We start from the raw sequence: 57068 nt of genomic DNA on the forward strand, positions 1-57068 counted from the left end.
AAACCCGAGACGACATGCACGACGCGTTCCTCCAGCTCGCCCAATGCATGATCCTCGCCCGCAAGATCCCAGCATTCTGAAAGGACCCCTAAGGGCTGTCCGTAAACGATCTTCGGGCCGATGCGGCGGCGGTCCCTCAGCAAGAGGCGCTCGCCTGGTCGGCGAAGGTGATCTGGTGCAGGCGGGCGCTGCCGAGCATGACGGCTGCACATAGGCTGCCCCATGGTTCGGCCTAGCCACTGGGGCAGGCTCGCCTGGGGGTGATTTACCTGATAGCTCGTCATCGGTCCGCGGCTGGAGCACCAGTGGCTCGCCGGGTGGGCAGGGCTCTGGGACTGGTCGCAGTTGCGGCGGCCGTGCTGGCGGCGCTGTTGTTGTCGCCTTTCGTGCTGCAGGACGTCGCCGGTTCCAAGGGCGTGGACTGGAACAGGCTGAGCCAGATCGGCGCCGCGTACGGCTTCACGTCGGCGATCGTCTCGGCGCTCGCATTGGCCGGTGTTGCCGGTTCGCTGATTGTTCAGAACCGGCAGGCCAGGGCGGAGCAGGTCCAGGGGATTCGCAGCTACTACCTTGAGCTGGTCCGCCTGGAACTTGACGACATGGCGCTTTACCAGCCTGTCTGGGGCGACACGGACATCGCCGATCCCCATGAGCGGAAACGGCATGTCTACGCCGACCTCATGATGAACTACGCGTGGATGGGCTACGAGATCGGGACCATTCGCGAGCCTCTCCTGCGGGACATGCTGTCCGGGATGTTCACCGGAGAGGCTGGGCGGCACTACTGGAGCAGGGCCCGCACCTCATGGACCGCCAGTTCGTCGGGAAGCCGTATTGGTCGTCGCTTCCTTGCCATCGTGGGCGAGGAGCACGCTCGTGCTATTGCTGCCGGACCGCCGACGCGCTCGGCCGTCGCCCCGAGTCCGCCCGACGTGCCTGCCGCAGGAGCGGCGCCCGTATGGCGGACGGCGGCCGGCGCCCTGATCGGCCTGGGTACCGGTTTGGCGCTCGGATCACTTTTGCGCAGTCGGCGCTGAGGGCCGTTGGGCACGAGTTGGATGATCATGGTGTGACTGGTGTGATCACGGCGTCGGAGCCGTCTTGGATAGCCCTGTTCTCCGGGCTGAGCCCGCGCTGCTTCGTGAAGTTGGTGACCGCGCTGCGGCGTGAGGGGGGGCCGACGCGGTTGGCCGGGGACGGCCCTGGAGCCTGCCTCTGGGGAGGACCGAGTGCTGCTGGTCACGGCCTACTGGCCCACGAACTTGACGATGCGCCAGCTAGCCCAGCTGTTCGGCATCTCGAAGTCTGCGGCAGACCGGATCATCGACCACCTCGGCCCGCTGATGTCTCTGCGGCCGCGGCGCCGGTTCTCCAAGGACACTGTCCTGATCGTGGACGGCACTCTGGTTCCCACCCGTGACCACGAGGTAACCGAGCAGTCCAAGAACTATCGGTACTCCACCAACCATCAGATCGTGATCGACGCCGACAGCCGACTCGTTGTCATGGTCGGCCGACCGCTGCCCGGCAACCTCAATGACTGCAAGGCATGGGAGCTATCAGGCGCCAAGGACGCCGTCGGCAGGACCACGGTGATCGCTGACGGCGGCTACCGGGGCACCGGTCTGGTCATTCGCATCGCCGCGCGCGGTCAGACCGAACTGCCGGCATGGAAAGAGGACCACAACGCCTCGCACCGCGAGGTCCGCGCCCGAGTCGAGCATGCCTTCGCCCGGATGAAGGGCTGGGAGATCCTCCGCGACTGCCGCCTGAAAGGCGACGGCGTCCACTACGCCATGCTCGGCATCGCCCGCCTCCACAATCTCACTCTCACAGGATAACGGCTGGTCGCACTGGTCAGCCCTGCGCCTCAACCCGTAGAAGATCGTTTACGGGACAACCCTTAGGGGCCGGTCCAAGTTGTCGAAGCCGCGCCGCGGGACTCGGAGAACGTGCGCCGGTAGGCGCTCGGAGAGACGCCGACGACGCGGTGGAAGTTCCGGCGCAGGGTGGTGGACGTGCCCATGCCGACCTGTTCGGCGATCTGCTCGATGCTGCTGTCGGTCGTCTCCAGCAGTTCCTGCGCGCGGCGGATGCGCTGGGTGAGGAGCCACTGCAGCGGACTGGTGCCGGTGACGGCGGTGAAGCGGCGGCTGAAGTGGCGGAGGCTCATGTTCGCCCGGCGGGCGAGCTCTGCGACCGTGACCGGCTCGTGGAGGCGTTCCCTCGTCCGGTCCAGCAGGGCCGGCAGGCCGTACTGGTCAGCTCCGGTACCCGAGCCGTGGCCGTCGGGCAGCGGGCTGGCGATGAACTGTGCCTGTCCGCCCGCGCGGTGCGGAGCGACCACGAGCCGCCGGGCCAGCGTGTTGGCCATGGTCACGCCGAGATCGCTGCGGACCATGTGCAGGCAGAGGTCGATCCCCGCCGCCTGCCCCGCCGAGGTCAGGACGTCCCCCTCGTCGACGTAGAGCACTCCGGGGTCCACGTCGACCTGCGGATAGTCGTCGGCCAGTCGCCCGGTGTACATCCAGTGGGTGGTCGCGCGGCGCCCGTCGAGCAGCCCGGCGGCGGCCAGCACGAACGCTCCGGTGCAGATGGAGGCGGTGCGCGCGCCCCGCTCGTGTGCCGCGCGCACCGCCTCCACCAGGTCGGCGGGCGCCCGCTCCATGGCCTCGTCGCAGGCGGGGACGATCACCGTGTCGGCCTTCACCAGGTCGTCCAGCGTGTGCCCGGTCTCCGAGCGCAGCCAGCCTCCGACGTTGGCTCCGGGGGCCCCGCAGACGATCAGTTCGTAACCGGCCCCGGCGGCCTCGGGGTTGCCGGGGCCGAAGATCGCGCAGGGGATGGAGAGCTCGAACAGCGGCATCCCGTCCGTCACGGCCAGGGCGACAAGCGTCATGGCACAAATTGTACGGTGAAAGTCGTTTCGGCCGCTTGAGGGCCTCGCGGGCCGCCGTCAGTGTCGTACGCATGAGCTGTTCGACATCGCATACGTCCCAGGAAGGTCCGCGAGGAGAGGCGCGGTCGTCGGGTGCGGGCGGCCGGGCCTGGCTGGCGATCGCTCTGGGGGTGGCTGCCGTGGGCTGGGGGGCGAACCAGTTCGCGCCGCTGTTGCTGATGTACCGCTCGGAGCTGGGCGTCCCGACGACGACGGTGGAGGCGACCTACGCCCTGTACGCGGTGGGGCTGATCCCCGGGCTGCTGCTCGGAGGCCCGTTCTCCGACCGGTACGGCCGCCGTCGGGTGCTGGTGCCCGCCCTGGTCGTCTCCGCGCTCGCCAGCGGGTTGCTCATGCCGGCCCGGTCCGGGACCGGCTGGCTCTTCGTCGGCCGGCTGGTCGCCGGTGCCGCCAGTGGAGCGGCGTTCAGCTCGGGCACCGCGTGGATCAAGGAACTCACCGTCAGCGCTTCCGGCCGGGACGAGCACACCGGCGCCCGTCGCGCGACGATCGGCATGACCACGGGATTCGCGGTGGGCCCGCTGGTCGCGGGTCTGCTGGCGCAGGCGGCACCGGATCCGGTCGTCATCTCGTACGTGCCGCACGTGGTGCTCACCCTGGCGGCGGTGCCGTTCGTGCTGCGCACGCCGGAGACCCACAAGGCCGACGAGGACGCCCCGCTCTGGTCCCGCCTGCGGTTGCCGGAGGAGAGCAGCCGCCGGTTCTGGACGGTCGTCGCGCCGCTGGCGCCCTGGGTGTTCGGCGCGTCGGCGATCGCGCTGGCCTACCTGCCCGGCCTGGTGCTGGACCGGCTCGGTGACGACGCGCTGATGTTCAGCGCGGTCGTGACCATGCTGACCATGGTCGCGGGCATCGTCGTCCAGCCGCTGGCGCGCCGGGTCAGCCGCCCGGACAAGCCGTATCTGATCGCGACCGCCCTGGGCATCGTGGTGGTCGGGCTGGTGCTCGGCGCGGTGGCCGCGGCGGACGCGCACTGGTGGATCGTGGGCGTCGCCGCGCTGGTGCTCGGCGCGGGCTACGGCTGCTGCCTGGTGTGCGGGCTGATGGAGGTGCAGCGCATGGCGAGCACCGAGAACCTGGGCCGGCTGACCGCGATCTTCCAGGCCTTCGCCTACCTGGGCTTCGGGGCACCGTATCTGCTCGCCCTGGTCGAACACACGGTGTCGGAGTTGCTGTTGCTGGCCGCCCTGCTGGCGGTGCTGACCCTCGCCTGGACGACCTACCGGGCCTCGCACAGCCCCAATCCGGGGAAACAGCCGGCAAAGGCCGCTTGCGGTTCGGTGGTTCGGAGGTAGTGGCACGAGCCGACCGCGCGCCGTCGGCGACTTGAGTTGCGACGGCGTACAACGGCCGCTGCTCCCCCGGCGAGCGCCCGCTCCGCAACTGCGGCCGGAATTGGCATAGACCTTTGTGTGAGCACGGGCTAGGCTCTGCCGCGCACATCACGAGAGCGCTCTCAAGCACTGCTGTTCCACCCCCACCCCGTTGGAACAACGAAGGGTCATTCCCTTGAGACGCACGACAACTCTGCGCACCGCACTGTCCGCACTCCTTTTGCTCGGCACGTGGGCGACCGCGAGCGCCCTGCCCGCCTCCGCCGCGGATGCTCCCGCACGCTCCACCGAAGCACCGGCCTCCCCCGAGCTCCTGTCCGCGATGCAGCGTGACCTGGCGCTGACGCGGAACGAGGCCGAGGCGCGCCTGGCCGCGGAGAAGACCGCGACGGCCGTCGAACGCAGGGCACGCAGCGCGGCCGGTTCGGCCTACGGCGGCTCCTGGTTCGACGCCGACAGCGGCCGACTCACCGTCGCCGTCACCCGGGCCGCGCGCGCCGACGCCGTACGCGCGACCGGAGCGGCCGTACGTCTCGTGCGGTACGACGCGCGGCAACTCGACGCGGCGAAGAAGAACATCGATGGGCTGTCCGCGCCCGCCGGAGTCGCCAGTTGGCACGTGGATCCGAAGGCCAACAAGGTCGTCGTGAACGTCGTCGCCGCGCACCGGGACGACAACGATGTCCGGGACTTCCTCGACCGAGCCCGCGAAGCGGGCCCCTTGACCGTGCGTCAGACCCCCGCCGCGCCGCGCACCTTCGCCGCCGGCACCGTGGGCGGTGACCCCTACTACACCGGCAACGTCCGCTGCTCCATCGGCTTCTCCGTGCACGGGGGCTTCGTCACCGCCGGGCACTGCGGCCGGCCGAGTGCGGCCGTGTACGGCTGGGACCGGTCCTACATCGGCAATTTCCAGGGGTCGTCGTTCCCGGGTGACGACTACGCCTGGGTGAACGTCGGCAGCGGCTGGTGGACGGTGCCGGTGGTGCTGGGCTGGGGCACCGTTCCCGACCAGCTCGTCCGCGGCTCCGCCGAGGCTCCGGTGGGCGCCTCCGTCTGCCGTTCCGGCTCCACCACTCACTGGCACTGCGGCACCGTGCTGGCGAAGAACGAGACGGTGAACTACAGCCAGGGCGCCGTCCACCAGATGACGAAGACGAGCGTCTGCGCCGAACCCGGCGACTCGGGAGGCTCCTTCATCAGCGGCGACCAGGCCCAAGGCGTCACCTCCGGCGGCTGGGGCAACTGCAGCGGCGGCGGCCAGACCTGGCACCAGCCGGTCAACGAGATCCTCAACCGGTACGGGCTGAGCCTGCACACGGCCTGATCCCTCATCAGCGCCACCGAGCGGGCTCCGTCACGGAAGTGCCGACGGAGTCCGCTCGCACTTCATCGCCCACACGGACCTGACCGGCTCCGCTGTGTGGGGCGCCGATCAGCAGGCAGAACGCATGCGCTAGATTTTGCCTCTCTTTGACCGCGATCACTCATGATCTCTACCCTTCGGAGTCGGCAACCCCATGAGCGACATCGTCAACGGACTCGGCCGGGCCACTGCGTACGGCGGCCTGGGGCTGGTCCTGTTGGTCCTCGGCATCGTCCTGGTCGACGTGCTGACGCCTGGAAAGCTCGGCCGGCAGATCTGGGAGCAGCGCAATCGCAACGCCGCCATGGTCCTCAGCTCCGCACTGCTCGGGATCGGCGGCATCGTGTTCACGTCCATCTGGACGACGTACGAGGACTTCGGCAAGGGGCTGGTCTCGACCGCCGCGTTCGGGCTGCTGGGGCTGGTGATGATGGCCGTGGCGTTCCTGGTGGTGGACCTGATCACGCCGGGGCGCCTGGGTGCGACGCTGGTCGAGGCAGAGCCCCATCCCGCGGTCTGGGTGACGGCGTCCTGCAACCTCGCCGTGTCCGCCGTCATATCGGCCTCCATCGCCTGAACCGCAGAGGTATTGCCCTTTCCGCCCACCCGTGCTTAAGGTCAGCCCGTTTGTCGAATCGATTCGATTGATTCGAGGAAGAGGAAGCCGACGGGCCCCGACAAGGGCCGGGTGGGGGCGGACATGGTCACGATCAAGGACGTCGCCGAGCGGGCAGGCGTCGCGCCGAGCACCGTGTCGTACGTCCTGACCGGGTCGCGCAAGATCTCCGAGGACACCCGGCACGCGGTGCAGGCCGCGATAGACGAGCTCGGATACCACCCGCGCGCGAGTGCCCGTACGCTGCGCAGCGCGCGGACCCGGGTGCTCGCGCTGGCCGCGCCGCGCGTGCCCGGGGCGTACCGGGCGATCGACGGGCGGTTCGCGATCGACGTCACCGACGCCGCCCGTGTGCACGGGTACGACGTGTTGCTGATGACGGACAGCGACGGCGTCGGGGGGCTGCGTCGGGTGGCCCGCAGCAGGCTCGCGGACGCCGCGGTGCTGATGGCGGTCGAGGACCGCGACCCCCGTGTCGAGGTCCTGCGCGAACTGGGCTTCCCCGGGGCGCTGCTCGGCCGCGATGATCACGCGGCGTTGCCCTGGACCGACCTCGACTGGGAGGCCGCCGTCGCCCTCGCCGTGCGCGAGACCGCCGCTGCCGGCCACCGGCGGATCCTCTTCCTCTCGTCGGCCGAGCACGAGGTCGCCGCACGCCGCGGCTATGCCCTGCACGGTCTCGACGGCGCACGGCGAGCGGCCGTGGAGACCGGGGCCGATGTCCGCGTGATCCCGTCCCACCGTGACGCGGACGTCCTCGCGCGGCGGCTGGGCCGGGCGCTGGCCGCGCGGCCCGTACCGACCGCGCTGGTCGTCCAGCACCTGATCCTCCTCCCCCGCCTGCTGGACGCGGTGGCGGCGGCCGGGTTGCGGATTCCCCGCGATCTGAGCGTCGTGCTCGTCGGCAGTCTCCCGGACGAGCTGGGCGTCCGGCATCTGCCGCGGATCGATCTGCCCGTCGCGGAGATGTCCACGGCCGTGGCCCGGCTCGCCATCGACGCGATCGGACCCGGCCGCGACGACCGGTCACCGACCGCGCGGGAGCCCGTCGCGGCACCTGCTTCGAGCAGGCCCTCCGGCGCGCCGCACCATCTGATCCAGCCGCGGATGGCCGGGCCCGTCATCGCCCCGCCGTCGCCCGGCTGAGCACTCGGACCGCCCGTACGGCACGGGCCGCGACGCTCCTTCGCCGGCCCACCGCATGTCCAGAGCCGCACATGTAACGGAGGATCACCCTTGCCGGTCTTAGCAGGACGCATCGGAACAAGACGTGGACGCGTGCCCGCGCTCGCCGCCACCCTTGCCTGTGCCCTCGTCGCGCCGGGGCTGGGCGGCTGTGCCGCGGAGCCCGACCCGGACACCGTCACCGTGCTCAACTCGGCGACCGACACCGCCGAGCACACCGCCAACCAGCGGTTCTTCGACCGCTGCGGCAAGCCGCTCGGCCTGAAGGTCGAGCAGATCAGTGTGCCCGCCGACCAGATCGCCTCCAAGGCGCTCCGGATGGCGTCGTCCGACTCGCTCACCGACATCCTGGAGCTCGACGGCTCGGAGCTGCCCCAGTTCGCGCAGACCGAGGGCCTGCGGCCGCTCGACGAGGTCGGGGTGGACACCTCCGGCCTCTCCGCGAGCGCGAAGTCCCTCGGCTCGTACGACGGGACCCAGTACGGCATCGCCCGTTCCGTCAACTCCCTCGCGCTGATCTACAACACCAAGCTCCTCAAGGACGCGGGCGTCGCCCCGCCTGCCACCTGGAAGGAGCTGCGAGCCGCCGCGAAGAAGCTGACCTCGGGCGACACGTACGGCATGGCGTTCAGCGCGAGCCCGAACGCGGACGGCGTCTACCAGTTCCTTCCGTTCTTCTGGTCCGCCGGCGGTGACGAGGCAAAGATCGACAACGGCAAGGGCGAGGCCGCGCTCCAGCTCTGGAAGGACCTGGTCGCGGACGGCTCCGCCTCCAGGTCCGTCGTCAACTGGAACCAGCAGGACGTCAACGACCAGTTCGTGGCGGGCCGCGCCGCCATGATGATCAACGGGCCGTGGCAGGTGCCGGTCCTCAGCGCCCAGAAGAAGGTGGACTGGGCGGTCGCGAGCATTCCGGTGCCCGAGGCGGGCAAGCCGGCGGTGCCGCCCATCGGCGGCACCGTCATGGCCGTACCGAAGAACGACGAGGACCCGGCCCGCGAGAAGAACGCCGGCAAGGTCCTGAACTGCCTCAACTCCGAGAAGAACCAGCTTGAGTGGGGCGCATCGGTCAACAACGTGCCCACCCGCGCCACGGCCGCACGGGCATACGCGCAGCAGAACCCGAAGCTCGCCGCGTTCGCCGAACTCGTCACGACCGCCCGCTCCCGTACGGCGAAGGTCGGCACCGGCTGGCCGGTCGTCGGCGACGCGCTCGCGGGCGCCTTCCAGTCCGTGCTGACGGGCCGGACCAGTCCCGAACAGGCCCTGCGCCGGGCCCAGCAGCAGGCCTCGGAAGGGAAGTGAGGAACCGGCCATGACCAGCATCACCTCCCCGGCACCCGCCACGGGTGCCGCCGAAGCGAAGTCCCCGACCGGCCGCGCTCCGGCGCGCCGCGGGCTGCTGCGCTGGCTCTTCGTCGCCCCCGCCCTCGCCTACATGGCGCTCTTCTTCGGCTACCCGCTCGTCCGCAACATCGTGATGAGCTTCCAGCACTACACGCCGAAGACGTACTTCACGGGCGAGGCACCGTTCAACGGCCTCGACAACTGGCGGGCCGTCTTCGCCAATGAGCTGTTCACGGACGCCCTGTGGCACACGGCCCTGTTCACCGTCGGCTCGCTGCTCGGCCAGTTCACCCTCGGCCTGGCCCTCGCCGTCTTCTTCTCCCGCCGCTTCCGGCTCTCCGGCTTCGTACGCGCCGTCCTGCTGCTGCCGTGGCTCGTGCCCATGGTCGTCTCCGCCGTCGTCTGGCGGCGCATCCTCGACCAGGACCACGGCATGCTGAACACCGCCCTCCACGCGGTCGGCCTGGTCCCACAGGACGGCGTGCCGTGGCTGAGCAGCCCCGGTGTGGCCCTGCTGTCGGCGGTCCTGGTCAACATCTGGATCGGCATCCCGTTCAACATGGTCATCCTCTACGGCGGACTCCAGGAGATCCCGCGCGACCTGTACGAGGCCGCGTCGCTCGACGGCTCCGGCCCCTGGCGGACGTTCCGCAGCATCACGGTGCCGATGCTGCGCCCGGTGATCACCGTCGTGCTCGTGCTGGGCTTCATGTCGACGGTGAAGATCCTCGACCTGATCCTGGCACTGACCTCCGGCGGGCCCGCGGACTCCACACAGACGCTGGGCACGGTCACCTACCAGCTCTCCTTCCTGCAGCTCGACTTCGGCCAGGGCGCCGTGGTGGGCAACGTCCTGATCCTCATCAGCGCGGTCTTCGCCGTGCTGTACCTGCGGGCCAACCGCGCCGACTTCGGCAAGGGGAAGTGACCGGTGATGAACCGACCGATGAAACGACCTGCGAGCCTTCTGCGCGTTCGTTCGGTGGGGAACACCGCCGCCGCGCTGCTGATCCTCGCCGTGCTGCTCTTCCCGGTGTACTGGATGCTCAACACCGCCCTTCAGCCCGAGTCGAGCATCGCCGCCACCGAGTGGTTCCCCCTCTCCCCGTCGCTGAAGAACTTCGACACGGCGATCAGCACGCAGGGCGGCTCGCTGCTCACCAGCTTCGTCGTGGCACTCGGCGCCGTCGTCGTCTGTCTCGCGCTCGCCGCGCCCGCCGCGTACGGGCTCGCCCAGTTCGGGCTCCGGGGCGGGCAGGGCATCGTCTTCGCGACGCTCATCACGCAGATGGTTCCGGGCATCGTCATCGCCAACGCCCTCTACAGCGCCTATGCGCAGCTCGACCTCGTCAACTCCTATCTGGGGCTGATCCTCGCGGACGCCTCGCTCGGTCTGCCGTTCGCGGTCGTGCTGCTGCGGGCGTTCATGGTGTCGATCCCGAGCGAGGTCGTCGAGGCCGCGATGGTGGACGGGGCGAACCGCTTCACGGCGTTCGTGCGGATCGTGCTGCCCATGAGCCGCAACGCCCTGATCACGGCGGGGCTGTTCACCTTCCTCTTCGCCTGGTCGGACTTCATGTTCGCGCTCACCCTCAACACCACGGACGACGTCAAGCCGATCACACTCGGCATCTACCAGTTCGTCGGCGCCCATGTCAGCGACTGGGGCGCGGTCATGGCGACGGCGGTGCTCTCTGCCGTGCCGGCCGCGGTCCTGCTCGTCGTCGCCCAGAAGTACATCGCCGCCGGGATCACCGGTGGGTCGGTCAAGTAGGCAGGTGGCTTCCGTGAGTTCCTCCGAGTCCGTCGAGTTCCCCGAGTTCCCCGCCGGCTTCTTCTTCGGTGCCGCCACGGCCAGTTACCAGATCGAGGGCGCGTACGACGAGGACGGCAGAGGCCCGTCCATCTGGGACACCTTCTGCCGCGAGCCCGGGCGCGTCGCGGACGGCGCCACCAGTGACGTCGCCTGCGACCACTACCACCGCTACCACGAGGACATCGCGCTGCTTCGCGAGCTGGGCGTGGACAGCTACCGCTTCTCCGTCGCCTGGCCGCGTGTCCAGCCGGCCGGCTCCGGCCCCGTCAACACGGCCGGGCTCGACTTCTACGACCGGCTCGTCGACGAGCTGCTGGCCTCCGGCATCTCCCCCGCCGCCACCCTCTACCACTGGGACCTCCCCCAGGCCCTGGAGGACCGGGGCGGCTGGCGGGTACGCGAGACGGCGGAGCGGTTCGCCGAGTACGCCGGGGTGGTCGCCGCCCGGCTCGGCGACCGGGTGGACCGCTGGATCACGCTCAACGAGCCTTTCTGCAGCGCCTTCGTCGGCTACGCGGCGGGCGCCCACGCCCCGGGCGCCCGGGAGGGACGCGGCGCGCTCGCCGCCGCACACCATCTGCTCGTCGGGCACGGGCTGGCCGTGCACGCACTGCGCGCGGCAGGGGCGCGGGAGGTCGGGATCACGCTCAACCCCGACCGGCTGCTGCCGGCCACGGACTCCCCCGCCGACCTGGCCGCCGCACGCCGCGTCGAGACGCTCCACAACGACGTGTGGTTCGAGCCGCTGTTCGCCGGGCGCTACCCGGAGCACGAAACCGAGACCTGGGGCGAGCTGCTGCCCGGCGGCGACGGCTCGTACCGCCTCGACGGCGACCTCGGTCTCATCGGCGCGCCGCTCGACTTCGTCGGCATCAACTACTACCGGCCGATCACCGTCTCCGACGCCCCGTACCGCGACGCGGACCCGGCCACCCGCACCGCGGTCGACGTCCGGGCCGAGGAGACCTGGCGCGAGGACGTCCGCCACACCACCATGGGCTGGCCCGTCGTCCCGCACACCTTCACGGATCTGCTGGTCGACCTGGCCGAGCGCTACCCCGCGCTGCCACCGATCCTGATCACCGAGAACGGCTCGGCGGAGGCGGACACCGTCGACGCCGACGGCCGGGTCCGCGACGGAGAGCGGATCGACTACCTCCACAGCCATCTGGACGCGCTCGCCGCCGCCGTGCGCGCGGGCGTCGACGTGCGCGGCTACTACGTGTGGTCGCTGCTGGACAACTTCGAGTGGGCCCGCGGCTACGGCCAGCGCTTCGGCATCGTCCGGGTCGACTACGACACGCACGTACGCACACCCAAGGACAGCTACCGCTGGTACCAGCGGCTGATCGCCGCCCACCGCGCCCGAACCACCCCTGGTGAGGACCCCCGATGAAGTTCACCGACGGCTACTGGATGATGCGCGAAGGCGTCCGGGCGTCGTACGCCGCCGAAGTCGCCGACGTCCGCGTCGACGAGGACCGGTTCACGCTCTACGCGCCCGTGCGCCACGTCACGCGCCGCGGCCAGACCCTCAACAGCCCGCTGCTGACCGTCGAGTGCTGGTCCCCCGCCGAGGGCGTGATCGGTATCCGCTCCACCCATCACGCCGGCGCTGCCGAGCGCGTCCCGGAGTTCGCGCTGCGCACCGAGCCCGGGCACGCGGCAAGGGTCACCTGGGAGGGCTCGCTGCTGGAACTCACGGCCGGGGAGCTGTCCTTGCGCGTGGACACCGCAGCCCCCTGGCGGCTGGACTTCACCGCGGACGGTCGCGTCCTCACCTCGGCGAAGGCGCGCGGCACCGGCTTCGCGGTCACGGGCGACGGCAACCACTACTCGCTGGCGCAACTCACGCTCGACGTCGGCGAATTGGTGTACGGGCTCGGCGAACGGTTCACGCCGTTCGTGAAGAACGGCCAGAGCGTGGACATCTGGCAGGCCGACGGCGGCACCGCGAGCGAGCAGGCGTACAAGAACGTCCCCTTCCACCTCACGAATCGCGGCTACGGCGTCTTCGTGAACCACCCCGGCAAGGTGAGCTACGAGCTCGACTCGGAGGCCGTCGGGCAGGTGCAGTTCAGCGTCGAGGACCAGTCGCTGGAGTACTTCGTGGTGTACGGTCCGACGCCCAAGGACGTCCTGGAGCGCTACACGGCGCTGACCGGCCGCCCGGCACTGCCGCCGGCCTGGTCGTTCGGGCTGTGGCTGTCGACGTCGTTCACGACCTCGTACGACGAGGAGACGGTGAACCGGTTCGTACGCGGGATGGCCGAGCGCGACATCCCGCTGGGCGTCTTCCACTTCGACTGCTTCTGGATGCGCGAGTACCAGTGGTGCGACTTCACCTGGGACCCGGAGGTGTTCCCGGACCCGGAGGGCATGCTGCGCCGGCTGAAGGAGGAGCACGGCCTGCGCGTGTCCGTGTGGATCAACCCGTACATCGCGCAGAAGTCGCCGCTGTTCGCGGAGGCCAAGCGGCACGGCCATCTGGTCCGCAGGGCCAACGGCGACGTGTGGCAGTGGGACCTGTGGCAGGCCGGCATGGCCCTGGTCGACTTCACCGACCCGGACGCGCGCCAGTGGTACGCGGGCAAGCTGCGCGCGCTCACCGCGCAGGGCGTCGACGGCTTCAAGACCGACTTCGGCGAACGGATCCCGACCGATGTGGTCTGGCACGACGGCTCCGACCCGGAGCGCATGCACAACTACTACACCCAGCTCTACAACGAGACGGTCTTCGAGGTGCTGAGCGAGGCCCGCGGCGCCGGTGAGGCCGTGCTCTTCGCCCGCTCGGCGACGGCGGGCGGACAGCGGTTCCCCGTGCACTGGGGCGGCGACTGCGAGTCGCACTTCGGCGCGATGGCCGAGTCGCTGCGCGGCGGGCTGTCGCTCGGCCTGTCCGGGTTCGGCTTCTGGAGCCATGACATCGGCGGCTTCGAGAGCACGCCGACGCCCGAAGTCTTCAAGCGGTGGGTGCAGTTCGGACTGCTGTCGTCGCACAGCCGGCTGCACGGCAGCGAGTCGTACCGGGTGCCGTGGGACTACGACGAGGAGGCGGTCACCGTCACCCGCGACTTCACCCGGCTCAAGCACCGGCTCATGCCCTACCTGTTCCGTGCGGCCCAGCAGGCCGCCGAGCGCGGCACGCCGATGATGCGGGCGATGGTTCTGGAGTTCCCCGACGATCCGGCCTGCCACACCCTCGACCGGCAGTACATGCTCGGCGACGACCTGCTCGTCGCCCCCGTGTTCTCGGCCGACGGCGTCGTCGACCACTACGTCCCGGACGGCACCTGGACACATCTGCTGTCGGGCGAACAGGTCCAGGGGCCGGGCTGGCGGCGCGAGCGCTACGGCTACGACAGCCTGCCCCTGCTGGCCCGGCCCGGCTCGGTCATCCCGTACGGCGAGAGCGACGACGCGGCGGAGTACGACTGGGCGCACGGGGTGACGCTGCGGATCCACACCCCCGTCGACGGTGCGACGGTCGTGACACGGATCCCGGCCCCGGGTACCCGGGACGGCTCGGCGGCCGTCTTCCGGACGACCCGCGACGGCGACACGGTCACGGTCGAGGCGGAGGGGGCACCGGGACCGTGGCAGGTGCTCCTGGTCGGAGCGCAGGCGGAACCCGGCGACACGGGATGCCCGGCGTCGGCCGAACGGACCGCGCTCGGCACTCTTCTCGCCGTGGCCGCGGGCACGGCCCGCCTCACGGCACGGCTCACCGGGAGCTGACGTCCTTCACCGAGGTCGGCCCCAGCTGCTTGGCGCTGGCGTACTCCGGCATGGTCATGGGCTTGTCGAACAGGAAGAACGACTGGTTCGTGCCGACCGTGAACTCCATGTACGCGCCCGTCGTCGCGTCGAGACCGTAGTAGGCGTTGCAGGTGGAACCCGACGAGTAGGTGCCGTCCATGCCGGGCTGCGCGAGGATCGCGACGCCGTGGGAGGAGGACTCCACCTTCTCCGTCGGAGTGAGCATCTTGCAGGGCGGCACCGGCAGGCCCTTCATGACGAAGTACCCGTACTCGCCCTTGGCGTTCTGGATGTAGACGTACGAGAGCTTGCCCCGCTTCCCCCACGTGTTGATCCACTGGTTGATCGCTTCGCGGGTCGGCGAGTACTCCATGCGACCCGCCGGCTGCTGGGCCACGAGGTGGTCGTAGTTCTCCTGCTTGGCCTTGTTCTCCTTGTCCTGGCTGGAGTCCGTGCAGGACGTCAGGGCGAGGTCCACGACGAGCGCGACGACGGCCAGGGCCATGCGTGGGAACTTCTTCATGCGGTGTGCCCTCTTCCCTGGAGGAGACGGGGACGAGACGGAGATCAGTCCGTGCACGTCGTGCGCTCGGCTGTGGCATCCAGCCGGTACGGCAGATCCTTGTCGCGGAAAGGCGCGCGGTGCTCCTGTGCGGCCTTCGAGTTGTAGGCGTTGACCGACTCGATCCGCGTGGCCTTCAGCGCGGTGATCGACTGGTCGATCTGCGTCGTTCGCGTCTTGGAAGCGGTCTTCCGCTCCTCCCGGAGCGCCTGGATCGTCCCTTCGGCGTTCTGCACGGCCTCGCACAGACCGAGGAACTCCTCGTACGCGGTCTGCCGGAACTCTCCCGAGCCGACGGTGTTCTCGCGCTTGTCCGCCTCACCGCGGAACGGGGCGGTGATCCACCCGGCGCCGCCGAAGGCGAACCCCCCGATCACGTACACCACCGCCAGGCCGATGACGCCGCCGACGACCCAAGCCCCCAGCCGTGCCCCCTCCCGTACCTGCCCCATGGCCATCCCCCTTTGCAGGAAGCTCCAGCACACCCTGCATCCGTGTGAAGGAGTTGCAGGCAGCCGATGCTAGGGACGGGTATCCGGGACCGGTCCCGTGGGGAATTCCTCGACACCGACCACCCGCAGCAACTCCAGCCGCTCGCGGGTCTCGGCGTCCGCAGGGGTGAGCACCACCAGCTGCTGGCCCTGGTCGGGAGTGACCAGGGTTTCGCAGTCCAGCAGCAGACGGCCGACCCGGGGGTGCAGCAGGGTCTTGCGCTCGGCACGCCGGACCGCCACCTCGTGCTCGGTCCAGATCCGGCGGAAATCGGCGCTCGCGGCCTGCAGCCGGTCGACGAGTCCGGCGACCGTGGAGTCGCCGGTCCGGCGGCCGGCGGCCGCGCGCAGGTCGGCCACGAGCCTGCGGGCGTAGCGTTCTTGTTCCTCGGGCGGGGTGACGGCGCGGGCCGCGGGGTCGGTGAACCAGCGGTATGCGGCGTAGCGGCGGTCGCCGGAGAAGAGCGTGAGGTCGCCCGCGAGCAGGAGGGCGGCCCGGTTCTGGGCGAGGACCTCGCCCAGGTCGGACAGGACCAGGGCGGGGGTGTCGCCGAGCAGGTCGAGCATGCGGATCAGGCCGGCGCGGGCCAGGCGGGCCACTGCGTCGGCGGGCGGGGGCCGGTGGCCGGCCAGGTGGAACAGGTGGTCGCGCTCGTCGTCGGAGAGGCGCAGCGCCCGGGCCAGCGCGCCGAGCAGTTGGACCGAGGGCTGGCTGCTGCGGCCCTGTTCGAGGCGTACGACGTAGTCCACCGACATGCCGGCGAGCGTGGCCACCTCTTCCCGGCGCAGGCCGGAGGTGCGGCGGCGGGGGCCGTCGGCGATGCCGACCTCGGCCGGACGCATCGCCTCGCGGCGGCGGCGCAGGAAGTCGGCGAGCTGGTCACGTCGCATGGTCCCCATGGTCTTCATGGTCCTCGCAACGGCCGGGACGATCCAGGGAGCGCCTCTCCCAGGACGAACGCTCCGCTCCCGTACGTCGCGGCGCGGGCCGAGGGTGAGGGGCAGACCGACGACGAAGGAGAACGCGATGCAGACACGAACCCTGGGCACCACCGGCCCGGCCGTTTCCGCGCTGGGCCTGGGCGCGATGGGCATGTCGGGCGCCTACGGCGAGGCCGACCGCGCGGAGAGCGTCGCCACCGTCCACGCGGCGCTGGAGGCCGACGTCACGCTGATCGACACGGGCGATTTCTACGCCATGGGCCACAACGAGCTGCTGCTCGCCGAGGCGCTGCGTGGCCGGGACCGGGACAGCTACCGGTTGAGCGTCAAGTTCGGCATGCTGCGAGGGCCGGTCCCGGAGTTCGGCGGGATGGACAGCCGTCCCGAGGCGGTGAAGAACTTCCTGGCCTACTCGCTGACCCGCCTGGGCACCGACCACATCGACATCTACCGCCCCGCCCGGCTGGACCCGGCGGTACCGATCGAGGAGACGGTGGGCGCGGTCAAGGAGATGATCGACGCCGGGTACGTCCGGCACCTCGGCCTCTCGGAGGTCGACGCGGCGACGATCCGCCGGGCGCATGCCGTGCACCCGGTCGCTGACCTGCAGATCGAGTACTCGCTGATCTCCCGTGCCGTGGAGGCGGACGTTCTGCCCACGCTGAGGGAGCTTGGCATCGGCCTGACCGCGTACGGAGTCCTCAGCCGCGGCCTCATTTCCGGGCACTGGTCCGCCGGCCGCACCGCCGGGCCCGGCGACAGCCGCGGCGTCAGCCCGCGCTTCTCCAGCGGGAACGTGGAACACAACCTCGCCCTCGTGGAAGCGCTGCGCCGGGTCGCCGACGCGAAGAGGTGCACGGTGGCGCAACTGGCCATCGCCTGGGTGGCCGCCCAGGGCGACGACATCGTGCCGCTGGTCGGCGCCCGCACCCGCGAGCGGCTGGCCGAGGCGCTGCCCGCGATGGAGATGGGCCTCACCGTTGACGACCTCGCCGAGATCGAGAAGGCGGTACCGCCGGGCACGGCGCGCGGCGACCGATACCCGTCCGCGTTCATGTCCGGCCTCGGCGTCGGCAACTGAGTCCGCCCCTCACTCACGTTCGAAGAGGCGCGTTCAGCCCTTCACGGCGGAGCTGGCGACGCCTTGGACGAACCACCGCTGGAAGAAGGCGAAGACCACCAGGACGGGCAGGACGAGCAGGACGCCGAAGGCGAGGATCTGGCCCCAGTCCGGGGGCTCCTGGCCCTGGAACACGCTGATCTCCAGCGGCAGCGGGCGCACCGAAGGGTCGGAGACCATCAGCACCGGCCACAGGAACGAGCCCCACTGGATGAGGAAGGTCAGGATCGCCACGGAGGCGAAGGCCGGCTTCGACATGGGGACGATGATCGCGAAGAACGTGCGCCAGGGGCCCGCGCCGTCGATGCGGGCGGCTTCTTCGATGCTCGGCGGGATCGAGCGGAAGAACGTGTGGAACTGGTAGACCGAGAAGGCGTTGGCGATGAACGGCAGCGCCAGGATGGGGAGGGTGTTGCGCTGGTCGTTGAACATGTAGAAGAGCGGCACCGCCACCGACTCGAACGGGACCAGCATCAGCAGCAGGATGAGGGTGAAGACGGCGTTGCGGCCGCGCCACTTCAGCCGGGACAGCCCGTAGGCGGCCATCGAGTTGACGAACAGGCCGCCGGTGACGACGACGAACGCCAGCAGCAGTGAGACGCCCATGAAGCCCCAGAAGTAGCCGGTGCTGTCGGAGTCGAGGCTGTCGAGGACGGCGGAGTAGTTGTCGAAGGACAGGTGGGTGGGGAGGAAGCCGGACAGGCCGTTGAGGACCTCGTCGGACGGCTTGAGGCTGCCCAGGAACAGGTAGATCACGGGCAGGATGAAGATGAAGGCCAGCACGCTGAGTACGGCGTAGTCCAGGAAGCGGCGCAGGGGCGTAGGGGTGGTGCCCATGGGTCAGTCCTCGATTCCGGGCCGGACGACGCGGCGCTGGATGAGCGTCAGGACGACGACGATCAGGAAGAAGACGACGGTGATCGCGGACGCCTGGCCGATGTTGTTCTGGTCGAAGGCGGTGGTGACGGCCTGGTACATCACGGTGCGGGTGGCGTCCTCGTCCAGGCCGCCGCCGCGGACGAGGACGTACACCTGGTCGAAGACCCGGAAGGACAGCACCGAGGTGAGCATCGCGACGAAGACGAGGGTGCCGTGGATGCCGGGCAGGGTGACGTGGCGGAACTGCTGCCAGCGGGAGGCGCGGTCGAGTGCCGCGGCCTCGTAGAGCTCTCCCGGGATCTGCTGGAGGCCGGCCAGGAGGATGACCATCTGGAAGCCGACGCCCTGCCAGATCGACAGCACGATGAGCGAGGCCATCGCGGTGGCGCCGTCGCCGAGCCAGTCGAAGGCGCCCCAGTTGCCGAAACTCACCGCGTCCAGTGCGGAGTTGAGCATGCCCTGGTCGCTGCGGGCCAGGATGAGGCGCCAGATCACGGCGACCAGCGCCATGGGGAAGACGACCGGCATGAAGAACAGGGACCGGAACAATCCGATGGCCTTGAGCTTGCGGTTGAGCAGGATGGCCAGCCCGAGCGCCAGGGCCGTCTGCACCGGGACGACGACCACGGCGAAGGTCAGGTTGTTGATCAGGGCCCGCAGGAACGGCCCGGACAGGTCGGGGTCGGTGAACAGCCGCCGGTACTGCTCCAGGCCGAAGAAGGTGGGCTCCAGCGGGGAGCCGAGGCGGACGTTGTAGAAGGAGAGCACCACGGCGTAGCCGAACGGCACACCGACGAAAACGATGAGTCCGACCACGGCCGGGGCGGACATGAGCAGTCCGTGCAGCCAGTCGCGGTTCTTACGGCCCGGACGAGTCGATCGCGTCGATCGCTTGGCACGCGCGGGCTTCACGGAAGTCATGGACGGGGCCTGCCCGGGGCCGGGCGGCGGCACGGCGGGCGCGGGTTCCACGGATGTCACGGGAGGGTCCTGTTCCCGGCGGGGCGGGCGCGCGGTGTGCGGCCCGCCCCGGCCGATGGTCCTACGGAATCTTGTAGCCGGCGTTGTCGGAGAAGTCCCGGTCGATGGCGCGGGCGGCCTTCGCCAGGGCGCTCTTGGGGTCGGCGCCGCCGTAGACGGAGTTCAGGGCCTCGCTGAACTTGGCGGTGACGGTCGGGTAGCCGGCGGTCACCGGGCGGGTGACGGCGACGCAGGACTTGGTGATGTCGCTGTCACCGCATGGCTTGGCGAGCTGGTCGGCGAAGAGCTGCAGCGGGCCGCCCTGCTTGTACAGGCTGCTCTTGGCGAGCGCGGTCCTGGTGGCGGGCACCGCCCCATTGGCGGTCGTCATGGCGGTGACGTTGGTGTCGTTCAGGAGAGTGTCCAGGAACGTGCCGGCCGCTTTGGCGTTCTTGGTGTCGGCGCCGATGCCCCAGGCCCATGAGCCCTGGCCGGTCTTGGGGCCGTTGCCGAAGTCGGGCAGCGGAAGGACGACGAGGTCGTCACCGAGGGCCTCGCTGTAGGCGGGGTACATCCAGTGGCCGACCCAGCTGAGCGCGACGCGGCCCTTGGCGAAGGCGTTGCCGTCGGTGTTGGGGTCGACGTAGGGCTTCCAGGACTGGAAGGTCTTCAGGGCCGAGGCCACGGCCGGGGTGTCGAGGGCGCCTTCCGCCTTGCCGTCCTTGAGCAGGGAGCCTCCGGCGGACCAGACGATCGGGGCGAAGCCGTAGGTGCCCCACTCCTTGGCGTAGCCGCCGGACTCCTGCAGGTCGACGGTCTTGCCGTCGGGATCCTTGGCCTTCAGCTTCTTGAGCGCGGCGGTGAACTGCTCCGCCGTCCAGGCGTCGGACAGGCCCTTGGGGTACTTCACCCCGGCCGCGTCCAGCAGCTTCTTGTTGCCGTAGATGCCGAGGCCGGAGTCGAACATGCCCAGGCCGTAGTGCTTGCCGCCGACCTCGCCCTGCGCCTTGCTCGCATCGGTGGCGTTGTTCATGGTCTTGGCGGAGACGTACGTGTCGATCGGGGCGAGCTTCTTGTTGTAGACGAAGTTCGCCATGGTCGGGCCGTCGAACTCCATCACGTCCGGCAGTTCGGCGGCGTCGGTGGCGGTGATGGTCTTGGTGTAGTCGGCCTCGGGTATCAGTTTCAGATCGACCTTGATCTTGTTCTGCGAGGAGTTGAAGGTCTTCACCGCGTTCTGCAGCGCGGTGGCCTCGTTCTTCTGGCCCTGGTGGGCCCAGACGCTGATGGTGCCCTTGCCGCTCCCGGCTTCGGCGGAGGCATCGGTACCACCGCCCCCGCCACATGCGGCCAGCGCCAGCAAGGGTGCCAGGGCCAGGCCCGTACAGGCGGTGCGGCGGTACTTTCTGCTGGTCGAACTCATGGCTGTGCCTCCGTGCTGTGGCGAGGGTTCGAAGTGCGGCAGTGCTTCAGGTGTGCGGGGGTGCTTCAGGTGGGTGGGGGTGTGGGGGCTTGGGGGGGGAGTTACTGCGGTCCGCGCGGGCGCGGCGGCGCGGTGGTCTCGCGCAGCACGAGGCGGATGGGCATCTGCACCTGCTCGGCGGGTGGTTCGGCGTCCGGTTCCTCCAACTGCCGCAGCAGCAGCCGGGCGGCCTCGGCGCCCTGCTCGGCGACCGGCTGGGCGACGGTGGTCAGCCCGACCACGTCGGCGAGTTCGTGGTCGTCGAAGCCGACCACGGACACGTCGTCCGGCACCTTCAGCCGGTGGCGGCGCAGGGCGCGCAGGGCGCCCATCGCCATCTCGTCGGACTGCGCGAACACGGCCGTGGGCGGACGCGAGACGGCCAGCAGCTCGGTCATCGCCCGCTCACCGCCCTCGACGGTGTAGTCACCGTCCGCCTCGAGGGCCGCATCGGCCTCGATCCCGGCGTCGGCCAGGACGTCGAGATATGCCTGTCTGCGCTCGACGGGAGTGGTCCAGTGGAGAGGACCACTGGAACCCGAGATCATGCCGATGCGGCGGTGGCCGAGGTTCACCAGATGCCGTACGGCGCTCTCGGTGCCGGCCTTGTCGTCGATGCCGACGACGGTGAAGCCGGGCCGGGTGCCGCCGACGGTGGTGGCCAGCGGCACCCCGAGCGAGCGCAGTGCGGCGGTCTCCTCCTCGTCAGGGATGAGCAGCGACAGCACGGCGTCCACCCGCTTGCGGACCGGGAGTCTGGTGAAGAAACGCTTGCGTGTCTCCGGCGAACCCAGGTTGTACAGCAGGACGTCGTACCCGGCGGCACTGAACACCTGCTCGGCGGCGTCCAGCACGGTGCCGAAGAACCAGCGGCCCACGTACGGGACCACGACGCCGATGGTGAAGGTGCGCCCACTGGCCAGGCTCGCCGCGGAACGTGAGGCCGTGTAGCCGAGTTGCGCGGCGACGGCCGTGATCTGCGCCCGCACTTCCTCGGAGACCCCCGGTCGTCCGCGCAGCGCGCGGGACACGGTGGACGCCGAGACTCCGGCGGCGCGGGCGACATCGGTGATGCTGGCCGTCACAACGCATTCCTCCCGTTGGTTTCACGTCGGTGTGATCTGTGGGTGACGTGACCGTAAACCCGCCCACCTTGTTGCGCAAGCGTTTGCGTTCATATTTACTTGGGCCAGTTTTGAGGAGACCTTTTCGTTATCGAGTATCAGCGCACACGTTTGGGCGCTGTCGAGCCGACAGGAACTGTGGATGCGATACGCCCCGCCCGGCCTCTGCGTGAACGACTTCGCCCTCCTGCGCGACGACGACGGCACGTACGCGGTCCTGCACCTACAGGGCCCCTGGACAGCGGAGTTCGACCACCTGCGGATGGAGACCTCCTACGGCCGGGCCACCTCCACCGACCTGGTCCGCTGGGAGCCGCAGGGCACCGCCTTCGGCAACGGCCTGCCCGGCCGTTTCGACGAGCAGGCGGTGTGGACGATGCATCCGATCCGGCACGGCGACGGAATGGCGATGTTCTACACGGGCGTCCGCGGGCTCACGCCGGGCGGCTGGCCGCTCCAGTCGGTGGGGCTGGCGTACTCCGACCGCACGGACGGCACCGCCTGGCGGCGCCATGGGACCGGCCCGGTCGTCGAGGCGGACCCGCGCTGGTACCGCACCGGTGAACGCATGGGCTGGCGCGACCCGTTCGTCGTACGCGACGACGAGTCGGACGGCTGGGTCATGGCCGTCTGCGCCAGCGACGCCTCCCTCCCGGTCGAGGTCGGCGGCTGCGTCGCCTGGGCCACCTCCGACGACCTGGAGCACTGGACCGTCCACCCACCGCTCCTCTCTCCCGGCGACGTCGACGAACTGGAGTGCCCGGTCCTGGAACGTCTCGATGACGGCTCCTGGCTGCTGCTCGGCTCCATCGGCGCCACCCGCGGCTTCGAGGCATGGACCGCGCCCCGCCTGCGCGGGCCCTGGACCCGGCGCGGCCCCCTCGGCCCGACCGGCGCCTACGCTCCGCGCGTCATCGCCGCGCCCGACGGCTCCCGCGTCGTGCTGCACACCACGCCTCGCCGGGTCGGCCTCAGCGACACCGGTGACCGCTGCCGCGGCATGCTCACCCAGCCGAAGCTCCTGGTCATCCCCGAGGATGCGGCGCCCCGCCTGGAGTGGTGGCCCGGCCTGAACGCCTGGCTCGGCGAGGAGACGGACCGGTCCGCCCTGCACGCGGTCGGCGACGTCGGCATATCCGGCCCCGTCGAGATCACGCTGCGCACCGACACCGCGGACGGCGACCGCCCCGCCCTCGCGGTGGGCTGCGACGGCAAGAACCTCTGGGTCACCGGCCCCGACGGCGGCCGCCTCGGCGAGACCGTCCTGAGCGAACCCGCCACCGCCCTGCGCATCCTCACCGTCGGCGAATACGTCGAGGTCTACGCCGACGGTGTGTTCGCCCTGACCACCTTGTGCTACGCCGGCCGTCCCGCCCCGTGGACGGCCGTCACCGAAGGACGCGAACGCACCATTGCCGTCCGTCCGATCCGGCTGCCCGACCCCCACCGCGACGACGCCTCGGCGATCTGGCCCGGTCCGTCACCGCGCTGATCCGAACTCCCCTCCGGAAAGGCCCAGCCATGCCCGCCGCGCACGTCACCGCCAACGGTCTCCGCTTCCCCGACGGCTTCCTGTGGGGTGCCTCCACCGCCGCCCACCAGATCGAGGGCAACAACGTCAACAGCGACTGGTGGCACATGGAACACGGCGGCGGCTCCATCGCAGAGCCCAGCGGCGACGCGGCCGACAGCTACCACCGGTGGCGCGAGGACATGGACCTGCTCGCCGAACTCGGCTTCACGGACTACCGCTTCAGCATCGAATGGGCCCGCATCGAGCCCGCCCCCGGCCACTTCTCCAAGGCCGAGCTCGCCCACTACCGACGCATGGTCGACGGCGCCCTCGAACGCGGTCTGCGGCCCATGGTCACGCTGCACCACTTCACGGTCCCGCGCTGGTTCGCCGAGTGCGGTGGCTGGACCGCGGACGGGGCGGTGGACCTGTTCGAGCGGTACGTGCGGGCGACCGCGCCAGTCATCGGCGCCGGCGTACGCCACGTGTGCACCATCAACGAGCCCAACATGATCGCGGTCGCCGGCGCCGTCCGCGACCTGGGCACCGAAGCACCCCCCACGGCAGGGCTCGTACTGCCCGACAAGGCCACCACCGACGCCCTGATCCAGGCGCACCACCGTGCGACGGCCGCCGTCAAGGCGATCTCCGCCGACATCCAGGCCGGATGGTCCGTCGCCAACCAGGTCTACCAGGCCCTGCCCGGCGCCGAGGCCGCCACCGCGGCCTACAGCCACCCCCGGGAAGACGTCTTCATCGAAGCCGCCCGCGACGACGACTGGGTCGGCGTCCAGTCCTACACCCGCACCAGGGTCGGCACCGACGGCACCGTCCCCGCCCCCGACGACGCCGAACGCACCCTCACCGGCTGGGAGTACTACCCCCGGGCGGTCGGCTACGCCCTGCGCCACACCGCCGAGATCGTCGGCGACGTCCCCCTGATCGTCACCGAGAACGGCATCGCCACCGGCGACGACAGCCGCCGCATCGCCTACACCACCGGAGCGCTCCAGGAAGTCTCCGCCGCCCTGGAGGACGGCCTCGACGTACGTGGCTACCTCCACTGGAGCGCCCTCGACAACTACGAGTGGGGCTCCTACAAACCCACCTTCGGCCTCATCTCCGTCGATCCCGACACCTTCGCACGCACCCCCAGGCCCTCCGCGGCCTGGCTCGGCGGACTGGCCCGAACCGGGGTTCTCCCCCGAGCCGCCTCCTGGGATTCACCCCAGCCCCGGCAGGCTGCGCAGCTCCTGGATCCGCAGGAGTCGTGCAAGGAGCAGGAACAGCAGGACCATGGCGGTGCCGCCCGCAGCGAGGGACAGGGCGGGCGTCCATGAGACTGATGTCAGACTCTGGCTGCAGGAGCGGGCGATGAGCCACCCGGCGGACCCGGCGGCGGTGGCGGCCGTGGTGAGTTTCGCGTAGGTGCGGCAGATCCGCCGGCCGTCGAGGAGACCCTCCGTGCGTCGCCGCAGGCGCAAGGCGGTCAGCAGCAGGCCGACCGCGTAGGACAGGGCGTAGGCGGCGGCCATCCCCGTGACCGCCCAGCGCGGGGACAGCAGGAAGTGGCAGGCCGTGGCGAGCGCGACGTTGATGCCGCTGATCCGCAGCGCGCGGGACAGGTCGGCGCGCAGGTCGTCGACACGGTGCTCCGTCACTGCCCGGCTCATGCGCGGGAGCAGCGCTGTCACGAGGGAGACCGTCACGATCGACTGGGGCAGCATCCAGATCTGCTGGGCGTAGCTGTAGGCGGTGTAGCCGACGCCGTCGTGCGGCAGAGCGGCGTCGGCTCAGGAGGCCAGGCGGGTGACCACCGTGCTCGCCACGAGGTTGACCAGCACGAACAGCAGGGTCCAGCGGGCCGCGTTCACACTCTTGCGCAGGCCGGTGCCGCGCCAGTCGAAGCGTGGCAGTCTGACCTGGACGTCGGTGATGCCCGAGACCCGCTCGGGGGCGGTCATCAGCCGAGGTAGAGGCCGAACATGGCGATCAGCACGAGTTGTTGAGGACCGGGGTCCACATCATCGCGCCGAACCGGTTCCGGGCATTGAGGACTTGACCGAAGATGCTGAACACACCGTAGAAGAAGATCCGCGGGAGCAGGAAGCGGGCGAAGGTCACGGTCAGCTCGAACGCGTCGTGCGTGGCGGGTGTGTCGTGCTGGTACACGCTGATGATCGCAGGGGCGGCCCACGTGGCCAGCGCGGTTCCCGCGCCGAGGACGCACAACACCAGGGTGACCGGGCGCTGTTCGTAGGCGGCGCCGCCGTCGGGATCTCCCGCGTTGGCCCGGTTGTAGGTGGTGGCCGGCAGTCCGGTGCCCAGCGCGGCCGCTTGCAGCATCTGCCGTATCAGCCCGGTGGCACGCGAGACCACGGTGCCCGCCGCCATCAGCGCCGACGAACGCAGCAGTCCGCCCTCGCCTTTCGCCTTGTGGGGGGGCAGCGTGCCTCCGTTTCGTGGACCGCTGTAATCGCTCGGACGACGTCTCCTCGATCATGGGCACAAATCCACGACCCAGAGCCCTCTGGCCCGGCCCCTCAAGGGCTGCTGGCGGGTGGGACGTGGATCGCGTCGGCCTGTCCGGAGCGGCTGGACTGGCTGGGCGTCCCCGAATTGAGAAGGGCGACGATTCCCCGGGCGCCGTACGACGAAGTCGTCAGCCGGGCCCACGAACCGTCGCTGAAGGAGATCTTGAAGTCGGACTCGGCCATGCTGAACGGTTTGATCTCCGCGCCGGCGATGTCCTCCCGGGGCACTGACCAGAGGACGGCCTCGGATCCCGGAACCTTCTCGCCGCCGCCCCATGAAACGAACCGACTGCCACGCGCCGTGTCCTCGTACGACAGGATGCGCACCAGCCCTTGCGACTCCGCCAGTTCCATCTCGGTCACCATGCGCCAGGGCCGCCGGGAGGGATCGAGCTGCCAGGGCAGCGTACGAGCCGTCTCGCCGACGCCCGCCCACATGACGGGGAAGTCGTCGACCTCGTTCTCACGCTCCTCCAGCTTCCCGCGCTTCTCGCGCGACGCGGGGCTGCCGAGGGCGTCGGCGATGATGTGGAGCGGCAGCATCAGGAGCCCGGTGACGACGGTCTGGACGTGCCGGCCGAGCTTGCCGAAGAACCCCCGCACCGCGAAGGTCCGGCCGGGAGGCCAGCCGGGCAGATCGGGCTCGATGTCGTTGCGCTCGTGATCGCGGAACGAGCGCCGCTTCGCCACCGAGGCGGCGGTACCACTCGCGAACTCGACCCGGTAGCGCTCCGGTTCCTGGTGCATGACCTTCCTTCCCCGCCACTCTGGCGGGGCCCACTATGCCAAGTGAGGGGACTGGTCTTGTGTCCGGGACATCCGTGGAGCCGTAGGTGTGTTGCGGCCGAGGGGCCCTCGAACGATGAGTTCTCGCGGGCTGCCGGGTCAGTACCGGCATGACTGCAAAGAACACGCCGCCTGTCGTCTCCCGTGTGGAGTGGCTGGCCGCGATCGACACCCTTCGTACCCGGGAGAAGGCGCACACCCGGGAAGGCGACGAGATCGCCGCCGCCCGGCGCCGTCTGCCCATGACCGAGGTGGACCCCTCGGCCCCGCTCGTCGGAGGCAAGGGTCCCGTCCCCTTGATCGACGTCTTCGAGGGCCGCACCCAGCTGTTCGTCTCCTACCACATGTGGCATGACGGCCGCTCCGCCGCCGAGCAGTGTGAGGGCTGCACCTTCTTCACCGGCCAGGTCCGCGAACTGTCCTATCTGCACCAACGTGATGTCACGTTCGCCGTCTTCTGCCAGGGGCCGTACGAGGAGTCGGACCGCTACCGCCGATTCATGGGCTGGGACCTGCCCTGGTACTCCGTGCCCGCCGAGTCGCACGAGCGGCTCGTCGCAGGTCGCCACTTCGGAATGAAGGCGTGCTATCTCCGCGACGGGGACCGTGTCTACGAGACGTACTGGACCACCGGCCGTGGCGTCGAACCCATGGCACCGTCCTACGGCATCCTGGACATGACTGTCTACGGGCGGCAGGAGACCTGGGAGGACTGCCCGCCTGGCTGGCCGCAGCCGTACGAGACCCGCGGTCAGCAGTTCCGAAAGGACGGGCGGCCGACCGCGCAATGGGCACGGATCGCCGCCGGGCACGACGACGGCATCCACGACGGCGGACAGGCCGGCACGGGCAGTTCGGGCTGCTGCTCCTGAAGCCGTCGGCGGAGTAGCAGGTGGTGGGGGCTGCGCTCCCGGCGCCCGCCTGGCTGGAGGGCCGGGCGGGCGGCCGGAGGCATGTGGCTTCCAGGTCCTGTCCCCTCACCCTTGCGCCCACAGCACCATCGAGGAGGAAGCGCCGCGCAGGTGGGTCAGGAGGTCAGCTCGACGGTGCGCGGACGGTCCGGAGAGGGGCGCAGGATGCCGGCCGCCGCGGCGGCGGTCGCGCAGAACAGGGCGAGCAGCAGGAAGGTGTGATTGAGCGCCATGAGATGGGTCATCCAGCCGATGACGGCGGGACCTGCGAGCATGCCGATGTACCCGAGTCCGGCGACCCGGGAGACGTTGGTGCCCGCGGCTGCGGGGTCGGCGTGTCCTGCGGCGCTGAAGAGCTGCGGGATGCACCCGGACAGACCCAGGCCGAACAGCGCCCAGCCGGTCAGCGCCGCCCAGATCCAGGGCGACAGGGCCACGACCGTGATGCCGACGGCGGCCAGGGCCGCGCCGTACCGCAGGACGGCGACCGGGCCGAACCGCGCGGATATCCGGTCCGCCAGGAGCCTGCCGACGGTCATGGTGGCCGCGTAGGTCCCGTAGGCGAAGGCGGCGGTGCTTTCGGGCGCGTCCAGGACGGACTGGAGGTGGAGGACGCTCCAGTCGTTGGCGGCTCCCTCGCACAGCATGACCAGCAGAGCCAGGACGGCCAGGAGCCAGATCCGGGCGGGGACAGCCCGCTTCTTCCCTTCGGGCTCCCCCTCGGCATCGGCCACCGGGGTGGCCGGCACGGTGGGCAGGAGACCGCGAGCCGACAGCAGGGCGATGATGACGCCGAGGCCTGCGGCGGTGCCCAAAGTCGTGGCCGGGCCCCAGCCGATGCCGATCGCCGCGGCACCGGCGAGCGCGGCCAGGACACCGCCGACGGAGAACGTGGCGTGGAAGGCCGACATGACGGGTCGCCCGTACGCCTTCTCCACCTGCACGGCATGCGCGTTCATGCTGACGTCGAGGGTGCCGTTCCCGAATCCGAAGAGCAGGAGGGCCGCTCCGAGGGCCCACGATTCCCGGGCCAGACCGGGCAGTACCAGGGTCGCGCTGCACAGCACTCCGGCCAGGGGGACGACGGCGCGTGTGCCGAGCCGGTCGGACAGACGCCCGCCGACCTGCATGCCGGCGAAGGCCCCGGCACCCAGCAGCACGAGGAACCCGCCCAGGGCCGCGTGGCTGATGCCCACGCGTTCCTCGATGGCCGGGATCTGCACCACCCACATGCCCAGCAACGTGCCATTGAGTACGAAATAGACAAACGTCACGACGCGAGATGCGCGCAGCACTCTTTCCATGCGGACACCTTAACGAACAGATTGACTGTTCGAAACCGCACACTGCGAACAGGTGCACTGTTCGGTCGGAGTGGTGTTGAATCGCGGTATGAGCACCAGTGAGCGTCACCGACTGATCGCCCAAGCCGTACAGGAGGCAGGAACGGCCACAGTCACCGAACTCGCCGATCTGACCGGTGCCTCGGAGATGACCATCCGCCGCGATCTGGACCACTTGGCGTCGCAAGGCGTCCTCGAACGGTTCCGCGGCGGCGCGCGCACCCTGCTCCTGCGCGGAGACGAACCTCCCTTCGCGCTGCGCGCCCACGAAGCCATGGACGCCAAGCGCCGGATCGCGGCGGAGGTGGCCTCACTCATCTCCGACGGCGAGACCGTCCTGCTCGACAGCGGCACGACCTGTCTGGAGGTCGCACGCCTGCTGCACGGACGGCAGGTCACCGTCATGCCCCTGTCGCTGCAGGCGATCGGCATCCTCAGTGACGCCCCCGAACCGACCTCACTCCTGGTGCCCGGGGGCCGGCCTCGCGCCGGCGAGGGGGCCCTCATCGGGCCCCTCACCCTCACCTCACTGTCGGCGCTGCGCTTCGACACCGCAGTCCTGGGCTGCTGCGGCTTGGCCGCCAGTGACGGCATGACCGCCTACGACCTCGACGAAGCAGCGGTGAAGAAGGCCGTCATCGCCTCGGCACGCCGCATCATCGCCGCTGCCGACGGCAGCAAACTCGGCCGCACCACCCAGGCCTACGTCGGCCCCTCCGCCCTGGTGCACGTCCTCGTCACCGACACCACCGCGCCCGCCGACGAAACCACCGCACTCGAGAGCAACGGCACCACTGTCAAAATCGTCTGACCGGGCCGCCTTCAGGAGCGGACGTTCGCCCGGACCGCCTCTTCGATGGGTGTCGAGCCCGTGTTGAGTTCGAGGATCTGCCGGCCGATCCGGGGCTCGTGGAGCAGTTCGGCGAGGGTGGCGGCGACGTCGTCGCGCGCGATCTCGCCGTGGAGTTCGGCCGGTCCGAGGGACACGGTGCCGGTTCCCGGACCGTCGAGAAGGAGTGAGGGGCGCAGGATCAGCCAATTCAGATCACTGCGGCTGAGCTCGACGTCTGCACGCTTCTTCACGGCGAAGTAGTACTCGACCTCCTCGCCGAGATCCCGTTCCCGCCATGATTCCGGGAGCACCGACACCAGCACGAAGCGTTCCACACCGGCGAGGCGTGCGGCCTTGATCGCTTTGACGACCCCATCCCCGTCGACGGCTTTCGTGACCTCCCTGCTACCGCCGTTCGATCCGGCACTGAAGACGACCACGTCCACGTCGCCGAATGCTGTCGCCAGTTGTTCGGGGGACATGCTCGAGAGATCGCCGACTCGTGCGTTCACGCCCCGTGTTGCGAGTTCGGCCCGCTGGTCGTCCCGGCGAACGAGCCCGTGGACGGCGTCTCCTCGACTGCTCAGTTTCTGCGCGAGCAGGCTACCGATACCGCCGGTGATGCCGATGATGAAGACGTCCACGCCGGATGCTCCGATCTCTCGATGTCATTTTGTGGCTCCGTAGTCGGACCGGTGCCTGAATGATCAGCGATCCGCATCGAGGCGGGTATTCCAGGTAAGGAACCACGGCATGACCACCCGCGCGCCTTCCCTCCGGAGCGCACCTCGATCCATGTGTCCGACGAGGTCCTCGATGACCTGCGCGTCCGTCTCGCGCTGGCCCGTCCCCCGCTGGACGAGGGGAATGAGGACTGGTCCTACGGCGTCCCGGACAGCTGTCTGCGTGAGCTGGTCGCCTACTGGCGGGACGGTTACGACTGGCGCGCGGCCGAGGACGCCATCAACGCCCACGCGCACTACGAGGTGAGCGTCGCCGGTGTCCCGGTGCACTTCATGCGCAAGCCCGGCCGCGGCCCCCGTCCGATCCCGTTGATCCTCACCCACGGCTGGCCGTGGACGTTCTGGCACTGGTCGAAGGTGATCGACCCGCTCGCCGACCCGGCCGCGTTCGGCGGTGACCCCGCCGACGCGTTCGACGTCATCGTGCCGTCCCTGCCCGGCTTCGGCTTCCCCGGCCCGCTCACCGGCTTTCCGGACGTCAACTTCCGGAAGGTCTCCGACCTCTGGCTCACCCTGATGACCGAGACCCTGGGATACGAGAAGTACGCCGCCTGGGGCTGCGACATCGGCGGAATCGTCTCCGGCCAGCTCGGCCACAAGTACACCGACGAGCTGTACGGCATCCACATCGGCTCCGGGCTGCCGCTCGACTTCTTCAACGGTCCCCGCGCCTGGGACTTCTCCCGGCATCGGCCCCTCACCGACGACCAGCCCGCCGACGTCCGTGCCCCCGTCATCGAGCTGGACCACCGCTGGGCGTCCCACCTCGCCGTGCACATGCTCGACGGCGCCACCCTCGCCCACGGGCTGAGCGACTCACCCACCGGACTGCTCGCCTGGCTGCTGCAACGCTGGAACGCCTGGAGCGACAACGGCGGCGACCTCGCATCCGTCTTCACCAAGGACGACCTGCTCACCCACGCCACGATCTACTGGGTGAACAACTCCATCGCCACGTCGATGCGTTACTACGCCAACGCCAACCGCATCTTCCCGGTGTTCCTCGGCGGCGGGCCACGCCTCTTCGACGACGGCCGTCCCGCAGGGCAGTGGACGGGTCCGGCAGGCCGTCCGGTCAGCGCCTCAGCAGCGCTCCCGGCCTGGCCGTCGGACCAGGCACCTACACTCGCGGCATGGCCCTTCCCTCTCTCGCCGCCGACCTCGCGCCCACGGGTGTCCTGCGCGCCTCCATCAACCTCGGCAATCCCGTCCTCGCCCAAGGGACACCGCAAGCGCCCAGCGGCATCACCGTCGATCTCGCCCGGGAGATCGCGGCCCGGCTCGGGGTGCCCGTGGAGTTCCTCTGCTTCGACGCCGCGCGGGCCTCGTTCGAGGCGATGGCCGGTGGACGGGCCGATGTCTGCTTCCTCGCGATCGAGCCCGCCCGCGAGACGGAGGTCGCCTTCACCGCCCCGTACGTGCTCATCGAGGGCGTGTACGCCGTGCCCAGGGAGTCCCGTCTGAAGACGCCCGAGGACGTCGACGCGCCGGGCATCCGCATCGGAGTGAAAGCCGGATCCGCCTACGACCTCTACCTCACCCGAACCCTGCGCCACGCCACCCTGGTTCGCGGCCACGAGGGCGTCGACACCTTCGCCGCGCACCACCTCGAGGCAGGTGCGGGCATCCGGCAGCCGATGACCGCCTACGCCGAAGCACACCCCGAAGTGCGGCTGATCGAGAAGGAGTTCATGGAGATCCGCCAAGCCGTCGGCACCACCACCACTCGGCGGCCCGAGACCGTACGTTTCCTCCGGGAGCTGGTCGAGGAGCTCAAGAGCGACGGTTTCGTCGCCGCCTCATTGCGCCGCGCGGGCCAGCCCGAAACCCTCGCGGCACCGGCCGCGCTGTGACACCGCCCTCCTCGTGGCGCTCGACCGCGGCGGGGACGGAGGGGGCGACGAGGCGGCACTGACCCGTGCCGCCTCGTGGAGACCGTGTCAGTCCACGATCACCTCGGTGCGCGCCGCCGGGGCCCGCCCGGCGAGTGCGCCGCTGAAGTTCTCCTCGACCTCCGTCTTCTCCGCCGCGTTCGGATACGGGTTCGTGCACGCGGTGCCCGCGGTGGAGCCGGACATGAGGCTCGAGCACGGTCCGGGCTTGCGGTCGGGCAGGCCGAGGATGTGCCCGAGTTCATGGGCGGAGATGCGGATCGTGTCGTAGCCCTGACTGACGGCCTGGCGCCCTATGTAGACGGTTCCGTTGCCGAGGGTGGTGGGCAGGGCGCGCGGCCAGCCGTTGTCCGCCAGGACGCGGATGTTCGCACGTTGCCCGGCGGCGGCCGGCCGCAGCTCGACGGCGTCGACACTCTCGTTCCAGATCGCCGCGCCCCGGTCGACCGCGCTCTTGAACTCCGCGGAGCCGCCGGCGTCGTAGAGGAGGACACGGGCGGCCAGGGGGGCGTCCTCCGCGTCGGGGGGAGCGGCCACGGCCTGGCCACCCGTCAGGGACACGGACAACACCAGGGCAGCGGCCAGGCCGCCGGTGAGCGTACGGACGTACATGATCGACCTCCTTGTGGGGGAAGGGCAGTCGCGCAGTCGTGCTCATGACATTCCCTGGCTCACTGCCCCGCGGGCAGGGAGGTGAATCCGTCAATCGCGTCCGTGGTCCGAACAGCGGGGGGTGCGGGCCGGGCTCCGGCCGGACCGGCCGGCCGGAGCGCGCTCAGGCCTCTTGAGTGAAGAGCTTGCCCCGGGTGGAACCCGTGGAGCACAGCTTCTTTTCCTCGGCCGTCATCTTGCGTGACTTGACCACGATCGCGCTGTGCTTGCCGTCCGTGCCGTTCGGGGCCGGGCCGGTGACCACGTCGGGGACGAACCAGTAGTAGTGGCCCCACTTGGGGTCGTCGTAGTGGGTCTGCCACGTCCCGGTTATCTGCTGCATCACCTGCGCGCGGGAGATCCAGCCGACTTCTCCGGGCTTCACGTTCACGGTGAAGGAACTCGTCTCGGTGTGCGAGCTCTGCCACGTGTAGTTGTACGTCGCGGTCACGCTGGCCGTGATGATGCCTTCGATGCCCCCGCCCGCCGTGACCGAGCCGCCCACCGAGTGGGAGGAGCCCACCGTGTCGGCCCAGGACATCGACTGGGAGGCGGGCGAGTCGGTGCAGTTGTAGAGGAGTTCGGAGACCTGGCGCGGCTCACCGAGGTACGCCCGGCCGAGCTGCGGGGAGTTGAAGGTGCACTTGCCTTCCCCGGACGCGCAGTCGGCCATGATCTGCTCGGCGGTGGGCTGTTCCTCGGCCGCTGCGGGGACCGCCGTCGCGATCACTCCGAGCGCGGTCGCCGTCAGCGCCAGCGTGCGGCTGCCGTAGCGCACTGTGCGGTTCTTCGTCGTCATGGTTGGTGCCTCTCACCCTTGCATGGGGGGACAGTGACGACACCCCCCTGGTGCAGGAGGGTGTTCAGTCACCGCCTGGTGCCCATGAGGCTCACGTAAACCGCAGTCCATCTACACCAAGGAAAAGCAAAGTTGTAATTGATTTCCAGAAATGATGAAGAGTCAACAGTGCGGCGGCGAGCGGGAGTTGGGCAGCAGGAGCCCAGGTCAGTTGAGGGGGTCGAGGGTGAGGTAGGCCTGACGCGGGTTGCCGTCGTGCACGAGGGACTCGTGGTGGCCCACGTCGTCGAACGCGAAGGCGTACGCCTTTCCGTCGGCCATCTGGGCGTGGATCTTGCGGGCGTAGTGGTTGGTGACGACGTCCTTGTAGAAGGCGTCGGCACTCGAGTCGGGCTGCTGGGGGTTGACCAGCAGGGTGGAGCGGTTGAAGCCGGCGCACAGGGTGCGGGAGATCGGGCCGCGGACCTGGTCGTTCGGCGCGTCGAGCCGCCCGTGGCAGCCGAAGACGGAGGAGGCGTCCGGCTTCTGGAAGCTGGTGACGGTGGCGCCCGCGTTGTTGGTGAAGTTCATGACGCCGCCGGACACCCGTCCGTAGTACTTGGTGCCCGGCTGGTCGGCGAACGGGGTGACCGTGAGGGTCGAGGTGGAGTACTTCTGCCAGACACGGTTGATGTAGTCCTCCATGACGCTGGTCGGCAGCGCGCCGGTCTCCAGCCCGTACAGCGGGGACAGGGCGCGCAGTACGGTGCCGTCGGCGCGGGTCTGGATCAGGTTGGCCCAGCCTCCGGGCTGCCCTCTGAGGGCGTTGAAGAAGCCGTTGTAGCCGCCGGGCTTGAGCCGGCCGGTGTTCGCGGTGGTTCCGTCGGACCGCTGCACTCCGACCGCGTACGGTGCGGAGAACATGTCGACCTGTGTGCTGTTGATCCACAGGCCCGCGTCGTTGAGTGTGTACTCCGACCAGTTGAACAGGATGTTCCGGTTGGGGTCGGACGGATTCTGCACGGCGGGCTGGACCAGGCCGCCGGTGGTGAGCTTGAACACCAGTTTCTGGCCGTAGGAGAAGTAGACGCGGCCGGAGAACTTCGGCATGCGGATCGTGGTCGACTGGCCCGCCGCCGGGCCGGGGATCGACGCGTCGGGGGCGGGAGTCGGCGGGTTGCCACCGGCCGGCCAGGGGTGGAACGTGCCGTTGGCGTCGGCCCAGCCCTGCCGTCCGGTCGACAGGTCGGTGCCGAGGTTGTAGATGTACACCTGCTCGCCGCGGGCCGAGTTGTTGGTGATCTTCAGGGGAATCGTCGCCGGGACGGCGGCGTGGGCCGTTGTTCCCGCTCCGGTGGCGAGGAGGGAGCCGGTCAGGGCGGCGGCGAGGGCCAGCCCGACAGCCCTGAGGCGGCGTCTGAGCGTGCGTGACATGCTCTGTCTCCGTTCGACGTGGGGCCGATCCGGGAAGGGGTGAGAGCGCTCTCAGAGCGTGCCCCGTTGGTCCGGACCTGTCAATGAGCCGGTACGGACGGGGAGGTGCGCCTCCCCGCCCAAGCAGCCCCGGACAGCGGTCAGCGGCGCAGGTCCGCCTGGTTCGCCGCCGCGATGACGGCGTCGTGTTCGGCGCGGGTCAACAGGTTCTCGGCCAGCCAGCGGCCCGCGAGGGTGCGTACGGCGCCAACGAAGTGCGCGGAGGCCGGGAAGGGAGCCTGCTGCCACAGGACGTCGAGGAAGGTCCGGCCGTCGGCGCGGGCGTGGTTCGGCACGCCCGAGTCGGAGGTGCCGAACACGATGACGGGTTCGGAGCGGGTGAAGTAGGCGTGGTAGGGGGCGTCGTCGCCGATGTGGAAGGGGGCGAGGGTCAGGTCGTGCGTGGTGAAGTGCAGGGGGCGGCCCGTGGGTCTGATCGCGTCGGCCAGGTCTCCGCGGAGGGTGAAGTCCTGGTAGAAGGAGAAGGTGCGGAACTGCTGTTCGGCGCTCCGGGCGGTCAGGAGGAGCGGGCCGTAGAACAGCGACTGGACGTCCGGGTCGTCCAGGGCGCGTTCGATGCGCAGACGGTAGGGCGTCGAGATGCGGACGCGGTCGCCTCGGCGCCAGTTCCTGTTCAGGGTGAGGTAGGTGCCGGGTGCGGCTTCGGCCCGGTGCGGGACTCCGTTGACCGTGACCGTGACACCTGCCGTGGCCCAGGACGGGATGCGGAGTTTGAGGGCGAGCCGGCCGCCGCCCTCGCGGAACGTCAGGGTGCGCACGCCTTCGGCCGGGTAGTGGCTCGTCTGCTCGATGACGAGGCCGCGCTCCGGCCAGCGCAGGGTGGAGGCCAGGTAGAGGTTGACGTACAGGGCGTTGCCGTCGGCGGAGCGGAAGTAGACCGAGTCCTGGTACTTGGTGTGGTTCTCCATGCCGGTGCCGCCGCAGCAGGTGCCGGTGTTGCCGAACCGGCGCTGTACGCCCGGGCCCATGCCGACGAAGTAGGTGACCTCGGGGCTGTCGGTGCTGGGGGCGTCCCGGCGGGAGGCGAGGATGTGGTTCGTCAGGGCCCGCTCGTAGTAGTCCATGTAGGCGGGGTCGGGGTCGTGGAAGAAGAGCTGCCGGCTCAGCTTGAGCATGTTGTACGTCGCGCAGGTCTCGGCGTTCTTGTCGTCGAGGGTGGCCGCGATGGCCTCGCGGGCGCGGAACATCTCGCCCTGCCCGGTGCCGCCCAGGGCGTAGGTGCGGGGGCCCGCGACCATGCCCCAGAAGTTGCGGGCGGCGCCGGCGTACTGCTCCTCCCCCGTGTGGTCGAACAGGCGGAGGTAGCCGGTGAACTGCGGGATGTGCTGGTTGGCGTGTCTGCCCTCCAGGATGTCGCGGTTCTCGGCGCAGGCCTTCAGCAGCGCGGTGTTGTCGAAGCAGCGGGCGGCGGCGAGGTGTTCCTCCCGGCCGGTGAGCGCGTACAGGTCGGTCATGACCTCATTCATGCCGCCGTACTCACCGGCGATGTAGATCGACCACATGCGCTCCAGCTGGGCCTTGGGGAGGTGCCCCAGCCGGCTGTGCACCCAGTCGCCCATCTTCGCGGCGATGGTCAGCGCCTGGGGGTTGCCGGCCAGGGTGTGGGCGTCCAGGAGGCCGCGCATGATCTTGTGGCAGGTGTAGTACGGCGCCCAGATGGTGGGGTACGTCGTGTAGCTCTCCAGGAGGATGAACTGGGTCTCCGGGTAGGCCGCCAGGTAGCCGGGGTGACTGGGCTTCGGGGTGCCGTGTTCGGCGAGGGCCTGCTGGCATTCGCCGAGGGCCGTGACCAGGTGGTCGAGCTTGGACTTGAGCGCTGCCTCGCGTGTGTCGGCGTACGCCTGGGCGACGAGGGTGAGGAAGTGGCCGCCGTAGTGGCCGCGCAGGTTGCCGTCGAACGTCTCCCAGCCGCCCGGCGGTCGTGCGCCGCGTGTGTCGAGTCCGGCGTTGGCGCGGAAGACCGCCAGGATGCGGTCGGCCGGGTACGCGCGGGCGTAGTCGAGCATCAGGTCGCGTTTGGTGCGGAAGACCCCTTCGCCGAGGCTGACTTCGTGCAGGGCGAAGGGCCGCACCGACCAGGCGGGCGGGGCGGGCTGCGCTCCCCCGGCCTTCGCCGTGGAGGTCGCCGGGGCGGCGTGGGCGGCTTGGGCCAGAGGCCCGGAGGACATGAGCGGGGTGGCCGCGGCGCCGGCGGTCAGGCTCAGCACGCGGCGCCGGGTGGGTGGCTGGGACATGGCGCACTCCGATCGTCGTGGATGGTCAGCGGGCGGGAGAGGGCCCCTTCGGGGCGAGGGTCATCCGGGGGACGTCACGGTGACCGTGGCCGTGGCGCGGTTCGAAGTGCCCGGCACGGTTCCCTCCACCTCGAAGGCTCCGGGGCCGGCGTACTGGTCCGGGTCGACCGGGTCCCAGGTCACCTGTGTGCGGCTGTCCTTGGAGCCGTCGTTGTAGGTGGCGACCACCGTGGCGGGGAGCGCGGGGGGTTTGCCCGGGCGGGTGGTGACGCGTTCTTCCGCGATGCCGGTGATCTCCACCGCGCCGGTGTGCCGTACCCACACGGTCGCGGTGACCGGCTGCGCGGTGCGGTCGGCGAGGCCGGTGATCGTCACGCTCGTGCCGCCCTCGGCGACCTGGTCCTCGGTCAGGGCGGGCCAGGCCACGGGCGAGCGCGCCGTGGAACCGTCGGCGTACACCAGCGTCACCTGCCCGGGCAGGTCGGGGACGGTGCCGCGGAGGGTGGGGATGTGGGTCTCGCGTACCGACTCCGGTGTCTCGGCGTAGACCTTCCACTCCTGGACGCCGACGGCGAGGTTCGGATGGCCGGTGAGCTTCGCCCGCAGCGCGGTCGTCGTGACCGGCGTGAAGGTGGTCCGGTTGTAGCGGTCCTCGGCGGTGCCGTAGCCGTCGGCGCCGGGGACCTCGCGCCAGGTGGCGCCGTCGCGGTACTCGATGACCCAGGACTCGGGCACGCCCACGCCGTCGGCCGCGCCGGGCTGCGCGTCGCGGAAGAAGTACAGGTCCGAGCCGGCCACGCGGACCGGGTCGTCCCAGGTGTACTGGACCCACTGGGTGTCCGTCTGCGGCCAGCTGTCCCAGCGCGGGGCGTCGGAGGACGAGGCGGGTTCACGGCCGTCGTTGATCGCGTTCACCGACTCCCAGCCGGAGGTGTAGGACGCGGTGGGGGTGGCGGATGGTGCCAGGTTCACCTGGCCGCCGCCGGGCTTCTCGGCCTTCACCACGACCCGCTTCGACGACGTCGACGCGCCGTCGTCGGCGGTGAGTTCGAGGGTGTACGTGCCTGCCTCGGTGAACCGGGCGACGGTGGTGGGGGCGCGCGGGTCGTCGAAGATGACGGCGCCGCCGTCCGGGCCGTCGGCCGCCTTCCAGGAGGCGGACAGGGTGCGCTGCGGCAGTCCGTCGTCCTCGACGATGCCGGTGAGCCTGGCCTGGCCCGGGCGGGTGTACGCCGGGTCCCGCCAGGCCTCGACGTAGGGAGGCCGGTTGCGGGCCGTCGGCGGGCGCGTGCCGGTGTGGTAGGCCTGGATCTCCTTCAGGCCGCCGGTGTGGCCGTCGCGGTGGCGCAGCAGCACCCGCAGCTTGGCCGTGGTCACCTCCTTGAAGCGCACCTGGTTGAGATTGGCGCGCGGATACGGCGGTGCCTTGGCGGAGCCGGCCACGTCCTGCCACTGATCGTTCCGGTCCTGGTACTGCACGGTGTAGAGGGCCGGTTCGGCGTATCCGCCGGGCCGTTTGTCGCTGGAGAAGTGGAGCCGGACGTCGTCGACCGTGCGGGGGCGGCCGAAGTCGAGCTCGTACCAGTCCTCGGTGTTGCCGGAGCCGCGGGCACCCCAGTACGGCTCGTTGACGGTGAAGCCGTCGACGGCACCGCCCACGCCGTGGCCGTCGGCCTCGTGGGAGGCGCGGGCGGTGGCGCCGGCGGCGAGGTTGTCCCCGGTCCTGCCGGTGAGGTCCCGGCCGGCCTTGGCGAACAGGTCGGTGACGCGGTTCTCCGGGCCGTAGGTGACGTCCTGCGGGCTCGCGACGGCCGTGCGCAGGCCGGTGGTCTTCGCCTTGGCTCCTCCCCCGTCGGGGAAGGTGACCTCGCGGGTGGCGGGGTCGTAGACGAGGTGGGCGAGGCGGTCGGCGGTGAGGGCGAGCTTCCCGTCGAGGTAGACGGAGTACCCCTCGGGGACCTGGCGGCCGTACGGCCGTTTCCCGTCGCCCGGTTGGTCCCAGAGGACGGCCACGTCGGTGCCGCGGTAGTTGATGTCGGTGACGGCGAAGTGCGGCCAGTCGACGTCGATCGGCCACACCTCGATCTTCCCGTCGGTGCGTGGCCGGAAGCCCATCGCGTCCTCGATGACCGTCCAGTTGGTGGTGCCGAGGACGGTGTGGTGGATCCAGGAGCGGTAGCCGATCTTCTGCGGGTCGGCGCTGCCATCGGCCCAGAACTCGTTCTGGTCGGGCCGGCGGTTGTCGCCGTCGATGTAGTGGGCCCAGGCGTTCCAGGACAGCAGTTTCTTGTACCAGGTGCTGTCGATGTACTTGTTCGGGTACTTGCGCAGCACCGAGGACAGGAAGCGGAAGGTGACAGTGGAGTTGATGACCGAGAAGTTGTTGCTCCCGGGGTGCCCCTGCTCTGCCGCCTCCGCCTTGTCCGCCTGGTTGGCGGTGAAGAACGGGAAGACGGGGTACTGCTTCGCGTCCGCCCACAGGCGCAGCGCTTCGAGGTACTGCGGGTCCTCGTCCGGGGTGGGCATCAGGCCCACGCTGTACGGGTAGTAGTTGTTGATCTCCTTCCAGGGCACCAGGGTGTCGCTGTCGACGTGCCGGTGCTTGAGCAGCTTGTCCTTCGGGTCCCAGAGGTGTTCGAGGACGGCCTTCCGCACGCGGTTCGCCGTCGTGCGCATCTCGTCGGCCTTTGTCTTCTCGCCGATGAGGTCGTACGCGCGGGCCGCCGCCGTCGCGTTGCTGTAGACGTACGCGGATTCGGCGCGGTCCAGGTTGCCGGGCTTCCAGTCGAACGACACCGCGTCGGCGTCGTTGCCGGTCATGGCGCCCCAGTCGTACTCGATCAGGCCGTTGCCGTCCTCGTCGTAGTGCTCCAGCTGGCCGCGGACGTCCTTCTCCGCGTACCGCGCGAGGTTGCGCACGATGCCGTCGGGGCCGCCGTGCACCTGGTAGGAGCGCCAGGCCGCCTCGGAGAGGTACTGGGTGTAGCTGTTGGACCAGTTCTCCGGGTCGCCAGGGTTGTCGGTGTACTTGCCGTTCTTCGAGACCTCCCCGGCGGACACCCACGGGCCGTAGGAGTAGGCGGGGTCGCGCAGGTACTTGAGGTCGTCGACGAACATGCCGACCGTCAGGGCGATCGCGTTGTTGTAGCCGAGCACGCCCTCCATGGAGGTGGGGAACTGGTAATCACTCCCCGGGATGTCGGCGTCGAGGTAGTTGTAACGCAGCAGCCACCAGCGGTAGTACAGCGTCTTCTCGATGTTGTCGTCGGGGATGTCGAGGTACGGCAGGTTCTCGGCCCACCAGCGGTTGTACGTCTGCACGTGCCGGCGGAAGGCCGTGTCCGGGGAGGCGGTGCGCACCGCGTCGTACTCGGGCCGGGAGTCGGTGATCTCCTCGGTGACGAAGCCGAGTTGGACCTTGGTGGTGACCGTCCCGCCCGCGGGCAGGGCGAGGGTGCGCGTGAGGGACTCGTCCTCGGGGGTGAAGCCGTCACCGCTGAGGCGGGGGAAGAAGGTCGTGAGGTTGTTCTTCGCGGGCATCGCGCCGGTGAGTTCACGGCCCTCGGTGGTCGTCGCGTACGGGGACGTGGCGCGCAGCCGGACCTCGCGGCGCTCCGACCCTGTGTTGGTGAGGGTCAGGTTCGTGACGGCGACGTTGGCCTCGGTGATGAACTTGGTCTGTGTCACCTTCAGGCCGGTGACCTCGTGTGTGAACTCGCTGCGCCAGTAACTGGGCGTCTGGGTGCGGGCGCCGGTGTTCTCCCGGAGGGTGAGGTTCTCGCCGTCGGCGTTCAGGGTGAGCGTGTACGCGGAGCGGTTGTCGATGCTCTCCCAGTAGGCGGCCTTGCCTGCGAAGCCGAGCCTGGCGGGGTCGTGTTCCTTCATGAACACGGCGCGGCCCCGGGTGAACAGCCAGTCGCCTGCCGGGTCCTCGCCCTTGCGGGCCAGCATCCGGTCCATCCAGAAGTCGGTGCCGTTCCCCGCTTTCCGGTCGGCCTCGTACTGGGCGCGCAGGGTGCGGTGGACGGTGAAGCCGGCCGGGAGGGCGGGCACGGGGTGGTCCGTGCCGGAGTAGACCGGGTAGCCGATCGCCGAGTTGTCCGCCGCGGCCGGTGCGGTCACGGCGAGGGGGGCCAGCAGGCCCAGGGTCAGCGCTGCGGCCAGGGCGCCGCGGCGGTGCCGTCTTCGCGGTGCTGCGGGCACGACTACCTCCGGGTGGGCGTGGTCGGGGACTGGGTGAGGGGCAGCCACACGCGCATGGTCGAGGGGCCGCGGTTCGCCCAGGAGTGGTACGGCACGAGGGTGATCCCCGTGCGGTCGGCCGTCGGTGCGGTGGCTTGGCCGAGCGGGTGGTACGGCCATGCGGTGTCGTGCGGGTCGGCGGGGGCTGCGAGTTCGCCGGGGGCGACGACCGTGCCGTCCGGCCCGTCCTCCGGTTCGGCGGACGGGTCCACGCGGAGCGCGTCGACGTCGTGTCCGTCGGGCAGGTCGGTGGACTCGGCGCAGTAGACGAGGGGTCCGCGCTGGACGGCCACGGTGCCGCGGACGGCGTCGACGCGCGGGTCGGACACGGTCCAGCGCGGCGTGACGGGCAGTTCGAGGCGTATCTCGTCGCCGGGCCGGAAGATCCGGGTGAGCCGCACCGTGCCCGGGGCGGCCGTACGGGGTTGCCCGTCCGGGTCGACCAGCCGGGCGGTCGCGCCCGCCGTCCACGCGGGGACCCGCAGGGACAGCGTCCAGGGGCGGGCCGGGGAGCGGCTGATGCGCACGGCGACGGTCCCGCCGGACGGGTAGTCGGTGCGGACCCGCAGCGCCACGCCCTGCCCGTCGGCCAGGGTCGTGGCGAGCTCCGCGTCGGCGTACTGGTGCAGCTGGACGCCGTCGTCGTCCGCGGTCGCCAGGTACGCGGGCAGCAGGGCGAGGGTGCGCGCCACGTTGGTCGGGCAGCACGACACAGCGAACCAGGGGGCGCGCAGGCCCGAGTCGGCGCGCGGGCTGACGCGGTCCACCGGGGGCACGGTGCCGCGGTGGCGGCGGTGCAGGGTGTTGGCGTAGAAGAAGGCCCGGCCGTCCTCGGACGGGGACGTCGCGATCACGTTGAACAGGGTCCGCTCGGCCAGGTCCGCGAAGCGCGGTTCGCCGGTGGCGAGCAGCAGCCGCCAGGCGAGCAGCACGGAGGCGACACCGGCGCAGGTCTCCGAGTAGGCGCGGTCCGGTGGCAGGACGAAGTCGTCGCCGAAGGACTCGTCGCGGTGGTGCGAGCCCATCCCGCCGGTCACATAGGTGCGCCGGGCGACCGTGGCCTCCCACTGCCGTACGACGGCGGCGAGCAGGGCGTCGTCACGGGTCTCCACGGCCACGTCGACGGCACCGGCCGCGAGGTAGAGGGCGCGCACGGCGTGGCCGCGCAGGACGCCGGCCTCGCGGACGGGCACGTCGTCCTGGAAGTAGGCGCGGCCGAACTCGATGTCGGCGAGGGTGCCGTGGCCGCGCCGGTCGAGGAACAGCGCGGCCTGGTCGAGGTAGCGCTGCTCCCCCGTCAGCCGGGCGAGTTCCACGAGGGCCGTCTCGATCTCCGGGTGTCCGCAGAGGCCCGGGTTCCCGCCCGGGCCGAAGGCGGCGCAGACGTGGTCGGCGGCCCGGCGGGCGATCTTCGTCAGCTCGCCCTCACCCCGGGCGCGGGCCTGGGCGACTCCTGCCTGGATGAGGTGCCCATGACAGTAGAGTTCGTGGCCCCATTCGAGGTCGGTGTAGCGGGGCTGCTGTCCGGGGCGGCCGAAGGCGGTGTTCAGGTAGCCGTCCGGGTCCTGCGCGGGGGCGATCACATCGGTCAGGGCGGCGAGCTCCCCGTCGTACGCCGTGCCCTCCCACGCCATGGCTTCGAGCAGCTTGTAGATCTCGGAGTCGGCGAACTCCCGCCCACGCCGGTCGCGGTGGATCCGGCCCTCGGCGGCGGCCCGGAAGTTGCCGGTCCAGCCCTCGCGTTCCATCCAGTCCCGGCAGTGCCCGAGCGTCGCGGTCGCGTTGGTGTGGCGGCGCCGGGCCCAGAAACCCCCGGTGATCCTCACCTCGTCGAGGCCGAGCGGGCGCAGCCGGCCGCGGGTCGGCGCCACGGGCAGGACGGGCGAGTGTGCCGTGTTCCCCTTCACCGGTGCATGCCTTCGGTACGTCCCTTCGGTCATGGTCGGATGCCCCGCGCCTCAGCCCTTGAGCGCGCCGGACATGAAGCCCCTGATGTAGTGCCGCTGCAGGAGCAGGAACAGCAGTAGGCAGGGCGCGGCGAGGACGACCACGCCCGCCTCGGTCGCGCCGTAGTCGACGGCTCCCATGCTCTGCTGCCGCAGGTTCGCGACGGCCAGGGGCAGGGGTGCCTTCTCGCTGTCGGAAATGAGGATCAGCGGTGCGATGAAGTCGTTCCAGGCGGCGAGGAACGCGAACAGGCCCACGGTGATCAGCCCCGGCCGCACCGCCGGGAGCAGGACCCGGCGCAGCGCGCCCGCCGTGCCGCAGCCGTCGACGAGTGCCGACTCCTCCAGTTCGCGCGGTACGGCCTCGAAGGAGATCCGCATCATGAAGGTGGCGAACGGCAGTTGGAACATCGCGAGGACCAGGCTCAGCCCGATCAGCGAGTTCTCCAGGTGGAGCCGCCCCAGCAGGACGTAGAGGGGGATGAGGAGCGTGGCGTACGGGACCATGAGGATGGCCAGGGTGAGCAGGAAGAGCAGGTTCTTGCCGGGGAAGTCGAAGCGGGCGAAGGCGTAGCCGCCGAGCAGGGACACCCCCAGGGTGAGGGTGACGGTCAGGGCCGAGACGACGGTGCTGTTGAGGAGGTACCGCCACAGGCCCGCGTCGTAGTCCAGCAGGGTCCGGTAGTTGCCGAGGCCGTAGCCGGACTGCTGGGCGGTGCCGGGCTGGCCGCTGAGCGACGCCCAGGCGTTCCACAGCAAGGGAAAGAGGAAGATGACGGCGAGGCTCGCGGCGACGACGTAGTGGGGCGTGCGGCCCAGGGCGCGGGTGAGCACCGTGGTGTCCCTTCTGCGTGCGGCGGGGGTCATGAGTCGTCGGCGTTGCGCAGGCCGCGGAACTGCAGGGCGTTCAGCAGGAGGAGCACGGCCAGGACGACGATCGACAGGGCCGCCGCGGTGCCGAGGTTCAGCCGCTGGAAGGCCTCCCGGTAGATCAACTGGACGACGGTGACGGTGCTGTTGTCCGGCCCGCCCTTGGTGAGGATGAAGAACTGGTCGAAGGCGAGCAGGGAGCCGGTCACGCACAGCAGCAGGCACAGGGCGAGGGAGGGCCGCAGCAGCGGCAGGGTGATCGAGCGGAAGATCTGGCCGCGGCTCGCGCCGTCCATCCGGGCCGCCTCGTACACCTCGTGCGGGATGCGCTGGAGGCCGACGAGCAGGATCAGCATGTAGAAGCCGGCGAACTTCCAGACGATGAGGAAGACCGTCGACAGCAGGGCCGAGGTCGGGCTCCCGAGGAAGGACACGGGGTCGTCGACCAGGCCGAGTTTCTCCAGCAGGCGGCTGAGGGGGCCGGTGGTGGGGCTGTACAGGCCCCAGAACAGCAGGGAGGCGGAGGCCAGTCCGAGGGCGCTGGGCAGGAAGTAGACCGTACGGAAGAAGCCGGCTCCGGGGCGGGATTCCTGCACGAGCAGGGCGAGGCCGAGCGCCAGGGCGAGGAGTACGGCGGTGACGATGAAGGTGTAGAGGAGCGTGAAGCGGATGGCGGGCCAGAACAGGGTGCTGCCGGTGATGTCGCCGTAGTTCTCGGGGGCGTTGAGGCCGCGGTCTCCCGCCAGCAGCGGCCAGTCGCTGAGCGACATCTGCGCGACGAGCAACAGAGGCAGCAGGAAGAAGACGGTGACGAAGACGGCCGTGGGCGCCGCGTAGGCCAGGCCCTTGGCCCTGCGGGACCGCCACCAGGGCGGGGCGGCCGCCGGGGACGGGCGTCGGGGTGGCACTCGGGGCTCGGCGGCCGTTCGGTCGGGCGCCTTGACCTGCATGGCTCTCCTCTGCCGTGCGACGTGGGAGGGGCGGGGCCGGTCGCTCAGTCCGCGAGTGAGGCGGTGACCGCCTCGTTGTCCTTCGCGACGGACGTCCCGTCGCCGAAGACCGCGCCCCGCATCAGGGTCAGCCACGGCCCGTTGGGGTCGTTGAAGGTCTGGCCGAACTTCAGGGCGTACGGGGTGCGGCCGTGCGCGACGAGTTCGTTGATGGTGACCAGGCGCGGGTCGGCCTTGGAGTGCTTGTTGGACGCGAGGTCGGTGCGGGCCACCACGTCCTTGTGCGCGGCGACCACGTCGACCTGGGCCTTGTCGCCCAGGGACCAGGCGAGGAAGTTCCAGGCCTGGTCGGCCGATTCGCTGGTGGCGGAGATGCCGATGGCGTCGCCGCCGACGAAGGTCGACCTGCCGCCGTCGGGTCCGGGGATGGGCGCGACACCGAGGTCCAGGTCCTCGGGCATGAGCCCGAGCGTGGTGGACGGCATGGGCATCACGCCGACCTTGCCCTTCGGGAAGACGCCGGTCCAGGTCGTGCCCGTCTCGTCGCGCGCGCCGGGGGCGACGATGCCGTCGCGCACCCAGCCGCGGTAGGTGTCGTAGACCTTCTTGGCGGTGCCGGAGGCGAGGTTCGCCTCCGTGCCCTCCTTGTTCAGGACGTCCTCGCCGGCGGCCCATACGGACGGCCACCAGGTGAAGACGCCGCAGCCGCCGCAGTTGCCGCCGAAGAACGTGCCGTCGACGCCGCCGCCCAGCGCGTCCACGGCCCGGGCCTGCCGGTCCCACTCGCGCAGGGTGGTCGGCGGCTTCTCGGGGTCGAGCTTCGCCTTCCGGTAGAGGTCCTTGTTGTAGAAGAGCACCGACAGGTCGAGGGTGTGCGGGACGACGTACTTCTCGTCCTCGTACGTGCCGGCCTTGATGTGCGACGGGGCGAGGTGCTCGACGAACGGCAGGGCGTCGATGCGTTCGGTGAGGTCCGCGAAGAGGCCACTGGAGGTGTAGTTGGGCACGAACACGACATCGGAGGCGAACAGGTCGGGCAGGTCCTTGGACCCGGCGGCCGCACCGACCTTGGCCTGGTAGTCGTCGGTGGGGACGACCGTGAGCTCGATCTTGTTCTTGTGGCTCGCGTTGTACGCCTCGACCAGGGCCTCGCTCTGCGGCCGGGTCGCCGCACGCGTCCACATTGTCAGCTTCGTGCCGTCGTCGACGCCCTTGGCGTTCGCCGCTCCCCCACCTCCCCCGCCGCCCGAGCCGCCGTCCCCCGCCCCGCAGGCCGTCAACAGGCTCGCGGCGGCGAGCAGCGCGGTGATGCCGGTGACAAGGCGGCGCAGGTGTCCACGTGGTCCGGCCGTGCTCCCCATGGTCGATCCCCTCGTGTCGCGGCGGACCGTGCGCGGGCCTGCCGGTCGGGACGATGGCTGTGGTGGCACTGAGCTGAGCGGCGGAAAGAAACCGAAAAGGCTTTCTGAGACGCTAGGACTCGCCTCACTACCCGTCAATCCCCTTGCGGCACACGACTCTTGGCCAACCACCGAAACACTGAGAGCCTCTTGACCGAAACGCCTCGCGTAGTGTGGGACGCGAGACGAGACAGGAGAACCCCCATGGCAGAGGCCACCCGCCCCGCTCGTTCGCAGCCGGCCACGCTCAGCGATGTCGCCCGGCTGGCGGGCGTGTCGATCGCCACGGCGTCCAAGGCTCTCAACGGCCGCAGCCAGGTGCGGGCCGAGACCAGGCAGCGGGTCGTCGAGGCGGCCGAGCGGCTGGCGTTCCGGCCCAACCAGGTGGCCCGGGGCCTGCTGGCCGGGCGGACGGGCACGGTGGGGCTGCTCACCAGCGACCTGGAGGGCCGGTTCAGCATCCCGATACTGATGGGTGCCGAGGACGCCTTCGGAGCGGGTGAGGTCGCGGTGTTCCTGTGTGACGCCCGGGGGGACTCGATCCGCGAGCAGCACCATGTCCGCGCGTTGCTGGGGCGCCGGGTCGACGGCCTCATCGTGGTCGGCAGCCGGACCGATCCGCGTCCGTCCCTGGGCCGCGAACTGCCCGTCCCCGTCGTCTACGCGTACGCGCCGTCGGAGGATCCGGAGGATCTGTCCATCGTCCCGGACAGCGTCGGCGCGGGCCGCCTCGCGGTGGACCATCTGCTGGCCTGCGGCCGTACCCGGATCGCGCACATCACCGGTGACCCCGGGTACGCCGCGGCGCGGGAGCGGGCCGAGGGCGCCCGGGCCGCGCTCGCCGACGCCGGCCTGACGCTGGTCGGCGAGCCGGGCTTCGGGACGTGGTCGGAGGGCTGGGGCCGGGCGGGCACCGCGATGCTGCTCGACCGGCACCCGGAGGTGGACGCCGTGCTGTGCGGCAGCGACCAGATCGCCCGGGGCGCGATGGACATGCTGCGCGAGCGCGGCCGACGGGTGCCGGAGGACGTGGCGGTGATGGGCTTCGACAACTGGCGTGTCCTGACGTCGGCGTCCCGGCCGCCGCTGACCAGTGTCGACATGAACCTCGAACAGGTCGGCCGGGCGGCGGCGCACGCCCTGTTCACGGCGATCGCCGGCACGCGGCGGTCGGGGGTCGAGACGCTGCCCTGCCGGGTGGTGATCAGGGGGTCGACGGTGCCGCTGACGTGAACTGGTGAGCGGTCATGGGGCGAGGGTGATCGGGCATGAGACGAGGCGACTCGGCGGGGAGAGGCGACCGGGCATGAGGCGAGGGTGACCGATCATGGGACGCGGGTGAACCGGCACGGGAAAAGGCGACCGGGCACGGGGCGAGGGTGACCCGTCACTGGGACAGCCGGTCGAGCGCGGCCAGGACCGGTGCCACGCCGTCCTCCTCGGCCAGCCGGCGTGCCAGGGTCTGGGCGCGGTGGCGGTGGGCGGGGTCGCTCGTGGCGCGGCGCAGGGCGGGGGCGAGGGCCTCGGCGGTGAGGTGGCGCAGTGGGACGGCGCGGGGCGCGGTGCCCAGGGCGACGAGACGGGCCGCCCAGAAGCCGCCGTCGAACTGCACGGGGACCGGCACGGTGGGGACGCCCGCGAGCAGGACGGCGGCAGTGGTGCCGGCCCCGGCGTGGTGGACCACGGCGGCCATCCGGGGAAACAGCGGCGCGTGTGGTACGTCGCCGACCGTGATCACATCGTCGGCGTCGGCGGCGAGGCCGGCCCATCCCTGCTGGATCACGCCGCGCAGTCCCGCCGCCCGCAGGGCGCGCACGATCTCGCCGCTGAGGCGCTCGGGGTCCGGCACGGTGGCGCTGCCCAGCCCGACGAAGACCGGGGCGGGTCCGGCGGCAAGGAACTCCTCCAACTCCCTGGGCAGCGTGCGGGTGTCGTACGGCCACCAGTACCCGGCGATCTCCAGGCCGGGCCGCCAGTCCCGGGGGCGCGGCACCACCAGTTCGCTGAATCCGTGCAGCACGGGCCACCGCGCCCGTTCGTGGGCCCGGCGGAGCGCGACCGTGCCGGGCAGGGCCATGCCGTGCCGGGTGCGCAGCCGGCGCATGGCCCGGGTGAAGACCCCGTCGACGGCGGTGGCGACGGCCACTCCGCCCAGGCGGTTGCCCACGGCGCCGAGTGAGCGTCCGCCGAGCATCGGCGCGCCGAACTCGCGTGTCGGGTGCTGGGGTTGGAGGAACAGTCCCAGGCTGGGCAGGGCCAGGCCCTCGGCGATGGCGAAGCCGAGCGGTGCCACGGCACCGGCGGCCAGGACGGCGTCCGCGCCGCGGGCCGCCTGGACCAGGGCGTCGGTCATCTCCTCGGCCGCGGACCGTGCCATCGACGCCGCGCGCAGCAGTTTGCCGAGCCCGGTGGTGCTGGCGTGCAGGCTGCGTCCGCGGTCGGAGTGCGACACGGCGTGCGGGTCGACCGGGGTCGGGTGGAACCGCACTCCGGAACCGGCGGCCAGCGGCTCGAACAGGCCGTGGGTGACGAGCGTGACCTCATGCCCGTTCCGCGCCAGCCCCGCTCCCAGCCCGGTGTACGGCGCGACGTCGCCGCGCGATCCAGCCGTCATGATCACCACGCGCATGGGTCCCAGTGTGGACCGGCCGGGCCCGCGACACGCGGTGTACCGCGTCCGGCGTCCGAGAATCGCCGGTGCAGGTGATGCCCGGGGCGGGTGCGAGGGGGCAGGTGAGCGGGAGGGGGCTGCCGGTGTCCCCGGCGGAACCGGTTCCGGTGGCGCTGCCGCCCCGTGGCGTCAGCTGCCGGACGGGGTGGGCGTCGTGTCCGGGCCCGGTTCCGGCGCGGTCGCCTCCCGGGACGGGCTGTCACTCGTCGGCCGCGCCGGTGCCGCCTTCCGGCGGCACTCCATGGTCAGGCGGTCCGGCTTGACCATGACCACGGCCTGGGGCCGGGGCGCCGGGGAGGTGAGCTCGAAGGACTGCCAGGTCCGCAGGATGGTCGCGAGGATGATCTGGAGTTCGGCCCAGGCGAAGTTCTCCCCGATGCACTTGCGGCGGCCGTCGCCGAAGGCGAGGAACGAGCCGCGGGTGGCCGACACGTTCTCGGGTGTCCAGCGGTCCGGGTCGAAGGCGGCGGGGTCGGCGAACACGTCGGGGTCGTGCTGGTGGAGATAGGGGCTCCAGACCACGTCGGCGCCCTGGGGGACGAGGTGGCCGCCCAGGTCGATGTCGCGGGTGGCGGTCCGGGTCACCAGCCAGGCCGGCCCGTACTTCCGGTCTCACTCCTTGTGGGGGCGACAAACGATCGATGCATGCCCATCGCGCGGTCGCGGAATCCCTCACTCTGTCACATCCGGTTCGCCCGGCACCGGGTGGGTAGGTGATCCCCCTCTCAAACCGGAGGTGGACATGGACATCGGTATAGGCCTTCCCAACACGGTTCCCGGGACCGAGGGTTCGGTTCTCGTGGAGTGGGCCCGGCGGGCCGAGGAAGCGAGGTTCAGCACGCTCGGGACGATCGGGAGGCTGGTCTACCCGGGGTATGAGGAGCTGGTGGCGCTGAGTGCGGCCGCTGCGGTCACCAGCCGGATCCGGCTGACGACGAGTGTGCTGCTGGGGCCGCTGTACACGAACAGCGCGCTGCTGGCGAAGCAGGCGGCCTCCCTCGACCGGCTCTCCGGGGGGCGGTTCGTGCTCGGTGTGGGGCTGGGCGGTCGTGACGACGACTTCGCCGCGAGCGGTCTGTCCACGGAGGGCAGGGGGCGCCGCCTTGAAGAACAGCTGACGGAGATGAAACGCGTCTGGGCGGGCGAGGAGCGGGGACTGGCCGGTGCGATCGGGCCGGAGCCCGTGCGCGAGGCTGGTCCCGAGGTCATCCTGGGTGGTTCGACCCCGGTCAGTTTCCGGCGGGTGGCCCGGCTGGCCGACGGCTGGATCATGGGCGGTGGCACGCCGGAGATGTTCGCGGAGGCCTCGGCCGGCGTCGACACCGCGTGGAAGGAGGCGGGTCGTACCGGCGCGCCGCGCAAACTGGCGCTCGCGTACTTCGCGCTCGGCCCGGACGCCCGGGCACACGCGGACGGCTATCTCCAGCACTACTACGGCTTCCTCGGCGACGCCGCCGCGCAGGTCGCGGCGAGTGCCGCGGTGAGCGCGGAGATGGTGACGTCGTACGCCGACGCGTTCGCCGCGGCCGGCTGTGACGAGCTCATCTTCGTGCCGGCGGCGTCGGGGCTGGAGCAGGTGGGGCTGCTCGCCGAGGCGACCGGCTGAACCGCCGGCGCACCGTCGCTCACCCCTGCCCGGTGACCGGTTCCGGGAGGGTGATCCCGGCCTGCTCGGCGTGGAGTTCGGAACGGACGAGTTCCAGGAGGCGGCCCGTCCAGTTGCGGCCGCGGCCGCCGTTGTCGCCCCAGTAGCCGGAGTCGGAGTCGTCATAGACGAGTGTGGCGTCACGGGTGTCCAGGAGGATCCGGGCAAGGGCCGGATGCCGGGTGTACTTGGCCCTCAGCAGGGCGGTCATGACGGCGGTGCGGGCGTGGTCCCATCCGTCGCGCCGGGGAGCGCCGGCTGCCGTGTTCCGGGCGGCGTATCCGGTGTCCGCGTCCCTGATGGCGGCGCGGGCACCGGGGTCCGTGGTGGAGAGGGCCCAGTACGCGTGGGCGACGGAGGGGTAGGTGACGCCGTCAGCCGCGACGGGGGCGGGGAAGTCATTGCGGAGGGCCTTCGTGCCCGGGTCGTCCGAGGGCGTGCGGGACCAGCTCTCGTACAGGTGGATCGCGGGGGCGACCGGTGTCGCGGGCCCGTCCGCCGGGACCCGCTCGGGCCGTTCGGCGATCCACTTCGCCCGGTCCTCGAAGTAGGCGATCGCCTCGTCGTACTCCTCCTGCGTGACCGGTTCGCCGACCGCGGCGCCGTCCAGAGGCTCGCCGGGTCCGGTCACCAGGACCTGGAGCGGCCGGTCCTTACGGTCCATGTCGCCGAGCGCGTAGTGGCGTTGGGTCTTGGGGATGGCCAGGTAGGCGGCGCGGACCGCGGCCCGGTTCCGCTCCGTCCGGTCGGCGAGGAACGTGTCGACGGCGGCCAGGCAGCGGTCCGTCGAATCCGGGCGTCCGTTGAGCTGGTCGATGGTGTCGCGGATCTCGGCCAGCAGGAGCTCGGGCGTGAGCCAGGTGCGCGGCTCGCGGAACCGCCACGCGGCCAGTTCGTGGCCGGACACCCGGGCGCCGTCCGGGAGTTCGGTGGCGACCCAGCCGGAGCGCAGCTTCTCCTCGAACTCGTCGAGGGTGACCAGGCCCCAGCAGTCGATCAGCGCGTCCGCGTAGATGAACAGGTCGGTGAGGAAGTAGTCGCCGTTGCGGATGAAGGCGTGTCGCCAGGTTCCGGGGACGCGGACGCCGTCCGCCGTGCGGTAGGTGATGCGGTTGCCGATCATCCCGGCATTCTGTCGGAACCACCGGCCGGCGCAACGTATGTGCCGCCCGCGCTGTGACGCCCGAAAGCCGGGTCCTCCCCCGCCGCCGGACGCAGGCCCGGCTCCCGGACGGCCAGTGACTCAGGACGACTGGGCGCTCTGGTAGAGGTTCTGCGCGTCCGCGCCGAAGTACGGGCCGTACATGGCGTTGGGCAGGAAGTTGTACTTGAAGCTGTTCACCGAGGACTGCAGCCCGGTCCCGGTGGCCTCGTTGAACTGGGTGAACCACGGGCCGCCGCTGGAGCCGCCGGTCATGTCGCAGGTCAGACCATGGTCGCTGGACAGCAGGAAGTCCCGGTAGGTGGTGCCGCTGCAGTAGATGAACTTCTGGCCGTCGTAGGGAGCGGCGGCCGGGAAGCCGAAGGCGTACATGGCCTTGTTGTAGCCGGTGTTGAAGGCCAGGCCCTGGCCGCCGACGACGTCGGTCAGCTTCTTTCCGTCCAGCGGAGCGACCACGGCCGCGCCGATGTCGTAGTTGATGTCCTCACTGGCGGTCCACTGCGGCGTGGAGAGGGTCTTGGACGCCGTCCAGGTGCCGTACGGGGTCTGTCCGTCGTGGTAGCCGGGAGCGAACACCCAGTTGGTGTGCCAGGCCCCCTCCAGCTTCACGCAGTGGCCCGCGGTGATCACGGTGCTCTTGTTGGCGCTGGTGACGGCATTGCCGGAGCAGGAGGCGGTGCGGCCCTGGTAGGTGAAGAACACTCGCCCCGCGGTCTTGGTCACCGCGCCGCCCCCGGTCCAGGGGCCGCCGCCGTTCGGTATCGCCAGGGGGCCGGGGTCGGCGGCGGGCGAGCTGGGTGCCACGACGGTCGCCTTGCCCTTGCGGGGTGCCGGGGCCCGCACGTCGGAACGGTCGACGGACAGGACGTCGAGCGGGGTGGCCTCGCGCATCCGCTGCGGGGTCCAGAAGGCGAGGGCGCGTTCCCGCGCCGAGGGCGCCACCGCTCCGGGGTCGGGCGCGGCGCTCGCCGGTATGGCGGTGACGCCGGTCGCCAGCAGCGCGGCGACGCCGGCGAGTGCGCCGAGGACGGTGTGCCGGACGCGGGTGCCGCTGCCGCAGGAGCCAAGGCTACGGAGTGTGCCTGTCACGCGGTCTCCTTCTGCTGTGGGGGCCGGGTGGCGGGGCTCATCCACCCGGTCGGGCAGGGGTGTCGCTGCGCATCAGAGGGCAGCGTGCCACCAGGAGACCGATTTGAACAGGTGCATGTCATCGAGCTACCGAAACGCCACAGGTTCCCCGCGTCGCGGACACGGAAGCGGGCACAAAGGAACCCGGCCTCCACCGGTTGTGGTGGAGGCCGGGTCCGTGAGCCCGGGGGCCTGGGTCTCAGAGGGGGGTGGGGCCGGTGTCGCCACCGGGCTGGATGCGGCCGCGCCAGGCGCCGGACTCGCCGCCGCGCTTCTCGATGTACTGCTTGAAGCGCTTCATGTCGCCCTTGATCTGGCGGTCGATCGCGCCGAGCATGTCGCCGGCCTTTTCCACGGCTCCGCTGGGCTCGACGTCCATCACGAGCTCCACGCGGGTGTGGGTGTCGTCCAGGCGCTGGAAGCGGACCGTGCCCTTCTGGTGGGTGTCTCCGCTGGTCGTGCGCCAGGTGACGCGCTCGTCGGGCAGCTGGTCGACGATCTCGGTGTCGAACTCGCGCCGCACTCCGCCGATCTTGGTGGTCCAATGGTTGTGACGGTCGTCGAGCTGCCTTACTTCCTCGACGCCCTCCATGAAGTTCGGGAACTCCTCGAACTGGGTCCACTGGTTGTACGCGGTGTGGACGGGGACGTCGACTTCCACGGTTTCCTTGACGGTGCTCATCTGTATGCCTCCGTTTTCCTGATCGACTGCTGGAGGCCCATCGGCCCACACACAGGTCCGGGCCCGTGGCGGACGAGTACCCGGGATCTTCCGGTTCCCACACGGTTCGGTGCCGTCCGGAAAAGGCAGGATGCGGCGGGTCAGACGGCGGAGGCGGTGGCCCCGGCCGTCTCCGAGCGGAAGCCGTGGCCGACCTCGGGAGCCAGTCCGTGGTAGTGACGGAAGTTGTAGATGAGCGGACTCCAGACGGCCGGGTCGATGTGGTGGGTGCCGGGTACGACGACGCGGTCGGCGGCGTGGACGCGCAGGACCTCGCACTCGACGCTGAAGAAGCGGCCCGCTCCGCCGGGGGTCAGCGCGGCGGCCCGTGCCTCCAGCTGCAGAGCGCACTCGGCGACGCGCGGCGGCGTCACGAGGTCGGCGGCGACCGGGGTGAGCCCGGACGCGGCGAACTTGTCCCGCTCGTAGCGGTACAGCGCCCGCTTGGTCTCGGGCACCGGGTCGGCCCCGGTGAGCGGTGCGAGGCGTTCCACGTGCTCCCACAGCTCGGGCGAGGCGACGTTGATCACGAGTTCCGGGCGCTCGGCGAGGTTGCGCACGGTCCGGCTCTCGCTGCCGATGCCCAGGACGATGTGCTGTCCCAGGGCCCAGGCGGAGGAGATCGGGGCGAGATTGCAGGTGCCGTCGGCGTTCTCGGTGGTCAGCAGCACGACGGGCGTGCCGAAGTAGAGGACGCTCGGCCGGATCACGCGGTGGGTGTCGGTCGTCATGGCCCAGACGCTACGGGCGGGACGTTTCGATGCGCGTCGAAGTGTCGGCCGGGGACAATCGGCCGGTGACCAGTCCCGACGTCCATGCCGAAGAACCGGATCTCGCCTCGCTGGGGGCGCTGCTGGCCGTTTCCACGCGCGCCATGATCTGCCTCGCCCTGCTCGACGGCCGTGCCTGGACGGCCTCCGAGGTGGCCCGGCTCGCCGGTGTCGCGCCGTCCACGGCCACGAGCCATCTGAACCGGCTGGTGGCCGGTGGTCTGCTGGCTCAGGAGCGCCGGGGGCGGCACCGCTATGTGCGACTGGCCGACTCGGGCGTCGCGGAGATGATCGAGGCGCTGGCGGCCAGGGCGCCGCGCCGGCGGGTCCCGGTCCGTTCACTCACCGCCGCCCGGCGGCACCGCGCCGTCGGCTTCGCCCGTGTCTGTTACGACCATCTCGGCGGTTCCCTCGCCGTGGCGGTGACCGATGCCATGACCGCTCGCGGGCTGTTGTCCTGGGCGTCCGGCCCGGCGCTCACCGGGTCGGGCACGGCGTGGCTGACACGCCTCGGGATCGCGGACGAGGCGGCGGGGGCGGCGGGCCGTCCGCATGTGCGGACCTGCCTGGACTGGACGGAGCAGCGCCCGCACCTGGCCGGCGCGGTCGCCGCGGCCCTGTTCCACCGCGCGCTGGAGGCGTCCTGGCTCGTGCCGGGCGACGGCTCCCGCGTCGTGCGGCTGACGGAGCAGGGGCGCGACGCCCTCCGACGGCACCTGGGCCTGGCGGACGAGGCGCTCACGACCGGCTGAGCACCTCCCCGCCACCGGGAAGCCCGGCCGGGCTCAGAACCGGTGCTGCTGCTGCGGCTGCCCGTAGGTCTGACCGCCGTCGCCGCTCGCGCTCTGGGCCTGCAGTTGCTCCGCCTGTTCCTTGGTCACCTTCTGTTCCGCACCGCAGAAGGTGCACTGCGTGAGGTGCTTCGTCGAGATCGGGAACAGCGGCACGAAGAACAGCGTGAACTTCGTGACGCGCTTCCTGAGCGTGTGCGCGGCGGGGTTGCCGCACTGGCCGCAGACCAGCGTCAGTATCGCCAGCTGGTACAGGTACCCCTTGGTGCCGAAGATGATCACGTGACGGTCCTTCCCGGGTCGGATCTTCCTCCAGTGTCCTGTATCGCGGTCCGCCCCGACGAGCCGGTCCCCACGGGAGATGTGCCCTCGTTCGTGTGCAGAGCCAGGCGGGGCGTGGTCCAGTCGGGTGACGGCGGGCCGGGTGCCGTCCGGTGCGCCGATGCGGTTCCGCGGTGACCTCGATCTCACCCGAAGCGCAGTCCGCGCACACCGACGACCTGGGCTCCCTCGTCGTCCTGTCCTGGCGGGGCACGACCCCCGACGGGGACGTTCCGTACCTCCTGGCCTGTTCCCTCGGCGACGGTGCGAACGGCCCGGAGGCCACGTCGAAGGCCATCGAGCAACTGCTGACCGACGTCGGTGTCCCCCCGGGCGAGGGCCTCGTCCATGCGACCCAGCGGCCGAGTCTGCCGGTCGGCCTGCTCGTCGTGCCGGGGTCGGCCGTCCTGACCGTGCGGCACGTCAAGTCGCAGTTCGTCCCGCCGGAGACCCGGCTGGACGCCGTGTGCAGGCTCGGTACGCCTACCTCATCTTCGCCACCCGGCCGTGGCCGGAGGGCGCCGAGCCCGGCGACGTCGAGACGCTGGCCGCCTTCACGTCCGACGAGGACGTGCTCACGTCGGCGGCGCATGTCGTGCTGCCGGCCCGCAGCCTGCGGAGCTGAAGCCCGTCCGGCCCGGGCCACCGTGGGGTGGCCCGGGCGGTCCCGTGCCCGCGCTCAGCTGGAAAGCGCCGTCAGCACCACGGTCTTGGCCTCCTCCTGGACCTGGCGGAGGTGGTCGGGGCCGCGGAAGGACTCGGCGTAGATCTTGTAGACGTCCTCGGTGCCCGAGGGGCGGGCCGCGAACCAGGCGTTG

At 70.6% G+C, this 57068-nt stretch carries 46 protein-coding genes and 5 pseudogenes (1 of these 51 running past the window's edge); 22 read left to right on the top strand and 29 right to left on the bottom strand.

All coding sequences use genetic code 11. The annotated features are described in order from the left end of the window. Positions 1-356 precede the first annotated feature (356 nt). Both ABZ192_RS37460 and ABZ192_RS37465 read left to right on the top strand, forming a co-directional pair. Positions 357-1037, top strand: coding sequence for a DUF6082 family protein (locus tag ABZ192_RS37460; RefSeq protein ID WP_356928930.1), 681 nt, complete (start codon positions 357-359; stop codon positions 1035-1037). A gap of 32 nt (positions 1038-1069) precedes the next feature. Beyond that, positions 1070-1841, top strand: a pseudogene (locus ABZ192_RS37465) (transposase). Positions 1842-1903: 62 nt separating this feature from the next. Here the strand turns inward: ABZ192_RS37465 and ABZ192_RS37470 are convergent. Next, on the bottom strand, positions 1904-2899 hold the full coding sequence (locus ABZ192_RS37470; RefSeq protein WP_356928931.1) for a helix-turn-helix domain-containing protein: 996 nt from the start codon (positions 2897-2899) through the stop codon (positions 1904-1906). Positions 2900-2970: 71 nt separating this feature from the next. On the opposite strand from ABZ192_RS37470, the gene ABZ192_RS37475 reads away from it, so the two are divergent. From ABZ192_RS37475 to yicI, 9 genes are all read left to right on the top strand, one after another. Next, on the top strand, positions 2971-4254 hold the full coding sequence (locus tag ABZ192_RS37475; RefSeq protein ID WP_356928932.1) for an MFS transporter: 1284 nt from the start codon (positions 2971-2973) through the stop codon (positions 4252-4254). A gap of 214 nt (positions 4255-4468) precedes the next feature. Further along, positions 4469-5620: a S1 family peptidase gene (locus ABZ192_RS37480; RefSeq protein ID WP_356928933.1), complete on the top strand. Its 1152-nt coding sequence runs from the start codon at positions 4469-4471 to the stop codon at positions 5618-5620. A 193-nt stretch (positions 5621-5813) separates the two neighbouring features. Continuing rightward, on the top strand, positions 5814-6236 hold the full coding sequence (locus tag ABZ192_RS37485; protein WP_243382203.1) for a DUF350 domain-containing protein: 423 nt from the start codon (positions 5814-5816) through the stop codon (positions 6234-6236). 123 nt (positions 6237-6359) lie between these two features. After that, a complete protein-coding gene (locus ABZ192_RS37490; RefSeq protein WP_356928934.1) occupies positions 6360-7421 on the top strand; it encodes a LacI family DNA-binding transcriptional regulator in 1062 nt (353 codons plus the stop codon). Between the two features lie 132 nt (positions 7422-7553). Beyond that, positions 7554-8765, top strand: a complete 1212-nt coding sequence (locus ABZ192_RS37495; RefSeq protein ID WP_356928935.1) for a sugar ABC transporter substrate-binding protein — start codon at positions 7554-7556, stop codon at positions 8763-8765. A gap of 10 nt (positions 8766-8775) precedes the next feature. Then, entirely contained in the window at positions 8776-9735 is a 960-nt protein-coding gene (locus ABZ192_RS37500) for a sugar ABC transporter permease (protein WP_356928936.1), read from the top strand. Positions 9736-9753: 18 nt separating this feature from the next. Next, on the top strand, positions 9754-10581 hold the full coding sequence (locus tag ABZ192_RS37505) for a carbohydrate ABC transporter permease (protein WP_356928937.1): 828 nt from the start codon (positions 9754-9756) through the stop codon (positions 10579-10581). Positions 10582-10594: 13 nt separating this feature from the next. Further along, positions 10595-12019 carry a GH1 family beta-glucosidase gene (locus tag ABZ192_RS37510; RefSeq protein ID WP_356928938.1) on the top strand — a complete coding sequence of 475 codons (1425 nt, stop codon included), beginning with the start codon at positions 10595-10597 and terminating at the stop codon, positions 12017-12019. Next, positions 12016-14361, top strand: a complete 2346-nt coding sequence (gene yicI, locus ABZ192_RS37515) for an alpha-xylosidase (protein WP_356928939.1) — start codon at positions 12016-12018, stop codon at positions 14359-14361. The genes ABZ192_RS37510 and yicI overlap by 4 nt, the downstream gene beginning before the upstream one ends. On the opposite strand, the gene ABZ192_RS37520 is transcribed toward yicI, so the two are convergent. The 3 genes from ABZ192_RS37520 to ABZ192_RS37530 all read right to left on the bottom strand — a co-directional run bounded on the left by ABZ192_RS37520 (position 14348) and on the right by ABZ192_RS37530 (position 16326). After that, a complete protein-coding gene (locus tag ABZ192_RS37520) occupies positions 14348-14905 on the bottom strand; it encodes a hypothetical protein (protein WP_356928940.1) in 558 nt (185 codons plus the stop codon). The genes yicI and ABZ192_RS37520 overlap by 14 nt on opposite strands. 44 nt (positions 14906-14949) lie before the next feature. Next, on the bottom strand, positions 14950-15402 hold the full coding sequence (locus ABZ192_RS37525) for a hypothetical protein (protein WP_356928941.1): 453 nt from the start codon (positions 15400-15402) through the stop codon (positions 14950-14952). 63 nt (positions 15403-15465) lie between these two features. After that, positions 15466-16326, bottom strand: a complete 861-nt coding sequence (locus tag ABZ192_RS37530) for a helix-turn-helix transcriptional regulator (protein ID WP_356928942.1) — start codon at positions 16324-16326, stop codon at positions 15466-15468. Between the two features lie 136 nt (positions 16327-16462). Between ABZ192_RS37530 and ABZ192_RS37535 the strand changes: the two genes are divergently transcribed. Next, positions 16463-17458: an aldo/keto reductase gene (locus ABZ192_RS37535; RefSeq protein WP_356928943.1), complete on the top strand. Its 996-nt coding sequence runs from the start codon at positions 16463-16465 to the stop codon at positions 17456-17458. Positions 17459-17491: 33 nt separating this feature from the next. Here ABZ192_RS37535 and ABZ192_RS37540 read toward each other — a convergent pair whose 3' ends face one another. The 4 genes from ABZ192_RS37540 to ABZ192_RS37555 all read right to left on the bottom strand — a co-directional run bounded on the left by ABZ192_RS37540 (position 17492) and on the right by ABZ192_RS37555 (position 21883). Beyond that, positions 17492-18334, bottom strand: a complete 843-nt coding sequence (locus ABZ192_RS37540; RefSeq protein WP_356928944.1) for a carbohydrate ABC transporter permease — start codon at positions 18332-18334, stop codon at positions 17492-17494. A gap of 3 nt (positions 18335-18337) precedes the next feature. Further along, entirely contained in the window at positions 18338-19297 is a 960-nt protein-coding gene (locus tag ABZ192_RS37545) for a sugar ABC transporter permease (protein WP_356928977.1), read from the bottom strand. A gap of 121 nt (positions 19298-19418) precedes the next feature. Continuing rightward, positions 19419-20759, bottom strand: a complete 1341-nt coding sequence (locus ABZ192_RS37550) for a sugar ABC transporter substrate-binding protein (RefSeq protein WP_356928945.1) — start codon at positions 20757-20759, stop codon at positions 19419-19421. Positions 20760-20860: 101 nt separating this feature from the next. Beyond that, positions 20861-21883: a LacI family DNA-binding transcriptional regulator gene (locus ABZ192_RS37555; RefSeq protein ID WP_356928946.1), complete on the bottom strand. Its 1023-nt coding sequence runs from the start codon at positions 21881-21883 to the stop codon at positions 20861-20863. Between the two features lie 181 nt (positions 21884-22064). On the opposite strand from ABZ192_RS37555, the gene ABZ192_RS37560 reads away from it, so the two are divergent. Continuing rightward, the gene (locus ABZ192_RS37560; protein ID WP_356928947.1) at positions 22065-23414 is read left to right on the top strand and encodes a mucin-1; all 1350 of its coding nucleotides are present in this window, start codon (positions 22065-22067) and stop codon (positions 23412-23414) included. Between the two features lie 29 nt (positions 23415-23443). Further along, positions 23444-24775: a family 1 glycosylhydrolase gene (locus ABZ192_RS37565; protein WP_356928948.1), complete on the top strand. Its 1332-nt coding sequence runs from the start codon at positions 23444-23446 to the stop codon at positions 24773-24775. On the opposite strand, the pseudogene ABZ192_RS37570 reads toward ABZ192_RS37565, so the two are convergent. Further along, a pseudogene (locus ABZ192_RS37570) lies at positions 24659-25883 on the bottom strand (lipid II flippase MurJ). The gene ABZ192_RS37565 and the pseudogene ABZ192_RS37570 sit on opposite strands and share 117 nt — an antisense overlap. Positions 25884-25978: 95 nt before the next feature. Then, positions 25979-26716 (bottom strand): hypothetical protein, encoded by a 738-nt coding sequence (locus ABZ192_RS37575; RefSeq protein WP_356928949.1) that lies wholly within the window; start codon positions 26714-26716, stop codon positions 25979-25981. 149 nt (positions 26717-26865) lie between these two features. Between ABZ192_RS37575 and ABZ192_RS37580 the strand changes: the two genes are divergently transcribed. Beyond that, entirely contained in the window at positions 26866-27627 is a 762-nt protein-coding gene (locus ABZ192_RS37580) for a DUF899 domain-containing protein (RefSeq protein WP_356928950.1), read from the top strand. Positions 27628-27782: 155 nt separating this feature from the next. On the opposite strand, the gene ABZ192_RS37585 is transcribed toward ABZ192_RS37580, so the two are convergent. Next, a complete protein-coding gene (locus ABZ192_RS37585; protein ID WP_356928951.1) occupies positions 27783-28970 on the bottom strand; it encodes an MFS transporter in 1188 nt (395 codons plus the stop codon). 88 nt (positions 28971-29058) lie between these two features. Between ABZ192_RS37585 and ABZ192_RS37590 the strand changes: the two genes are divergently transcribed. Next, entirely contained in the window at positions 29059-29820 is a 762-nt protein-coding gene (locus tag ABZ192_RS37590) for a DeoR/GlpR family DNA-binding transcription regulator (protein ID WP_356928952.1), read from the top strand. An 11-nt stretch (positions 29821-29831) separates the two neighbouring features. Here ABZ192_RS37590 and ABZ192_RS37595 read toward each other — a convergent pair whose 3' ends face one another. Then, entirely contained in the window at positions 29832-30485 is a 654-nt protein-coding gene (locus ABZ192_RS37595; protein ID WP_356928953.1) for an NAD(P)H-binding protein, read from the bottom strand. A gap of 87 nt (positions 30486-30572) precedes the next feature. Here ABZ192_RS37595 and ABZ192_RS37600 point away from each other — a divergent pair. Both ABZ192_RS37600 and ABZ192_RS37605 read left to right on the top strand, forming a co-directional pair. Beyond that, positions 30573-31571, top strand: a pseudogene (locus ABZ192_RS37600) (epoxide hydrolase); the annotation flags it as partial. Between the two features lie 146 nt (positions 31572-31717). Continuing rightward, a complete protein-coding gene (locus ABZ192_RS37605) occupies positions 31718-32437 on the top strand; it encodes a transporter substrate-binding domain-containing protein (protein WP_356928954.1) in 720 nt (239 codons plus the stop codon). Between the two features lie 87 nt (positions 32438-32524). Here the strand turns inward: ABZ192_RS37605 and ABZ192_RS37610 are convergent, their stop codons facing one another. The 9 genes from ABZ192_RS37610 to ABZ192_RS37650 form a co-directional block, all read right to left on the bottom strand. Further along, on the bottom strand, positions 32525-33088 hold the full coding sequence (locus ABZ192_RS37610) for a snapalysin family zinc-dependent metalloprotease (RefSeq protein WP_356928955.1): 564 nt from the start codon (positions 33086-33088) through the stop codon (positions 32525-32527). Between the two features lie 163 nt (positions 33089-33251). Further along, complete coding sequence (locus ABZ192_RS37615) at positions 33252-33926, bottom strand: hypothetical protein (protein WP_356928956.1); 675 nt, start codon at positions 33924-33926, stop codon at positions 33252-33254. A 207-nt stretch (positions 33927-34133) separates the two neighbouring features. Continuing rightward, positions 34134-35339, bottom strand: coding sequence for a glycoside hydrolase family 64 protein (locus ABZ192_RS37620; protein WP_356928957.1), 1206 nt, complete (start codon positions 35337-35339; stop codon positions 34134-34136). A gap of 140 nt (positions 35340-35479) precedes the next feature. Then, positions 35480-37633 (bottom strand): beta-L-arabinofuranosidase domain-containing protein, encoded by a 2154-nt coding sequence (locus tag ABZ192_RS37625; RefSeq protein WP_356928958.1) that lies wholly within the window; start codon positions 37631-37633, stop codon positions 35480-35482. A gap of 60 nt (positions 37634-37693) precedes the next feature. Continuing rightward, the gene (locus ABZ192_RS37630) at positions 37694-41836 is read right to left on the bottom strand and encodes an Ig-like domain-containing protein (RefSeq protein ID WP_356928959.1); all 4143 of its coding nucleotides are present in this window, start codon (positions 41834-41836) and stop codon (positions 37694-37696) included. A gap of 2 nt (positions 41837-41838) precedes the next feature. Next, the gene (locus tag ABZ192_RS37635; protein ID WP_356928960.1) at positions 41839-43815 is read right to left on the bottom strand and encodes a beta-L-arabinofuranosidase domain-containing protein; all 1977 of its coding nucleotides are present in this window, start codon (positions 43813-43815) and stop codon (positions 41839-41841) included. 18 nt (positions 43816-43833) lie between these two features. Continuing rightward, the gene (locus ABZ192_RS37640) at positions 43834-44655 is read right to left on the bottom strand and encodes a carbohydrate ABC transporter permease (protein ID WP_356928978.1); all 822 of its coding nucleotides are present in this window, start codon (positions 44653-44655) and stop codon (positions 43834-43836) included. A gap of 29 nt (positions 44656-44684) precedes the next feature. Next, a complete protein-coding gene (locus ABZ192_RS37645; protein ID WP_356928961.1) occupies positions 44685-45641 on the bottom strand; it encodes a sugar ABC transporter permease in 957 nt (318 codons plus the stop codon). Between the two features lie 44 nt (positions 45642-45685). Then, positions 45686-47002 (bottom strand): sugar ABC transporter substrate-binding protein, encoded by a 1317-nt coding sequence (locus ABZ192_RS37650; RefSeq protein WP_356928962.1) that lies wholly within the window; start codon positions 47000-47002, stop codon positions 45686-45688. 243 nt (positions 47003-47245) lie between these two features. Here ABZ192_RS37650 and ABZ192_RS37655 point away from each other — a divergent pair, with 243 nt between their 5' ends. Continuing rightward, a complete protein-coding gene (locus ABZ192_RS37655) occupies positions 47246-48274 on the top strand; it encodes a LacI family DNA-binding transcriptional regulator (RefSeq protein WP_356928963.1) in 1029 nt (342 codons plus the stop codon). A gap of 154 nt (positions 48275-48428) precedes the next feature. Here ABZ192_RS37655 and ABZ192_RS37660 read toward each other — a convergent pair whose 3' ends face one another. Beyond that, a complete protein-coding gene (locus ABZ192_RS37660; protein ID WP_356928964.1) occupies positions 48429-49670 on the bottom strand; it encodes a glycosyltransferase in 1242 nt (413 codons plus the stop codon). A 171-nt stretch (positions 49671-49841) separates the two neighbouring features. Then, a pseudogene (locus tag ABZ192_RS37665) lies at positions 49842-50309 on the bottom strand (cytochrome P450); the annotation flags it as partial. Between the two features lie 145 nt (positions 50310-50454). Between ABZ192_RS37665 and ABZ192_RS37670 the strand changes: the two are divergent. Next, positions 50455-51318 (top strand): LLM class flavin-dependent oxidoreductase, encoded by an 864-nt coding sequence (locus ABZ192_RS37670; protein ID WP_356928965.1) that lies wholly within the window; start codon positions 50455-50457, stop codon positions 51316-51318. 19 nt (positions 51319-51337) lie between these two features. Here ABZ192_RS37670 and ABZ192_RS37675 read toward each other — a convergent pair whose 3' ends face one another. The 4 genes from ABZ192_RS37675 to ABZ192_RS37690 all read right to left on the bottom strand — a co-directional run bounded on the left by ABZ192_RS37675 (position 51338) and on the right by ABZ192_RS37690 (position 55099). After that, positions 51338-52480, bottom strand: a complete 1143-nt coding sequence (locus ABZ192_RS37675; protein WP_356928966.1) for an NADAR family protein — start codon at positions 52478-52480, stop codon at positions 51338-51340. Positions 52481-52600: 120 nt separating this feature from the next. Continuing rightward, positions 52601-53608: a peptidase gene (locus ABZ192_RS37680; RefSeq protein WP_356928967.1), complete on the bottom strand. Its 1008-nt coding sequence runs from the start codon at positions 53606-53608 to the stop codon at positions 52601-52603. 238 nt (positions 53609-53846) lie between these two features. Next, entirely contained in the window at positions 53847-54329 is a 483-nt protein-coding gene (locus ABZ192_RS37685) for an SRPBCC family protein (protein ID WP_356928968.1), read from the bottom strand. A 140-nt stretch (positions 54330-54469) separates the two neighbouring features. After that, positions 54470-55099, bottom strand: coding sequence for a flavin reductase family protein (locus ABZ192_RS37690; RefSeq protein ID WP_356928969.1), 630 nt, complete (start codon positions 55097-55099; stop codon positions 54470-54472). Between the two features lie 29 nt (positions 55100-55128). On the opposite strand from ABZ192_RS37690, the gene ABZ192_RS37695 reads away from it, so the two are divergent. Next, a complete protein-coding gene (locus tag ABZ192_RS37695; protein ID WP_356928970.1) occupies positions 55129-55890 on the top strand; it encodes a winged helix-turn-helix domain-containing protein in 762 nt (253 codons plus the stop codon). A 33-nt stretch (positions 55891-55923) separates the two neighbouring features. On the opposite strand, the gene ABZ192_RS37700 is transcribed toward ABZ192_RS37695, so the two are convergent. Beyond that, positions 55924-56211, bottom strand: coding sequence for a zinc-ribbon domain-containing protein (locus ABZ192_RS37700; RefSeq protein WP_356928971.1), 288 nt, complete (start codon positions 56209-56211; stop codon positions 55924-55926). Positions 56212-56384: 173 nt separating this feature from the next. Between ABZ192_RS37700 and ABZ192_RS37705 the strand changes: the two are divergent. Next, positions 56385-56875, top strand: a pseudogene (locus ABZ192_RS37705) (DUF5949 family protein). A 54-nt stretch (positions 56876-56929) separates the two neighbouring features. Here the strand turns inward: ABZ192_RS37705 and pgm are convergent. Further along, a protein-coding gene (pgm, locus tag ABZ192_RS37710) for a phosphoglucomutase (alpha-D-glucose-1,6-bisphosphate-dependent) (RefSeq protein WP_356928972.1) crosses the window boundary here: on the bottom strand, positions 56930-57068 show its 3' end. 1502 nt of this gene lie beyond the right edge of the window; only the last 139 of its 1641 coding nucleotides appear in the window; the start codon falls outside the window, past its right edge — the gene reads right to left on this strand; its stop codon occupies positions 56930-56932.

This window comes from Streptomyces sp. NPDC006235, assembly GCF_040613735.1.
GTDB lineage: Bacteria > Actinomycetota > Actinomycetes > Streptomycetales > Streptomycetaceae > Streptomyces.

Bases quoted from the DNA above. Each gene is read 5' to 3' on its own strand.
- ABZ192_RS37470 (WP_356928931.1), bottom strand. From the start codon at position 2,899: ATGACGCTTGTCGCCCTGGCCGTGACGGACGGGATGCCGCTGTTCGAG.
- ABZ192_RS37475 (WP_356928932.1), top strand. From the start codon at position 2,971: ATGAGCTGTTCGACATCGCATACGTCCCAGGAAGGTCCGCGAGGAGAG.
- ABZ192_RS37485 (WP_243382203.1), top strand. From the start codon at position 5,814: ATGAGCGACATCGTCAACGGACTCGGCCGGGCCACTGCGTACGGCGGC.
- ABZ192_RS37490 (WP_356928934.1), top strand. From the start codon at position 6,360: ATGGTCACGATCAAGGACGTCGCCGAGCGGGCAGGCGTCGCGCCGAGC.
- ABZ192_RS37500 (WP_356928936.1), top strand. From the start codon at position 8,776: ATGACCAGCATCACCTCCCCGGCACCCGCCACGGGTGCCGCCGAAGCG.
- ABZ192_RS37505 (WP_356928937.1), top strand. From the start codon at position 9,754: ATGAAACGACCTGCGAGCCTTCTGCGCGTTCGTTCGGTGGGGAACACC.
- yicI (WP_356928939.1), top strand. From the start codon at position 12,016: ATGAAGTTCACCGACGGCTACTGGATGATGCGCGAAGGCGTCCGGGCG.
- ABZ192_RS37520 (WP_356928940.1), bottom strand. From the start codon at position 14,905: ATGAAGAAGTTCCCACGCATGGCCCTGGCCGTCGTCGCGCTCGTCGTG.
- ABZ192_RS37525 (WP_356928941.1), bottom strand. From the start codon at position 15,402: ATGGCCATGGGGCAGGTACGGGAGGGGGCACGGCTGGGGGCTTGGGTC.
- ABZ192_RS37530 (WP_356928942.1), bottom strand. From the start codon at position 16,326: ATGCGACGTGACCAGCTCGCCGACTTCCTGCGCCGCCGCCGCGAGGCG.
- ABZ192_RS37535 (WP_356928943.1), top strand. From the start codon at position 16,463: ATGCAGACACGAACCCTGGGCACCACCGGCCCGGCCGTTTCCGCGCTG.
- ABZ192_RS37540 (WP_356928944.1), bottom strand. From the start codon at position 18,334: ATGGGCACCACCCCTACGCCCCTGCGCCGCTTCCTGGACTACGCCGTA.
- ABZ192_RS37545 (WP_356928977.1), bottom strand. From the start codon at position 19,297: ATGACTTCCGTGAAGCCCGCGCGTGCCAAGCGATCGACGCGATCGACT.
- ABZ192_RS37550 (WP_356928945.1), bottom strand. From the start codon at position 20,759: ATGAGTTCGACCAGCAGAAAGTACCGCCGCACCGCCTGTACGGGCCTG.
- ABZ192_RS37560 (WP_356928947.1), top strand. From the start codon at position 22,065: ATGCGATACGCCCCGCCCGGCCTCTGCGTGAACGACTTCGCCCTCCTG.
- ABZ192_RS37565 (WP_356928948.1), top strand. From the start codon at position 23,444: ATGCCCGCCGCGCACGTCACCGCCAACGGTCTCCGCTTCCCCGACGGC.
- ABZ192_RS37575 (WP_356928949.1), bottom strand. From the start codon at position 26,716: ATGCACCAGGAACCGGAGCGCTACCGGGTCGAGTTCGCGAGTGGTACC.
- ABZ192_RS37580 (WP_356928950.1), top strand. From the start codon at position 26,866: ATGACTGCAAAGAACACGCCGCCTGTCGTCTCCCGTGTGGAGTGGCTG.
- ABZ192_RS37585 (WP_356928951.1), bottom strand. From the start codon at position 28,970: ATGGAAAGAGTGCTGCGCGCATCTCGCGTCGTGACGTTTGTCTATTTC.
- ABZ192_RS37590 (WP_356928952.1), top strand. From the start codon at position 29,059: ATGAGCACCAGTGAGCGTCACCGACTGATCGCCCAAGCCGTACAGGAG.
- ABZ192_RS37605 (WP_356928954.1), top strand. From the start codon at position 31,718: ATGGCCCTTCCCTCTCTCGCCGCCGACCTCGCGCCCACGGGTGTCCTG.
- ABZ192_RS37610 (WP_356928955.1), bottom strand. From the start codon at position 33,088: ATGTACGTCCGTACGCTCACCGGCGGCCTGGCCGCTGCCCTGGTGTTG.
- ABZ192_RS37615 (WP_356928956.1), bottom strand. From the start codon at position 33,926: ATGACGACGAAGAACCGCACAGTGCGCTACGGCAGCCGCACGCTGGCG.
- ABZ192_RS37620 (WP_356928957.1), bottom strand. From the start codon at position 35,339: ATGTCACGCACGCTCAGACGCCGCCTCAGGGCTGTCGGGCTGGCCCTC.
- ABZ192_RS37625 (WP_356928958.1), bottom strand. From the start codon at position 37,633: ATGTCCCAGCCACCCACCCGGCGCCGCGTGCTGAGCCTGACCGCCGGC.
- ABZ192_RS37635 (WP_356928960.1), bottom strand. From the start codon at position 43,815: ATGACCGAAGGGACGTACCGAAGGCATGCACCGGTGAAGGGGAACACG.
- ABZ192_RS37645 (WP_356928961.1), bottom strand. From the start codon at position 45,641: ATGCAGGTCAAGGCGCCCGACCGAACGGCCGCCGAGCCCCGAGTGCCA.
- ABZ192_RS37650 (WP_356928962.1), bottom strand. From the start codon at position 47,002: ATGGGGAGCACGGCCGGACCACGTGGACACCTGCGCCGCCTTGTCACC.
- ABZ192_RS37655 (WP_356928963.1), top strand. From the start codon at position 47,246: ATGGCAGAGGCCACCCGCCCCGCTCGTTCGCAGCCGGCCACGCTCAGC.
- ABZ192_RS37660 (WP_356928964.1), bottom strand. From the start codon at position 49,670: ATGCGCGTGGTGATCATGACGGCTGGATCGCGCGGCGACGTCGCGCCG.
- ABZ192_RS37670 (WP_356928965.1), top strand. From the start codon at position 50,455: ATGGACATCGGTATAGGCCTTCCCAACACGGTTCCCGGGACCGAGGGT.
- ABZ192_RS37675 (WP_356928966.1), bottom strand. From the start codon at position 52,480: ATGATCGGCAACCGCATCACCTACCGCACGGCGGACGGCGTCCGCGTC.
- ABZ192_RS37685 (WP_356928968.1), bottom strand. From the start codon at position 54,329: ATGAGCACCGTCAAGGAAACCGTGGAAGTCGACGTCCCCGTCCACACC.
- ABZ192_RS37690 (WP_356928969.1), bottom strand. From the start codon at position 55,099: ATGACGACCGACACCCACCGCGTGATCCGGCCGAGCGTCCTCTACTTC.
- ABZ192_RS37695 (WP_356928970.1), top strand. From the start codon at position 55,129: ATGCGCGTCGAAGTGTCGGCCGGGGACAATCGGCCGGTGACCAGTCCC.